Annotated in this window: 40 protein-coding genes; 17 read left to right on the plus strand and 23 right to left on the minus strand. The window is 59.5% G+C overall.

The window, feature by feature from the left end; genetic code table 11:
* On the minus strand, positions 1 to 557 hold a 557-nt coding region (gene dctP / locus EPN31_RS04670; protein WP_291770222.1), incomplete at its 3' end, for a TRAP transporter substrate-binding protein DctP.
* Positions 558 to 865: 308 nt separating this feature from the next.
* The gene (locus EPN31_RS04675; RefSeq protein WP_291770225.1) at positions 866 to 2,215 is read right to left on the minus strand and encodes a diguanylate cyclase; all 1,350 of its coding nucleotides are present in this window, start codon (positions 2,213 to 2,215) and stop codon (positions 866 to 868) included.
* 174 nt (positions 2,216 to 2,389) lie between these two features.
* Here EPN31_RS04675 and EPN31_RS04680 point away from each other — a divergent pair, with 174 nt between their 5' ends.
* Positions 2,390 to 3,073 (plus strand): thioredoxin fold domain-containing protein, encoded by a 684-nt coding sequence (locus tag EPN31_RS04680; RefSeq protein WP_291770228.1) that lies wholly within the window; start codon positions 2,390 to 2,392, stop codon positions 3,071 to 3,073.
* Positions 3,074 to 3,119: 46 nt separating this feature from the next.
* Here EPN31_RS04680 and EPN31_RS04685 read toward each other — a convergent pair whose 3' ends face one another.
* Both EPN31_RS04685 and EPN31_RS04690 read right to left on the minus strand, forming a co-directional pair.
* The gene (locus EPN31_RS04685; protein WP_291770231.1) at positions 3,120 to 3,797 is read right to left on the minus strand and encodes a uracil-DNA glycosylase family protein; all 678 of its coding nucleotides are present in this window, start codon (positions 3,795 to 3,797) and stop codon (positions 3,120 to 3,122) included.
* Positions 3,798 to 3,909: 112 nt separating this feature from the next.
* On the minus strand, positions 3,910 to 6,492 hold the full coding sequence (locus tag EPN31_RS04690) for a cation-translocating P-type ATPase (RefSeq protein WP_291770234.1): 2,583 nt from the start codon (positions 6,490 to 6,492) through the stop codon (positions 3,910 to 3,912).
* Positions 6,493 to 6,851: 359 nt separating this feature from the next.
* On the opposite strand from EPN31_RS04690, the gene EPN31_RS04695 reads away from it, so the two are divergent.
* Positions 6,852 to 8,216, plus strand: coding sequence for an MBL fold metallo-hydrolase RNA specificity domain-containing protein (locus EPN31_RS04695; RefSeq protein ID WP_291770238.1), 1,365 nt, complete (start codon positions 6,852 to 6,854; stop codon positions 8,214 to 8,216).
* A gap of 92 nt (positions 8,217 to 8,308) precedes the next feature.
* Here EPN31_RS04695 and EPN31_RS04700 read toward each other — a convergent pair whose 3' ends face one another.
* The 6 genes from EPN31_RS04700 to EPN31_RS04725 all read right to left on the minus strand — a co-directional run bounded on the left by EPN31_RS04700 (position 8,309) and on the right by EPN31_RS04725 (position 16,762).
* Entirely contained in the window at positions 8,309 to 8,707 is a 399-nt protein-coding gene (locus EPN31_RS04700; RefSeq protein WP_291770241.1) for a TraR/DksA family transcriptional regulator, read from the minus strand.
* Positions 8,708 to 8,759: 52 nt separating this feature from the next.
* Positions 8,760 to 9,212, minus strand: a complete 453-nt coding sequence (locus EPN31_RS04705) for an Hsp20/alpha crystallin family protein (RefSeq protein WP_291770243.1) — start codon at positions 9,210 to 9,212, stop codon at positions 8,760 to 8,762.
* A gap of 239 nt (positions 9,213 to 9,451) precedes the next feature.
* Entirely contained in the window at positions 9,452 to 10,489 is a 1,038-nt protein-coding gene (locus EPN31_RS04710) for a zinc-dependent alcohol dehydrogenase family protein (RefSeq protein ID WP_291770321.1), read from the minus strand.
* 138 nt (positions 10,490 to 10,627) lie between these two features.
* Entirely contained in the window at positions 10,628 to 13,198 is a 2,571-nt protein-coding gene (gene mgtA, locus EPN31_RS04715; protein ID WP_291770246.1) for a magnesium-translocating P-type ATPase, read from the minus strand.
* Positions 13,199 to 13,208: 10 nt separating this feature from the next.
* Positions 13,209 to 15,896, minus strand: coding sequence for a bifunctional acetate--CoA ligase family protein/GNAT family N-acetyltransferase (locus tag EPN31_RS04720; RefSeq protein WP_291770249.1), 2,688 nt, complete (start codon positions 15,894 to 15,896; stop codon positions 13,209 to 13,211).
* Between the two features lie 104 nt (positions 15,897 to 16,000).
* On the minus strand, positions 16,001 to 16,762 hold the full coding sequence (locus EPN31_RS04725) for a cyclic nucleotide-binding domain-containing protein (RefSeq protein WP_291770252.1): 762 nt from the start codon (positions 16,760 to 16,762) through the stop codon (positions 16,001 to 16,003).
* Positions 16,763 to 17,198: 436 nt separating this feature from the next.
* Between EPN31_RS04725 and EPN31_RS04730 the strand changes: the two genes are divergently transcribed.
* Positions 17,199 to 18,737, plus strand: coding sequence for a bifunctional aminoglycoside phosphotransferase/ATP-binding protein (locus tag EPN31_RS04730; RefSeq protein ID WP_291770254.1), 1,539 nt, complete (start codon positions 17,199 to 17,201; stop codon positions 18,735 to 18,737).
* 22 nt (positions 18,738 to 18,759) lie between these two features.
* Here the strand turns inward: EPN31_RS04730 and EPN31_RS04735 are convergent, their stop codons facing one another.
* Positions 18,760 to 19,368 carry a pseudouridine synthase gene (locus tag EPN31_RS04735; protein ID WP_291770257.1) on the minus strand — a complete coding sequence of 203 codons (609 nt, stop codon included), beginning with the start codon at positions 19,366 to 19,368 and terminating at the stop codon, positions 18,760 to 18,762.
* A 316-nt stretch (positions 19,369 to 19,684) separates the two neighbouring features.
* Here EPN31_RS04735 and EPN31_RS04740 point away from each other — a divergent pair, with 316 nt between their 5' ends.
* The 3 genes from EPN31_RS04740 to EPN31_RS04750 are packed head-to-tail and all read left to right on the plus strand — an operon-like array spanning position 19,685 to position 23,358.
* Positions 19,685 to 21,088: an MmgE/PrpD family protein gene (locus EPN31_RS04740; RefSeq protein WP_291770259.1), complete on the plus strand. Its 1,404-nt coding sequence runs from the start codon at positions 19,685 to 19,687 to the stop codon at positions 21,086 to 21,088.
* A gap of 13 nt (positions 21,089 to 21,101) precedes the next feature.
* Entirely contained in the window at positions 21,102 to 21,947 is an 846-nt protein-coding gene (locus EPN31_RS04745; RefSeq protein ID WP_291770260.1) for a phosphosulfolactate synthase, read from the plus strand.
* Between the two features lie 13 nt (positions 21,948 to 21,960).
* Positions 21,961 to 23,358 (plus strand): NAD(P)/FAD-dependent oxidoreductase, encoded by a 1,398-nt coding sequence (locus tag EPN31_RS04750; protein WP_291770324.1) that lies wholly within the window; start codon positions 21,961 to 21,963, stop codon positions 23,356 to 23,358.
* On the opposite strand, the gene EPN31_RS04755 is transcribed toward EPN31_RS04750, so the two are convergent.
* The 7 genes from EPN31_RS04755 to EPN31_RS04785 form a co-directional block, all read right to left on the minus strand.
* Positions 23,266 to 23,613 carry a hypothetical protein gene (locus EPN31_RS04755; RefSeq protein ID WP_291770263.1) on the minus strand — a complete coding sequence of 116 codons (348 nt, stop codon included), beginning with the start codon at positions 23,611 to 23,613 and terminating at the stop codon, positions 23,266 to 23,268. The two genes, EPN31_RS04750 and EPN31_RS04755, sit on opposite strands and share 93 nt — an antisense overlap.
* Before the next feature lie 2 nt (positions 23,614 to 23,615).
* Positions 23,616 to 24,182, minus strand: coding sequence for a hypothetical protein (locus tag EPN31_RS04760; protein WP_291770266.1), 567 nt, complete (start codon positions 24,180 to 24,182; stop codon positions 23,616 to 23,618).
* A 531-nt stretch (positions 24,183 to 24,713) separates the two neighbouring features.
* Entirely contained in the window at positions 24,714 to 25,115 is a 402-nt protein-coding gene (lepB, locus tag EPN31_RS04765) for a signal peptidase I (RefSeq protein WP_291770268.1), read from the minus strand.
* A gap of 1 nt (position 25,116) precedes the next feature.
* Positions 25,117 to 25,734: a DUF6448 family protein gene (locus EPN31_RS04770; RefSeq protein WP_291770271.1), complete on the minus strand. Its 618-nt coding sequence runs from the start codon at positions 25,732 to 25,734 to the stop codon at positions 25,117 to 25,119.
* A 143-nt stretch (positions 25,735 to 25,877) separates the two neighbouring features.
* Positions 25,878 to 26,717 (minus strand): DeoR/GlpR family DNA-binding transcription regulator, encoded by an 840-nt coding sequence (locus EPN31_RS04775; protein ID WP_291770274.1) that lies wholly within the window; start codon positions 26,715 to 26,717, stop codon positions 25,878 to 25,880.
* Positions 26,714 to 28,165: an FGGY-family carbohydrate kinase gene (locus EPN31_RS04780; protein ID WP_291770277.1), complete on the minus strand. Its 1,452-nt coding sequence runs from the start codon at positions 28,163 to 28,165 to the stop codon at positions 26,714 to 26,716. The genes EPN31_RS04775 and EPN31_RS04780 overlap by 4 nt, the downstream gene beginning before the upstream one ends.
* Before the next feature lie 32 nt (positions 28,166 to 28,197).
* Positions 28,198 to 28,971: an aldolase/citrate lyase family protein gene (locus tag EPN31_RS04785; protein WP_291770279.1), complete on the minus strand. Its 774-nt coding sequence runs from the start codon at positions 28,969 to 28,971 to the stop codon at positions 28,198 to 28,200.
* 253 nt (positions 28,972 to 29,224) lie between these two features.
* On the opposite strand from EPN31_RS04785, the gene EPN31_RS04790 reads away from it, so the two are divergent.
* Together EPN31_RS04790 and arfB are read left to right on the plus strand one after the other, a co-directional pair.
* Positions 29,225 to 30,175, plus strand: coding sequence for an aldo/keto reductase (locus tag EPN31_RS04790; RefSeq protein WP_291770282.1), 951 nt, complete (start codon positions 29,225 to 29,227; stop codon positions 30,173 to 30,175).
* Positions 30,172 to 30,579 (plus strand): alternative ribosome rescue aminoacyl-tRNA hydrolase ArfB, encoded by a 408-nt coding sequence (arfB, locus tag EPN31_RS04795; RefSeq protein ID WP_291770285.1) that lies wholly within the window; start codon positions 30,172 to 30,174, stop codon positions 30,577 to 30,579. The genes EPN31_RS04790 and arfB overlap by 4 nt, the downstream gene beginning before the upstream one ends.
* A gap of 23 nt (positions 30,580 to 30,602) precedes the next feature.
* Here the strand turns inward: arfB and EPN31_RS04800 are convergent, their stop codons facing one another.
* On the minus strand, positions 30,603 to 30,920 hold the full coding sequence (locus tag EPN31_RS04800) for a cupin domain-containing protein (protein WP_291770288.1): 318 nt from the start codon (positions 30,918 to 30,920) through the stop codon (positions 30,603 to 30,605).
* 121 nt (positions 30,921 to 31,041) lie between these two features.
* Between EPN31_RS04800 and EPN31_RS04805 the strand changes: the two genes are divergently transcribed.
* The 7 genes from EPN31_RS04805 (at position 31,042) to EPN31_RS04835 (ending at position 38,418) form a co-directional block, all read left to right on the plus strand.
* Complete coding sequence (locus tag EPN31_RS04805) at positions 31,042 to 32,457, plus strand: amidase (RefSeq protein WP_291770290.1); 1,416 nt, start codon at positions 31,042 to 31,044, stop codon at positions 32,455 to 32,457.
* Positions 32,458 to 32,576: 119 nt separating this feature from the next.
* Positions 32,577 to 33,626, plus strand: coding sequence for a TRAP transporter substrate-binding protein (locus tag EPN31_RS04810; protein ID WP_291770293.1), 1,050 nt, complete (start codon positions 32,577 to 32,579; stop codon positions 33,624 to 33,626).
* Between the two features lie 102 nt (positions 33,627 to 33,728).
* Complete coding sequence (locus tag EPN31_RS04815; RefSeq protein WP_291770327.1) at positions 33,729 to 34,349, plus strand: TRAP transporter small permease subunit; 621 nt, start codon at positions 33,729 to 33,731, stop codon at positions 34,347 to 34,349.
* Entirely contained in the window at positions 34,346 to 35,635 is a 1,290-nt protein-coding gene (locus EPN31_RS04820) for a TRAP transporter large permease (protein ID WP_291770295.1), read from the plus strand. Before EPN31_RS04815 ends, EPN31_RS04820 begins: the two co-directional genes overlap by 4 nt.
* Before the next feature lie 39 nt (positions 35,636 to 35,674).
* Positions 35,675 to 36,361: a DUF2848 domain-containing protein gene (locus EPN31_RS04825; protein WP_291770298.1), complete on the plus strand. Its 687-nt coding sequence runs from the start codon at positions 35,675 to 35,677 to the stop codon at positions 36,359 to 36,361.
* A gap of 44 nt (positions 36,362 to 36,405) precedes the next feature.
* A complete protein-coding gene (locus tag EPN31_RS04830) occupies positions 36,406 to 37,386 on the plus strand; it encodes an aldo/keto reductase (protein ID WP_291770301.1) in 981 nt (326 codons plus the stop codon).
* A gap of 417 nt (positions 37,387 to 37,803) precedes the next feature.
* A complete protein-coding gene (locus tag EPN31_RS04835) occupies positions 37,804 to 38,418 on the plus strand; it encodes a hemolysin III family protein (RefSeq protein ID WP_291770304.1) in 615 nt (204 codons plus the stop codon).
* Here EPN31_RS04835 and EPN31_RS04840 read toward each other — a convergent pair.
* The 4 genes from EPN31_RS04840 to EPN31_RS04850 form a co-directional block, all read right to left on the minus strand.
* A complete protein-coding gene (locus tag EPN31_RS04840) occupies positions 38,406 to 38,681 on the minus strand; it encodes a hypothetical protein (protein ID WP_291770307.1) in 276 nt (91 codons plus the stop codon). The genes EPN31_RS04835 and EPN31_RS04840 overlap by 13 nt on opposite strands.
* A gap of 375 nt (positions 38,682 to 39,056) precedes the next feature.
* A complete protein-coding gene (locus EPN31_RS04845) occupies positions 39,057 to 39,299 on the minus strand; it encodes a restriction endonuclease (protein ID WP_367188293.1) in 243 nt (80 codons plus the stop codon).
* On the minus strand, positions 39,215 to 39,394 hold the full coding sequence (locus EPN31_RS16680; RefSeq protein ID WP_367188294.1) for a hypothetical protein: 180 nt from the start codon (positions 39,392 to 39,394) through the stop codon (positions 39,215 to 39,217). The genes EPN31_RS04845 and EPN31_RS16680 overlap by 85 nt, the downstream gene beginning before the upstream one ends.
* Before the next feature lie 54 nt (positions 39,395 to 39,448).
* Positions 39,449 to 39,622 carry a hypothetical protein gene (locus EPN31_RS04850; RefSeq protein WP_291770313.1) on the minus strand — a complete coding sequence of 58 codons (174 nt, stop codon included), beginning with the start codon at positions 39,620 to 39,622 and terminating at the stop codon, positions 39,449 to 39,451.
* Between the two features lie 204 nt (positions 39,623 to 39,826).
* Here EPN31_RS04850 and EPN31_RS04855 point away from each other — a divergent pair, with 204 nt between their 5' ends.
* Complete coding sequence (locus EPN31_RS04855) at positions 39,827 to 40,141, plus strand: DUF1153 domain-containing protein (RefSeq protein WP_291770316.1); 315 nt, start codon at positions 39,827 to 39,829, stop codon at positions 40,139 to 40,141.
* Positions 40,138 to 40,847, plus strand: a 710-nt coding sequence (locus tag EPN31_RS04860) for an IS3 family transposase (protein WP_291770319.1), incomplete at its 3' end; no start/stop codon positions are given. The genes EPN31_RS04855 and EPN31_RS04860, both read left to right, overlap by 4 nt.

Here is a 40,847-nt window from a genome sequence, read left to right on the forward strand (position 1 = left end):
TGCAGCATGAGCTCGATCATTTTGCTCGCGCCGCGCACCTTGAGCCCCTTGACGTCGGCCGGAACCACGACGGCCTTGTCGCGCGATGCGACGCCGCCCGCCTGCCAGATCCAGCTGACGATCACGACGCCGTGGTCTTCGAGATACTTTTCCAGCCACTTCCCGATGGGGGCGGATTCCCAGTTGTAGCCCTGCTTGTAGTTCTTGATGAGCGCCGGCATGAGCGTCAGGTTCGTGGCTGGCAGCTTGCCGCCGGAATAGGCGAGCGGGTAGACCGCCATGTCCAGCGATCCGTTCGACATGGCTTCGAACTGCTGGTTGGCCTTGAAGAGCGAGGCGCCCGGGTAGATCTGGAACTTGACGGCGCCGTTCGTACGCTTTTCGACTTCGGCCGCAAACTTGCGGGCGACTTGATCGCGGAAGTCCGTATTGGCCGGAAACTGGTGCGAGATCTTGAGTGTCACGGGTGCCGCAACTGCCGGTACCGTGGGGAGCATCGACGCACAGACGCCGATTGCTGCGGACAGGATCAGCCCGCGAAATATCGCCTTTTTCATAACGTCTCCTTTGGTTCTTTAGTTATTTATTTCTTTGATCCTTCGGGCCGTTGGCCTTCCGGACTCTTTCTGCAGCGGCTGTGGTCTCCGCCATTTTGATGTTTGTGCGATCTTATGGACAGCACAAAGGTTACATTCTGCTGGCTATTAGATTACAAACACCTGACAACTTACCTTTATTCTTTTATTGCCTGTGGCGGAATTCGCCTGACTGCCCAGACGATCGGCGGCACATCTCGAATCCGGGCCGTTCAGCTCAACTACCTGGACCGTGCTTCTGTGGTCGGCGTGATTGAATCAGCAGTCGGTCACACTTCACTGCCCGTCTTCAGCTTCTTTTCGTGTTTCGCCTGGTACATGGCCTGGTCGGCATGTTTGAGCATCTGTTGTGCTGTTTCGCCATGCTCGGGGTAATGCGCAATCCCGATGCTGGGCACGATGCTCAGCGTGTGGCCGTCGAGAGTGAACGGTCGGCTCATTGCGTCGTGGATTTTCGCCGCCACCACTGCGGCTTGGCCGGGTTCCAGTACACGCTGCAGGAGCACCACGAATTCATCGCCGCCAATACGCGCCACTGTATCCGACTCACGCACACACCGCTTCAGGCGGCTGGCGACCTCTTGCAGCAACAGGTCGCCCACACTATGGCCCAGGGTGTCATTGACCGGCTTGAATCGGTCCAGATCGAGATAGAGCACCGACAGCCGCTCGTGTTCCCGCCGCGCCATTGACAGAGCCGTCTTGAGTCGGTCGTACAGCAGCCCACGGTTGGGCAGCCCAGTGAGTTGATCGTATTGCGCCATGTGCTGAAGCCGGGCCTGCATTCGCTGGCCCTCTATGGCGGTGGCGATCTGGGTAGAGATGAACTGCAGCAACTCCTGATCCTTCTGGTTGTAGCGCACACCGCCCGGGTAGCTCTTCAGCACCAGCACGCCAATGGTGCCGTGATGCGATTTGAGCGGGACACCCAGTTGGCAGAGCGGCTTCGGGCCGACATGGATGCCCGGCTCGTCCGTGGTTTCCGTTGCCGGTGACAGCAGGAGCGGCTGGCCGCTTTGCAGGATCCTCGCGTACAGTGTCCCGGCCATTGGTTCATAGGGATCGGGCTTGCGGTCGTACTTGTCTGCGTGGTATGGGAAGCTCAGTAATCCCGTGCTCTTATCGTATAGTGCGACGGAAAAATTGTCCGCCGGAAGCAGGGTACCGACGATCTGATGGATGCGCCGAATCAGTGTGAGCAGGTCCTCGACTCCTTGAGAAGCTTCAGAGATCGCATAGAGCGAGGTCTGAATCGACTCGGCATGCTTGCGTTCAGTAATGTCGCGCGCCACGCCGATCCGGACCTGGTCAGTCGGCGACCAGCGTGTTGCCCACATGAGATGGACGATCTGCCCGTCCTTGCGCAGATAGCGATTCTCGAAGTGGAGTTGAGGGTGGCCGGCCATGATCTCGCCCACCGATTGTCGAGTTCGTTCGCGATCCTCCGGCAGCATGATGTCGAACATATTCATTCCGACCATTTCTTCAGGGGTATACCCGAAGATGCGTTCGCATGCGGCGCTGGCGAACACGACACGTGCGTCGATGTCGACTGCAAACACCGCGTCTATGAGCAGATCGATGAAGTTGGCGTCGGGCGTGTAAGTTTTTTTCCGCATGGGAAATCTTGGACCGTACCGTCAAGCATACTGTGGCCGTAGATTAAAGCATACGCTGGGATGACCGATGATGCGGAACTGTGGCCGCCACGGCAAGGGGACTGAACCGGAGAGCCGCCTGCGGATTTACACTAGCTTGGCGGACGCTGTCCCTTTCGTCCTGAGGGTGCTTTCATGAAACGTGCTTCATTTGGTCGCTTGCTGCCCAGAGTCGTCCTCTGGGCTTTTTCTACTGCTGTGGTGGCTACCGCAGGTCCTGTGCAGGCAGCGTCGGCGCCTGCGGCAGAGACTACGGCGGGTTCGCAGGCCGACGGCACTTCGGCGACCCCGCAGGTGCAGGCGCTCTGGGAGCAGGTCACTCATTCGAAGTACATCATCCAGGGGGCTAGCGACAGCACAAAGAAGGCAACCCTCTATGCTTTTTTTGACCCCAACTGCATCTTTTGTCATCTGAGTTGGAAGCTCTCGCGCCACTACTACCAAGAAGGCTTGCAGGTGCGGTGGATTCCAGTTGCCTTCCTCATGACGGACAGCGCGCCCAAGGCGGCTTGGGTGTTGCTGAGCGCCGATCCTTCCCAGGCGCTAGCCGAGGGTGAGGAGGGATGGAAGGGGCTGGAAGATGGGGGCGGAGCCTTCAAGCAAGGCCCTGTGACTGCAGAGATCCAGAAGACTCTGGCTCGCAACAAGAAACTGTTCATCGATCTGGGGCTGACCGGAACGCCGGGCTTCGTCTACAAGGACCCGGTGGGGATCGTTCACACCGCGTCGGGTGTCTCGAGCAAGCATATGTTTGCGAATATGGCAGGTCTTCCTGCTGTGCCGGTGGATGATCCCGATCTGGAACGCATTCCCAATTAGCGGGATTCTGATTTTTGATGGCAGGACTTCGATCTCTGGCGCACCCTCACAGCCAGGGGGCCAGAGTCTTGTCGGCGACGTCGGCCCAGCCCTGATTGGCTGTCGGATTGGCCGGGCTGGGGTGCAGCAGATAGGCTGTGGGCACATTGCTGCGGCCCGTGTCTGTAATGATCTGCGCGCGGCTGTGGGCAAAGCGGCCGATGCCCACCACCGCGCGTGGCCTGATTGCGTGGATGACGGCGCCCAGCGCTGCATCACAGATGCCGAATAACGGCTCGCGTTCGGCTTTGTGCAATTGTTCCGGGACCAGGTTGCGGTTATTGCGCAGAAACAGCAAGGGGCAGTAATTCCAGACAAAGATGTCCTGAAAGAATCGGTCGGGGCTGTGAAAGCGTCGCTGCGCCCAGCCCCAGAAGCGATCCCCGCTGCCTTCGCTGCGGTGGCAGGCAAAGCCGGTGATCGGGTACTTGTCGTGTTGATCCGGTAGCGGGCCGCCCAGGGGTTCTTCGATCTTCAGCCAGTCGCGTGCCACGGAGACCTCGCCAAAGGGAACCCCGGTCTGGGCCATGCCCCAAGGACCAGGATTCATTCCGACCAGCAGGATCCGACCCTTCCGGCTGCCATATCGCTGCAAGTATTCGCGGTGTGCCGACCACATGTAGATCAGCGGGTTGTAGACGTGGCTGGCGCTGGGAAATGCCAGCACCTGCAGGCTGCCCGCCAATACGCGCGCGATGGCTGTGCTGGTGTTGTCCGAGTCGGAGTCGGATCTTGAGTGCTCTTCTGTATGTAGAGATGAACTTGTAGTTGAAATGCGAGGATCAGACCGATCCATGTCATTGACTCCCGATTTTGCGGTACGTAAAAGATGCGCCTGATGACGCGGCTCGTGCCATCAGGGGCTTGCAGCCTTCGAGTATCAGAAGCAGTCCGACACCCAGGCCCAAGGCCAGGAGCATGTCGTTTCGGGTAATCGAGCCGAACATCAGGAGTGCCTGGGCTTGTGGCAGTAACAAAACCAGTCCGGCCACGCAGGCCACCGCGATCACAACATACCCCAGGGCGGCATTCTTGCGAAGGAAAGCATCGCGTAGCGATGCCTGAAAAGAGCGATTCACCAGGATCAGCGCCACGAACTGGGCCACCAAGCCGAAAAAGACCAGGGCCCGGACTTCAACCTCTGGTGCGCCCGCCCAGGTTTTTGTAAGAAAAACGGCTCCCAGCATTGTGAAGGCAACAGTGCCCTGCATGATGCTCCAGACCAGCATGGGGGCTGAGAACATACGTTCAGCCGGGGCACGTGGTGCTCGCTCCATGACGTCGTCCTCCGCACGTTCGGCTTCGAACACGAGCGCACAGACCGGGTCGATCACCATTTCGAGCAGGGCAATATGAATCGGCCCCAACAGGATGGGCAGGCCGAAGAACAGCGGTAGAAGGGCCAGCCCGGCAATCGGTATATGGACGGCGAAAATAAATGCCATGGCCTTGCGGATATTGTCGTAGATTCTCCGCCCCAGCCGGGCGGACTGGACGATTGCCGCAAAATCATCGTTGAGCAGCACCAATGCGGAGGCCTCACGCGCGACATCCGTCCCCCGTCCGCCCATTGCAATGCCGATATGCGCTGCTTTGAGTGATGGCGCGTCGTTGACACCGTCACCGGTCATCGCAACGACCTCACCGCATGCCTTGAATACCTGGACGATTCGCAGTTTCTGCTGGGGCATGATCCGCGCGAATACCGTGACCCTCTTCAATCGTTCGGCGAGCTGCTCGTCGTCGAGAGCTTCCAGATCGCTTCCTGTCAGTACCTCTCCATCTTTGATGCCGGCTTGTGAGGCGATCGATCGAGCTGTGGCGGCATAGTCGCCTGTGATCATCACAACTCGGATCCCGGCCCGGCGGCATTCGGCGATGGCGCCCGGCACACTGGCGCGTAGCGGGTCGGCCAATCCGACCAAACCGGTGAGTGTATAGCGATAGCCCAGTTGTGAATCCGCCCACTGGCGGTCAGGCGCCGTTGACGTCGCTACTGCCAGCACGCGTATTCCGCGCGTGGCCATCTCCTCGACGGCTTTCAGTACTTTTTGTGTTGCGTCAGTCGACAGGTGGCATAGGCGGATGATCGATTCTGGTGCCCCTTTGGCGCAGATGGTCAGTTCCTGGCCGTTATCCCAAATGTTCGACATTGCCAGCAGATCAGGTCTCAATCCATAGCTGTGGATTGGCAGGGTGCCGGAGGATTCGGTGTGTGCGAAAGTATCGCGGGCGTTGTGAAGTGCGACCTCCATGGGGTCGGATGGATGAGGAGCGCTGGCCAGTGCTGCTGTTTCGATGAGCTTGCGGCAATCATCGGAGACGGGCTTTCCATGTTCGAGTATGACTGCCTCGCCCAGCGGGAGCCAGACTTGCGCAAGCGCCATACGGTTTTCCGTGAGTGTGCCTGTCTTGTCGGTGCAAAGCACCGTTGCCGAGCCTAGCGTCTCGATCGCTGCCGCACGTCGGGTCAATACGCCGACTTTTCCTATCCGCCAGGCGCCCATCGCCAAGAATACAGCCAGCACGACAGGAAATTCTTCAGGAAGCAGTGACATGCCGACGGCGATCCCAGCCAGCATTGCTTCCAGCCATTCACCGTGCAACAGCCCGTAAAGCGCCACGACCAGACATGCTACCAAGATGCCTCCGACCGCACACCAGGTAACGATCCGAGTGATTTCGCGCCGTAGGCGGGGAGCTTCGACGTCCAATCCCGTCAGCGACTGGCCGATTTTGCCGATTTCAGTGCGTGCGCCGGTGGCCACGACGCAGGCGACTCCGCTGCCGCGGATGACGAGTGAGCCTGAGTAGACATACGGCTGGCCTTCGCCGCCCGGGTGCAGTCCCACGGATTCGCCGGGTGGTTCGGTTGGCGAAGCACTGGCCACCTTGCCGACAGGCAATGACTCTCCAGTCAGTAGCGATTCGTCGACTTGCAGGTCGGCTGCGTCGATGAGGATTGCATCAGCGGCAATCCGGTCGCCCTCTTGCAGTACCAGCAGGTCGCCTCGCACGACCTCCCGGCCGGCAATGCGTACTCGCGCACCCTCGCGAATGACGAGGGCGCGGGGTGAAGATAGATCGCGTAATGCTTCGAGGGCCCGTTCGGAACGGGTTTCCTGAACGGCCGTGATGACGATCGAGAAAAGGGCAAAGATGAGAAGGATGAACGCTTCGGTGCGGTCGCCAAGGAGCAGATAGACGAATCCGCCCGCCAGCAGCAGCATAAGCATCGGTTCGCGCAGGACGTCCAGCACGATGCGAAATACCGAGCGCTTGCCGGCTTGGGGTAATTCATTGGGGCCTTCAAGGCGTAACCGCGTACTCGCCAAGTCAGTGGTCAGGCCATGATGCTGAGTGTCACCGGCTGTTCTCATGCTTCGTGAGTCCTTTTTGGCAACTCTATCAGAGCGACTGGTGGAGAATTCTGGAATGGCATCATCAACCGGGTCTGACGATATCGACGGAGATCTCCACTTTCAGTGGACAGGAAGCTGACCTTCAGTCTGGACAATAGCCCTTGGATGCATGCTACTACGGCAGTCGCCTTTTGGACGGTCCCTGGGACAGACCTTGGCGGCGGCGAAGACAATTTTCCTGATGGGGAGCACCAGGAAATGTAGAATGGGGCCGTCAAACCCAGAAGGGTCGGCATACAGTTGCGCACCACAGCCCATGATCACTGGGGAGGGCACGCACAAGAAACCTGGACTCATGTCGATCGTCGACCAAGACAATGACTACGTTATCGCTGACCTGCCTGGGTGCCGCGGGCACCGTCACCGGATCCAAGCATCTGTTGACTCACGACAAGACCCGCATCTTGGTCGATTGCGGCTTGTTTCAGGGGTTGGCGAACCTGCGTGAGCTCAACTGGGAGCGCTTGCCTGTTGAGCCGCGTCACATCGACGCAGTCGTGCTGACCCATGGGCATCTGGATCATTGCGGCTATCTGCCACGGCTGGCGCTCGATGGTTTCTCCGGTCCAATTTACGCTACCCCGGCCACTTGCGACGTGGCTGCCCTGATCCTGCGCGATAGCGCGTTCCTCCAGGAGAAGGACGCTGATTTCGCCAACCGCAAGGGTTTCAGCAAGCACCATCCGGCACTGCCGCTCTACGGACCCGCCGATGCCGAACATGCGATCCGGCTGTTCACTGCGACTGCACTCCATCGCGAGCAGACGCTGGCGGGGGAGGCGAGGCTCCTGTTGCGCCGTACGGGCCACATCCTTGGCGCTGCCAGCGCCCAGATCGACATCGGCGGGAAACGCATCGTATTCTCGGGTGATCTGGGCCGCTACGATGATTATGTGATGCACGATCCTGAGCCCGTGCCAGAAGCGGACTATATCGTGATCGAGTCCACCTACGGTGATCGCCTGCATGCGTCCACCGATCCAGTGGAGGCATTGGGCGCCGTCATCGACCGCACGGTCAAACGTGGTGGCACGGTGGTGGTGCCCGCTTTCGCTGTCGGTCGTGCCCAGCTGTTGATCTATAGCATGTGGCTGCTGCGCCGGTCTGGAAAGCTGCGGAACATCCCGGTCTACTTGGACAGCCCGATGGCAACCAGCGCCAGCGAACTGATGCACGCTTACCCCGATGACCACAAGCTGCCGACAGGGGAATACGAGGCCGCCTGCGCTGAGGTCATCTGCACGCGCGATGTCCAGGAGTCGAAGGCGTTGTCTGCCAGCCGCTATCCCAAAGTGATCATTTCCGCCAGCGGCATGGCGACAGGTGGGCGTGTATTGCATCACATCGCGGCATTTGCCCCGGACCACCACAACACGCTGTTGTTCAGCGGCTTTCAAGCCGCCGGGACGCGCGGCCGCAAACTGCTGCAGGGGGCGCGGGAGACCAAGATCCACGGGCAGTGGATTCCCGTGAACGCCGAAGTCACCGAATTGCCGTCGTTGTCCGCGCATGCCGATAGTGCAGATCTCATGCGTTGGCTGTCTGGCTTTCAGAAGCCACCCCGGCGTGTATTCATTGTTCATGGGGAACCTGACGCTTCCGAGGCGCTGCGCGAACGTATTCGGCGCGACCTCGGTTGGGAGGCTATCGCGCCGCGCCAGGATCAGGTGTGCTTGTTGTGATATGGAACCGAGCGGGAACGGGCGCGTCGGCCCGGTCGCCGAGAATTGAGTAGAGGCTGCCGGTCGCCGGTTCTCCCCACTCTTTTATCAGCCTATTCCATACGCTCGCTTCCATCCCCCGCCGATGGCGCCGTTCGCCTGCTCTCACAGTCTGCGCACCGGACAGAGGCCGGTAGTGCAAGGAGCCGCGCACGCATGATTGGCCTGCCGCAATCCATACAGATTCCGTACCGGCCCTCGCTCATCCTGGATTCGGCCTCCTCGATTGAACGCAATTGTTCTTCATCAATTGCGATCTCCGAGCGTCGTAGTTCCTCGATCCTGGTGATCTCTGATACATCGGAGCCGAACCCTCCTTCGGCCTCCCGGGCTTCGTGTGCCGCTTGGATGTCGGCCTCGGCAGTCCGGATTTCGTCCATCAGCCGGGCCCTTGTCTGGACAAGCAGGATGTGCAGTTCCTGAATATCGCTGCTGGAAAGATGCTTCGTCATTTCTCAACCATCTTTATGAGGAAGGCAGGGATGGCGCCGTCAGGCCATGCCGTCAGCCGATTGGAAGCAGTTTCCTGCCGCTATTTCCCGACCTCTTGGGTAAGGACAATTCCAGCACACCGTCAGAATATTTGGCGGTGGACTTTGAATCGTCAATCTCATGCGCCAAGGTGAAGCTGCGGGATTGGACGCCAAAATAACGCTCCCGACGTACGACTGATTCACCGTCTTTCTTCTCGGTCTCGTGCTTCGCCTCGGCGGAGATGGTTACCTGGTTGCCCTCGATGGCGACCTTGACGTCTTCCTTCTTTACGCCAGGTAGCTCTGCCTTTACGGTATAGCTCTGATCTGTCTCGGAGACATCCATCTTGATAAGTGGTTCGGCTTCAAAATTACCGAATACCGGTCGTACGCGGAGATCCCTCAAAAGATCTTCGAAGTTCCGCAATGGCAAGAAATTGGCAATTTCGTTGAAAGGATCAAGCTGCATCAGATTGTTGGCCATGATTGATCTCACAAAGAAAAATCTCGAATTTCGCCGTCTTCCATCGAATGAACATAAGCGCCAAATGTTGGCGCTTATGTCTGGAACGCGGCGCGTACAATCATGTTATTCCTGCGAAAGCAGCGGCAGTTGACAAATATCAAAAATCTGTCTTTCTTCAAGGCAAGGTCAGGAAATTTCGAGTCGGGCCCCGACTGAACAATCTGCTGTGTGGCCGGAATCACTGGAGCACAAGGGCATCAGGCATTGCTGATGATGACTTTCAGGGCATTCTCCGAGGCCGCATTGCCGAACACCTCGTAGGCCCTCAAGATCTGATCGAGTTTGAAGTGGTGGGTAATCAGGGCCTCGGGCATCAACTGCTTCGACTCGACCGTTTTAAGCAGCATTGGCGTCGTATTGGTGTTGACCAAACCGGTGGTCAGGGTGATGTTCTGAATCCACAGCTTCTGGAGCTCAAGTTCGACACCTTTTCCGTGAACGCCGATATTGGCTATATGCCCGCCGGGGCGGACTATCCGCTGACATATATTGAAAGTCTGTGGTATTCCAACCGCTTCGATCGCAACATCAACTCCGTCCTTTGTTTGTGCGAGAATCGCTTTGACGGCGTCGCCGTCGGCGCTATTCACGACATCCGTTGCACCGAACTTTCTGGCGGTATCCAGTCGGAAATGGTCTGTGTCCACCATGATGATCTTGCCGGGCGAATAAAGTTTGGCGGTCAATAATGCAGCCATCCCTATTGGGCCGGCCCCGATGATGGCAACCACATCCCCGGGTTTTACGGCACCGCTGAGAACGCCTATTTCAAAGCCTGTGGGAAAGATATCGCTGAGCATGACGAGCGCCTCCTCGTCCTTCCCGGCTGCGATGGGGTATAAGCTATTGTCGGCGTGTGGGATTCTTACATACTCCGCCTGCGTTCCATCGATCAGGTGTCCAAGTATCCAGCCCCCATCCTCGCAATGGGCGTACATTTGCCTTTTGCAATACCCGCATCGCCCGCAGGAAGTGATGCATGAAATGAGTACGTGGTCAGATTTTTTGAAGCCGCGGACGGCACTACCGACCTCTTCGATAATTCCGACCCCCTCGTGACCCAGTATCCTTCCACTGCCAACGGCAGGCACATCACCCTTGAGAATGTGCAGATCGGTGCCGCAAATGGTGGTCTTGGTGATCTTTACGAGTGCGTCGGTCGGATGCAGGATTTCTGGAGTGGGAACCGTTTCCCATGCTATTTTTCCTGGGCCGAGGTAGACAAGTGCCTTCATGGTGGGTTGGCGGGCCATATCGATCTCCCTGGTGTCGTTCGGTATTGTTCCGTGGCAGTGTCTAAAGATTAGATGAACGATAGGGGGCGATGTTGACGATGATCAAATAGGTGTGGAATAGGTCGTATGTTGCGCGACTCAGATCCGCTCGGGAGCAAGCCTGGAACGGTAGAAGCAAGCCTTTACGACTTGAGCCATCGCCAGATACAGGGATACCAGGATGACCAGAGCCAGAAAGTAGCGCCAAGGCAGTGCGGTAAAGCCGAAGAGCTCAGCTAGCGGCGAAAAAGGAATGGCTGCGGCGGCGAGAAGGATGCTGATCGCCGCGAGCCACAGCGCCGGGTGCGGGCGGCTGAGAAAAGGATTGCCTCTTGTTCGAATGACAAAAATCACGAGAATCTGTGTTGCCAAAGACTCGATGAACCAGCCAGTCTGGAAGAGACTCTCGTCGGCTTTCAGGACCGTCAATAGCAGATAGAACGTCGCAAAATCGAACAATGAGCTGACTGGGCCGAGCACCATCATGAAATTGCGCAGCAATTTGATATCCCAATGCTGCGGAGTGGCGATTTCGACTGCATCGACCTCATCGAGAGGAATTACTGTTTCCGATAGATCATACAGGATGTTATTAAGCAGTACTTGGGTTGGGAGCATGGGCAGGAAGGGCAGGAACAATGCAGCGCCAGCCATGCTGAACATATTGCCGAAGTTTGAACTGGTACCCATCATGATGTACTTGCGAATATTCGCAAAGGTTCTGCGTCCTTCGGTGACGCCAAACTCGAGCATGGATAAATCGTGCTTCAGCATGATAAGGTCTGCCGAAGCCTTGGCTACATCGACGGCCGTATCCACCGAGATGCTGACATCGGCGCTGTGCAGTGCTGGGGCGTCGTTGATCCCGTCTGCCATGAATCCGACCACATGGCCTCGTTTCTGTAAAGCGAGGATCAGCCGATTTTTCTGTATGGGGCTGACACGACAAAATAGATTGGCGGATTCTACCTGGAGAAGCAAGGCGTGATCGTCCAGTTTGGCGATCTGATTTCCCATCAGCATGCCGGTCACCGAGACACCCAGCTCCTTGCAGACGTGTTGTGCGACGAGTTCGCTGTCTCCAGTCAGGATCTTCACCGCAATCCCCCTGCTCGACAGGTTGCGAATTGCCTCGCCAGCGTCTTTTTTAGGGGGATCCAGGAATGCGGCGTAGCCGGCGAATATAAGGTCATTTTCGTCGGCGATTGTCGCGTCGACAGTATCGATCGGCACCTTCTTCCACGCAACTCCCAGTACACGATGGCCAGCCTCGCTGAGCCTGTTCAGCGTTTGCCGTGCGAGGGCAAGAGATTCGTCTGACCAGGGTATTTCCTGTGATCCGGTACCCTCGTAGCAACCGCAGTGTGCCAGCATGTCTTCGGGAGCACCTTTCACGATCAGGAAATTATCATCCGAATGCCGTAGCAGTACGGACAATCGCCGTCGCTGGAAATCGAATGGGACCTCGTCGAGCTTGTTCCATTCGGTGATGTCCATTGATTCATGAGCAAGGATGGCGTCTTCCAGAGGAGTATGTACCCCTGCTTCAAAGCGGCTGTTGAGGTAGGCCAGCTCCAATACATGGCCATTGTCCTGTCCGGTGATATCAACGTGGCAAGCCAGGCTGATATTCGCCTCGGTAAGCGTGCCTGTCTTGTCGGTGCACAGGGTGTCCATGGCACCAAGATTCTGCATGGCGGATAACCGCTTTACGATGACCCCGTGTTTGGCAAGCCGCAGTGCGCCGCGTGACAGTGTGACGGTCACCACCATGGGCAATAATTCTGGCGTCAGCCCGACGGCCAGAGCCAAGGAAAAGAGAAACGACTCGAGCCACTGACGGTTGGCGAGTCCATTGGCCAGAAGCACGAACAGCACCAGCGAGAGAGTGATGCGCAAAATCAGATAACCGAAGCGGCGTATCCCCTCATCAAACGCCGTCGGAGGGTGGTCCTCGGAAATGATGTCACCCACCATACCTAGCTGGGTGTGTTCTCCCGTCTTGACTATCAGTACCGACCCGATTCCAGAAAGAACACTTGATCCCATGAAAACGGCATTTGCGGCACAGTCCAGGGCGTCTTCATTGGGGATGGCATCCGCATGCTTTTCGGCCGGGAACGACTCGCCGGTCAATGCCGCCTGCTGAATAAACAGATCCGTCGCACTGAGCACCAACCCATCAGCGGGAACCAGGCTACCAGCCGACAGGCCGATCACGTCGCCGGGTACCAGGTTTTCGGCCGGCATTTCTTGGTCAATGCCGTCGCGCCGAACGGTCACTGTCAAGGCCACAGACTTTCGCAGTTTTTCGGCTGCCATCTCAGCCCTGTGCTCCTGCAGATAGTCGAACGTGACACTCAGTACAACCATGGTCGCAATAATGCTGGCGCTCGTGGCGTCGCCCACCACGGCGGATACTCCTCCCGCAACCAGAAGCAGCAAAACCAATGGATTACGCAAACGGCCCAGGATTTCGAAAAATGGGCTCCTGTGCACGGGTGCGCTTAATCGGTTCGGACCATATATACGCAAGCGTCGTTGCGCTTCTGCGTTGGTCAGGCCGTCTGAAGAGGAACTCAACTCGTCCTGTGTGGATGCAAGCCTCCACCATGCGCCAGAGAGTGGTCCGGATTCGGAGGCCGCTGCTTTTGCATTTTTATTGAACATCAGTATGCCGTCAGGTACAACGGTCGGTATTCAGTTTCAGATGAATGTCGATCAGACCATCGCGAGGCGCGGACAGCGCAAAACCGAATTTCCTGGCCAGGCCAAGCATGCGAAAATTGTCAACCAGAACAGTACCGACCATGCAGGCCGTGTCGCGCTCACGACAATAGCGAATGGCCTTGGATAGCAACTTTGAACCCAGGCCGCTGGATTTCAGCGCTGAACTCACTGCGAGTCCCACTTCCGCCTGCTGATTATCAGGGTCAAAAATCAGTCGCACTTCGCCCACGATCACTTCGCTCTCGGATCCGCCCTGACTGACTGCCACTAGTGTCATTTCCCTGCTGTAGTCAATTTGGGTGACTCTTGCCAGTTCGGATTGAGCCAGCTGGCGTACTGCGCAAAAGAAGCGATTATGGGCGTCCTCCGCATTCAGAGTCTGCAGAAAAAACTGGTACGATCGTGCGTCAGATGGGAGAATCGGGCGCAATAAGAGCGGACCTGTCCCGTGCTCCAGCATTTCCTCGAGCTCTTTAGGGTAAGGCCGAATGGCCAGGCGATCGGTCCCTTGCAATAGGGATGGTGCAACCCTTATTCGCGCGTCAAGCGCCATCACCCCGTTCTCATCCAGCAATAGCGGGTTGATGTCCAGCTCGACCATCTCCGGAATATCCACGATCAATTGAGAAAGTGCGACCATCGTCCGATATAGATTCGGCAAATCGGCTGCAGGGTGATTCCGGTAACCCTGCAGCAACTTGAATACGCGTGTACGGGCTGCCAGATCTTCGGCGAGAGCCATGTTCAAAGGAGGCAGACTTACCGAGCGGTCGTTGATCACTTGTGTGGCAACGCCTCCTTGGCCGAATAAAACGATCGGGCCGAATGTCTGGTCTTCAGCCATGCCCAGAATCAGTTCGTGCGCGTCGGGCCGATTGATCATGGCCTGGACGGTGAAGCCGGTAAGCCGAGCGTCGGGGCGACTCTGGCTCACCTGAGACACCATGTTCCTTGCGGCTATGCGAACGTGCTCTACGGATTCCAGGTTGAGAGCGACTCCGCCGACATCGGACTTATGAGTGATATCTGGAGAAAGGATCTTCAGGGCGACGGGAAATCCGATTTGCTGTGCGAGGACCGCTGCGACCTCGATTGTGGATGCGACTCGAGTTTCAACCACCGGAATGCCGTAGGCTGCCAGTACCGATTTGGCTTCCGCCTCGTCCAGCAAGCTGCGCTGATCCGCAAGGGCTTTTTCTACGATCCTTCTTACCTGCTCGGTATCGACCGTCAGACCTACGGGCCGTGAAGGAGGTGTCTCAAGCAATAACTCCTGATTCCTTCGGTAGGCCAGCAGGTACAAGAAGGCCTGCACGGCTTCCTCGGGGGTCTGATAGGTGGGTATGCCGGCTCGGCTGAAGACCTGCCTGGCAGCCGAGACCCCCAGTCCACCGAGCCAGCATCCAAAGGTATTGCGCGGTGAGGCGGCAATTAGCGGTGCGCATTCTCGGGCGATTTCTTCGCTTTGCACGATTGCCGTGGGAGCATGCATGAAAAGCAGGGAATCGGATCCTCCATCACCCAATAGGACAGACAGTGTCTCGTGGTAACGCTCGACGGGCGCGTCGCCTATGATGTCGATCGGGTTTGCCTTGGACCAGGTAGACGGTAGTATGGCGTCAAGTTTTCGTCTTGTGTCGTCTGTCAAGGCGACCAGTTCCTCTCCGGCGAGGCTCAAAGCGTCGGCCGCCATGACTCCGGGGCCTCCACCATTGGTCATAATGATCAGTTTATCCCCGCGCAGAGGTTTCGCGCGTGATAAGGTTTCTATTGCACTGAATAAATCCTGCGTTGTATTGACCCGCAGCATGCCTGCCCGCCTGATTGCCGCGTCGAATACGATATCCGATCCGGCCATGGCCCCTGTATGCGATGTCGCCGCTGCGGCTCCTGCTGCCGATCGCCCCGCCTTGACGACTATGACGGGCTTATTGCGGGCGGCCGCACGGGCGGCCGACATGAATTTGCGCGCATGCTTGATGGATTCAATGTACAGAAGGATGCTTCTGGTGTCCGGGTCGCTGGCGAGGTAATCCAGTATGTCCCCGAAATCGATGTCGGCGCTATTGCCGATCGAAATGAATTTTGAGAAGCCGATGGTATTTTCTGCCGCCCAATCCAACACCGCTGTCGTCAGGGCCCCAGACTGCGAGACGAAGGCGATCTTTCCGGGCGATGCGGTGGACTCGGCGAAACTGGCATTAAGTCCAAGACCGGGAATGATCAGTCCTATGCAATTGGGCCCCAGGATCCTCAGTAGATGAGGCTGCGCTGCTTCCAGCATGGCTCGCTGGGCATCCACCCCATTTCCGGTGCAATCCGCCTCCAGCCCCGCCGTCAGCACGATTGCAGCTTTGGTGCCCAGGTGTCCTAGCTGTTTGATCAAATCGGGTACAGTGGCAGGCGGAGTGCATACGATCGCCAGATCGGGAACGGTGGGCAGTGCTGAGAGGTCGTGAAAGGCGGGAAGGCCGGCAATGCGCTCGTGCTTTGGGTTTACCGGCAGGATAGGTCCTCCGAAGCCGCCTCGTATCAGATTGAGCATCACTATCGATCCCACGCTATGGGGGCGATCCGTGGCGCCTATGACGGCGATGGAACGGGGGCGGAACAGATAATCTAGATTGCGTATGGTCATTATGAATATCTGTTGCAATCTGGGTTATTCGTAGTCTTTCCAGCGTACTCCGGAGGCCAGCGGATGTATTGCGCAATATCAAGTTTCCAGAACAGAAGCTGGAATCACTCAGAAGTGCCTCGATGTAACAAGGGCTGGCCGTCGCCGCACAGGTCAACCAGACGATCGGCACGCAGAATGCGCACTTCCTTGCCTCGCACGGCAAGAATGTCTTTTGCCTGCATACGGCTGAACTCGCGGCTAACCGTCTCAAGTGTCAGGCCAAGATAGCTGGCCAGATCACGACGAGACATCGGCAGCGTCAGATTGAGCGGATCTCGGGACAACCGATCACAGCGGCTGGCAAAACTGCGAAGGAACATGGCAAGTCGCACTTGTGCCAGTGTCTTGCCCATGATGATCAGATGCTCCAGATTGGTGTCAGCCCACCTGCTGACCATTTGTTGCAGCTGCTGATGCAGGATAGGGAATTTTTCCAAAATTGGCTGCAGGCGTGCATGCGGAATTGCCCAGATGTTGGAAGACTCCAGGGCCTCCGCCGTACCGAGGTAGAAATCCTTACCCAAACCGCCGATGCCCACGATCTCGCCAGGCAGATGGAAACCAAGCACCTGCTCTCCGCCAGCGGGGTCCGCTACAGACGTCTTCAGTGATCCGGATCGCACGATATATAGAGCGCGGGAGGGATCGCCTTGATGGAATACTGCCTCGCGGTGCTCGTACAGGCGCTTGTCGCCTATGAGTGGATCCAGCTGGTCCAAGTCTGTGGCGCCAATGCTGGTGGGCAAGCGGACTTGGCTGAGCGCAAATGACGTGTAACTATGCCGCAGCGAATCGACATCCGCAATAATGATTCCGAAGTCCACGGGTACCCTCCAGCGCCGCAGCGAATGCCCAAGCAATACTAGAGATCGTACTTGGCTTCCATCTAGCCACGGCAAAACTTAGTGACGCCATCGGCCTGCCTGAACGTCACTCGAATTGTAGTCACTTTCCGAGGCTGATCAAGGTCGGTTAGAGCCAGTTGGCATCCTTCCGGAGCTACCGGTATCGCAGTCCACCATGAGCCCGATTTTCCTCCGGGTGCGGCCAGGGCAGCGGCACCTGTCGGTCTTGCCGCAGCGCATGCAGCCGCTATCTAGCGTCCTCGAATCTGATGCATCTCAATTTTCACCCGTTGATCCAGCACTATGCTTCATCAATGGAACGCCTGACTAGGCTGAAGACTACACGACTTCGCGCTGCGCAGGATGATAGGCATCCTGCCCGTAGGGTCTGTGACTTACGAGGCTGAGAACACGCATGGTGACCCAGGATCAGCACGCCGTCCTCGCATTTTTGACGAACCCGCTCAGCCATGGCGATGCGGCGCTGAATATTCACACGACAGAAACGCACCTGTCTGTAATTATTTTCGTTGGTTCGCGGGTTTTCAAACTGAAGCGTGCCGTGCGTCTGCCGTATGTGGATTTCTCGACACCGCAGCGCCGGTTGGAGGCATGTCACCGAGAATTGGCCTTGAATCGGCGCACTGCACCGCAGCTTTATGTCGCCGTTCGGCAAATCACCCGCGAGGCGGATGGTCGCCTGGTATTTGACGGCCCAGGCGAGCTTTTCGATGCAGTAGTTGAGATGGTTCGCTTCGACGAGGATGCTTTATTCGACAGGCTGGCGGTGCGGGGTCAGCTGACCCCGATCGTACTGACCGAGCTCGCCGGCATCATCGCCCGGTTTCATGCGGAGGCTGCCATTGATCGTCACGGTGGCGGTGCGGATCGGATAGCCGCGGTGCTGACTACGAACGAAGAATCGCTGACCGTCAGCGGCATCTTCCTCCCTGCAACAATCGCGACACTCACCACGAATCTATGGCGAGCTTTCGACGAGCATGTTGCACTCTTGAATGCGCGCGCACGAGAGGGCAAAGTACGGCGCTGTCATGGAGATCTCCATCTGCGCAACATCTGTCTGGTGCAAGGCGTTCCAACCTTGTTCGACTGCGTCGAATTTGATGAGGCGCTGGGCACAGTTGACGTGCTGTACGATCTGGCTTTCCTGCTCATGGATCTGTGGCATCTCGGCCTGGCGTCTGATGCCAATCTCGTTTTTAACCGTTACCTGGATGAGCGCAACGAGGTGGACGGCTTGTCGCTGCTCCCATTTTTCATGGCAGTGCGGGCGTCGATCCGTGCCCACGTCACTGCCCAGCTAGCGTCGCAGGCGACTGGACAACAGCGAGATGACCTTGCGGCCGAGGCAGAGTCCTACGCGGCCCTGGCGCTTCGCTTGCTGGCTCCGGTGTCGGTACGGTTGGTGGCTATCGGTGGCCTGAGCGGCACAGGCAAGTCAACCGTGGCAGCAGCCATTGCGCACACAATCGGACCTGCGCCCGGTGCGCGCGTCGTGGCCAGTGATCGTATCCGCAAGCGCTGCTATGGTGTGTCGGCACAGACCCGTCTTCCAGCGCAAGCCTATCACCTTGCGGTGTCGCAACGAGTCTACGCGGCCCTGGCTCGAAACGTACGAGTGGTTCTGTCGGCTGGTCATGGCGCGGTAGCGGATGCGGTGTATGACCGTGCCGACGAGCGAGATCGGATCGAACGCATCGCGCTGGAGACCGGTGTTCCCTTTACCGGCATCTGGCTGTACGCCCAGCCGGCACAGCTGTTTTCGCGGGTTGATCAGCGCTCTGGCGACCCGTCCGACGCGACAGCCGAGGTCGTCCGCGAACAGCTCGCGCGCGACTGCGGGCGGCTTGCCTGGCTGCAGATTGACGCGAGTAGCACCGTTGCGGCCGCTGCGGCACACATTGCCCAGGTGTTGGCGGTTCCTGATACCTGAGTTCAGGTCGGCCCGAGCGCTGCTAGGCCACGTCGCGCCACTGGCCGGGAGGCAGTTCATCCAGGCTCCAGGGCCCGATGCGAATTCTGACCAGGCGCAGCGTAGGCAACCCCACGGCGGCCGTCATGTGGCGCACCTGGCGGTTGCGGCCTTCGTGGATCGTCACTTCCAGCCAGGCGGTTGGGATATTTTTGCGGAAACGCACTGGTGGGTCGCGCGGCCATAGCGGAGGTTCTGCGATGGTCTTCACCTGTGCCGGCAGTGTAGGGCCGTCCTTCAGTATCACCCCCGCGCGCAGGCGTTGCAGCTGGGCTTCGTCCGGCTCTCCTTCCACCTGCACCCAGTACGTTTTCGCCATCTTGTGCTGGGGGTCGGCAATGCGCGCCTGCAGGCGTCCGTCGTTGGTCAGCAGAAGCAGGCCTTCGCTGTCGCGGTCCAGCCGCCCAGCCGGGTAGACGTCCGGTACATCCACGAAATCTTTCAGCGTGGCGCGCCCCTGGTCGTCTGTGAACTGCGTCAGCACGCCGAAAGGTTTGTTGAGGATCAGCAGCCGAGGCTGCGTGGGCGGCGCCTTGGTGGCACGGTGGGGACGGATGGGCCTGTGGCGGCCAGGTGGCGCGGAATAGGGCATGGGGTGTCCAGGGCTGGAAGTGTGCGTTCGGGGCAACCACCGCATCATCGCACCAGTTGACCAGACTTGGGACAGCTTTTTTTATCGGTGGTCCTGCCGTCAGCGACGATTTCATGTCTGAGCGACCCAGCCAGCATCAACCAGAACGGAAATCGCGCGGCTGCTGGTCGCGCCCCTGAGGATATGTACTTTGCATCTAGGGTTAACCCGTACATAATTCGGTATTCTGATTAGAATGAGAAGCGTTACGAATCATCAAGTCGATTTCAACGCTTGCCTTCGGGGCGCTGCGCTGCAAATCGGCAGGGAGAACCAGATGACAGAAGCCAGAACGGAGGTCCAACGTCTTGCCGGGTTTGCCGCGCAGGCAAAGCTCGAAGACCTGAGCCCTGAGGCGCTCGAGCAGCTCAAGATTCGAGTGCTGGATACGGTGGGCGTGGCCATCGGGGCGCTGGATGCGCCGCCGATCGTCGCCATTCGTTCGCTGATCGACGAGCTTGGCGGCAAGCCCGCCTGCACCCTGGTGGGCGGCGGCCGCACGAGCCCGGAGCTCGCGGCATTCTTCACGAGCGCGCTCAGCCGCTACCTCGACTTCATGGATGCTTACATCGCCCCGGGCGAGACGAATCATCCGTCAGACAACCTCGGGGCCGTGCTTGCCGCGGCAGAAAGCGCAGGGGCCTCGGGGGCGGAGCTGCTCGTAGCGCTTGCCGTGGCCTACCAGGTGCACACGCGGCTGTCCGATGTGGCGCCGGTGCGCGCGCGTGGCTTCGACCACACGACGCAGGGCAATTTCGCGGCAGCCGTGGCGGCGGCGCGCGCGATGGGGCTGCCGCAGGCGCAGATTGCGAATGCCGCGGCCATTGCCGGGACGGCCAATGTGGCGCTGCGCGTGACGCGCACCGGTGTGCTCAGCAACTGGAAGGGCCTCGCCTACGCACACGTCTCCAAGGAAGCCGTCTTCGCGGCGCATCTGGCGGCCCATGGAATCACCGGGCCGGAGGCGGTTTTCGAAGGCAACAAGGGTTTCAAGGAGACGGTTTCCGGCCCGTTCACGATTGACTGGCAGGCTGAGGACCTCGAGCGCGTACGTCAGACCATCGTCAAGAAGCACAACGCCGAAATCCACTCGCAGTCGGCGCTGGATGCAGCGCAAGAGATTCGCGCCTCGAACGCCTTCCATGTCGAGGCAATCGACCGCGTGCGGCTACGCACCTTCCAGGTGGCCTATTCAATCATCGGCGGCGGTGAAGAGGGCGACAAGCGTAGCGTCCAGACCAAGGAGGACGCCGATCATTCCCTGCCGTGGATGCTGGCGGTCGTCCTGCTGGATGGCAAGCTCACGCCTGCGCAATACACGGCGGCGCGCATCAGTGCGCACGACGTGCAGGCGCTCATGCAGCGCATCACCATCACCCCCGATGCGGCGCTCTCGGCGCAGTTCCCGCAGCACATGCCTGCGGAACTGGAGATCGTCCTGCGGGATGGCACGACGCTGCAGGCCTCGCGCAAGGCCTATCGCGGGTTCTACACCGATCCGCTCGACTGGGGCGAAGCGCGCACCAAGTTCGACGAGCTCGCGGCGCCTTTCGCCGATCAGGCGCTGCGCGACGAGCTCGCGGAAATCATCCACCACCTCGAGCGGCATCGCAGCGTGGATCTGACGGCAGCTCTTGCCCGTGTCAGTCGCACGCGCAAGGGCGCCGACCTTCATTCGTAGCAAGGAGAAAGCAATGGCTGACATGACTGCACACGATGTTTCGTTCAATTTCGTGCCGCGCGCCTGGCGCCCGGCCAAACCCCGCACCTTCGGCATTACCGAAGTGCGCGCACCGTACTATGCTACCTTTGGCACGCGTCACCTGATGGACGTCTTCGAGGCGGCCGGGCAGTGGATCGATGGCATCAAGTGGGCGGGGGGTTCGTTTTCGCTCATGCCGCGCCAACAGGTGAAGGCGATGAATGACGTCGCTCACGCCAATGGCGCGTATGTGTCTTCCGGCGGCTGGATCGAAACCGTCCTGCGCTATGGTGATGCGGCGGTCGATCAGTACTTGGCGGAGGCCAAGGACGTGGGCTTCGATGTCATCGAGGTTTCCACCGGCTTCATCATGGTGCCCACCAGCGGGCTCGAGCGCCTGGTGAAGCGCGTTGTCGCCGCAGGCCTGAAGGCGAAGCCAGAACTGGGCATTCAGATCGGCTCCGGCGGGGATTCGGGCGAAGCCGAGCTTGCCGCCGAGGCGAAGAAAGACATCGGCGACCTCATTGACCGGGGCAAGCGCGCCCTCGATGCCGGCGCCTCCATCATCATGATCGAGTCCGAGGGCATCACCGAGAATGTTGTGCAATGGAATACCGCGGCGGCCGCAGCCATCATCAACGGGCTGGGCATCGAAAACGTCATGTTCGAAGCGGCTGACGGGCCGGTTTTCGAGTGGTACATCAAGAACTACGGGAACGAGGTGAACCTTTTCGTCGACCATAGCCAGATCCTGCAACTCGAGGCGTTGCGCCAGAACATCTGGGGCAACAAGAGCACCTGGGGGCGCGTGATCAACCCGGCTCCCGCCAGGGGCTGACAGCCGTGGCGTGATGGACTTTAGAGACACCCTCCCGCACGTCGTCATTCTGGGCGGCGGCTTCGGCGGCCTCTGGGCGGCCCGCGCACTGGCCCGTGCGTCGGTGCGCATTACGCTCGTGGACCGCTCGAACCATCACGTCTTCCAGCCGCTGCTCTATCAGGTGGCCGGCGCGGGGCTGTCGGGCACCGACATCGCCGCGCCGCTGCGCCACATCCTGCGGCGGCAGCGTAATGTCACGGTCTGGATGGATGAGGTGAGCGGCATCGATGTGGCACATCGGCGTGTGTTCGCAGGGCAACGCGAGCTGACCTACGATTGGCTGGTGGTGGCGACCGGGTCGTTGCCCACGTGGTTTGGCCACGCCCAGTGGGCGCGACATGCTCCTGGCCTGAAGACGCTGGACGATGCACTGGTGATTCGGCGTCGCCTCCTGTCCGCTTTTGAGGCGGCTGAGCGCGAGCCCGATCCCGTGCAACGTGCACGCTGGCTTTCCTTCGTGATCGTGGGTGGCGGCCCCACGGGCGTGGAGCTCGCCGGTACACTCCTGGAAATCGCGCGTCACACGCTGCCGCGTGAGTTCCGCAAGGCGCATCCCGGAGAAGCGGCCGTGCATCTCATCGAGGCCGGCAAACGGCTGCTGCCCGCCATGCCCGAGCGCCTGTCCGCGCTGGCGCGCGCAAAGCTCGAACAGATGGGCGCCTGTGTCCACCTGGACACGGCCGTGAGCGACGTGAGCGCGGCCGGCGTGCAGACGGCGCACGGCGCCATTTCGGCACGCACCGTGCTTTGGGCAGCCGGCACGGTCGCCTCGCCGCTTGGCCGGGACCTTGCTGTGGGCCGGGATTTTTCTACCGTCCTCGATCGTGCGGGGAGGGTCCGTGTGCAACCGGACTTGTCACTGCCCGGCCACCCCGAGGTCTTCGTCGTGGGCGACCTGGCGCTTTGCGAGTCCGACGGGCGGCGCGTGCCGGGCGTGGCACCCGCGGCCAAGCAAATGGGGCGCCATGCCGGGCGGGCCATCCGTGCACGGCTGGCTGGCAGGGTACCGCCTGCGTTCCGCTACCATGATGACGGCACACTCGCGAGCATCAGCCGGGCTTCGGCCGTGGTCCGGCTGCGCGGCCTGCAGCTTCACGGACTACCGGGCTGGCTCTTCTGGTTGTTTGCCCATGTCTTCTTCCTGATCGGCTTTCGCAATCGCCTGGCGGTCCTGTGGAACTGGGCCTGGTCTTATTTCACCTGGCAGCGCAACGCGCGGATCATCGTGGGACCTGATCCGCCGGCGGAGAGTGCACCACCGCCGGCGTCAGGAAGTTTACTTGCCCTGGATGAAATCCATGATCGGCGGGAAAGTGAACGCGAATCCGATGATGAGCAGCACGAACGAGATAATGCTGACGTTTCGTAGGTTCACATCGGCCTCTGCCCAGCGTCTGGACAAGATCGCCCACGCCACCAGCCAGACGACGATGGCGCCGGTTGAAACGCCCGATAGGGTGCCAGTCGGGTTGTAGATGTTGAAGAAATTGCCGACACTCTTGAACGCGTCTCCCAGCAGGGAGAAGATACCCATCGCTGCGCAGCCGATACCCGCCGCCAACAAGGCGGCAGCACCGGGGCCGTTACGGAGTTGGCCGATTTCGTTGTTTGTGGTGTTCGTCATCATCATTCTCCGTTCATCAAATGGATGTTTTGGCCGCCGCGCACGGGGGCAAACTTATTGAGGAAGGCACCGAATGCTCCGGCGGCCCCTGTGGCGATGAATGCCGCGATGACGAAGACCAGAACGGCCTTACGCAAGCCGGCGAACTTGGCCAGGCTGGTGCCGTATTTGCCATAGATGTAAGCGACCATCGTCATCGCAATAGGAGCGATCCAGGCAACGTGCTCCTTCCACTCCATTCCAAAATCGTGCCAGCCCGAGGTGCTGGGACTCGACAGCAATAGTTGTCGAGGGAAACCCGAAAGGTCGGTCGTGCCGGTGGGGGCGATGGCGCGGTACCAGGGGTAGACGATATAGGCTCCAGAAAATACCGTCAGCCATGCCAGCACAACCATGCCGACAAGGTACACCCGCATCAACGTCTGCGAGTTGCGGTCGACAGAACCAACGGGGCCGCCGGCCGTCGAGCGATAGAACTCCGCGATGGCGCCACTGAAGGCCAGCATGAACAGAGCGCCAAAACCCATGCCGTGCAAGACGGTGAGGAGGTCTCGAAATGACATTTCCATGATGACTTCTCCTTCTTGGTTAATACGCCAATTGATAGACTAGTAGAACCAGATACGGTTCTTCGCGTCGGCGTCTTACTGTCGTGGTTCAGATGAGAACAAGACGTGATTGTGTTTGCCGATGTTGTATAAACCTCCCATGCATGCACTTCAGTGCGGCACTGCTGTCGAATTTGTTTTCCGAATTCGATAATGAAAAGAATAATGCTGCGCACCAACGCGATGTTGCGTTAGATCAACTTATCGAGTTGTCGGCGCCGTCGGTTTTGATGATGCGCCAGTAACGGAAACATTCCGACGGGTTAAAGTATTCGAGGACCAGCGAATCATTACGGCACATCATTTTTCGTATGGCACTTATTTCGATAACGGCGAAAAGGCCTTCGTGGCGGAGAGGCTTCGAGCCTGGTCGGCCTGGCGGTCCCCGTCATGCGCTGGCGAGCTGGTCAGAGACGTATTCAAGATGGCCTGCGGGCCGAAAAAGAAGCTGCACACGCTGCAGAGGTGAGCGTGCCTCTGCACAAGACAGCGCTACAGCCAGCGCTTGACTGCGACCCCGCTGATGCGCGACGCCGGCACGAAGGGCTGCGTCCAGACGCGCGAGTCGGTTGATTCCCGCAGGTTGTCGCCAACGACGAAGTAGTGGCCGTCCGGGACGCGCCATCTGCACACATGCGCCCCGGCAACCCGCGGACAGTCGTCCCACGGACAATCGTTGACATATAGGCGCCCGGCTTCGAGTTCGACGACATCGCCTGGCCCGGCGGCGATCCGCTTGACGTACAGAGCGCCAGGCACGGTCGCGGTGAGCACGACGACGTCGCCGACAGCGACGCGCCGACCCGCTGGGCGCGTCAGCAGTATCTGACCGGCGTGCAGCGTCGGCTGCATCGAGCGGCCGTGGATACGGACCAGGGGGATCCAGCGCGCCATGTCAACGGTGGGCGTCGTGCGAGTGATGGGCGTGGGCTTCGGCGTTAGCCTGATGGGAGTGCTGGCCGTGTGCAGCGTGGCCGTGCGCGTGGTCCTCACCCTCGGCATACTTGAAGAAGCTCACGTAAGCGGCCACATAGTCCCGCGCGGCGGCGACGTCATTGATGTCGAAGCCCTTCTTGCCCAAGGCCACTGCGAAGCGACGGTGCAATTCGTCGCGGCGCTCGGCTGGCGCCAGCGCGAGCACATCGCGGTCGTCGCCGACCTCGAGCGCCCGGTCGGCCGCCACGACGATGGGATCGATACTGGTGCCGGCTGGCTGGATACCGGTGAACCCGACGCCCTCGCCCATGCGGTGCAGCCGGACCAGGGTCTCGAGAAACAGCCGGTCGGCGACCTCGGCAGCATCCGCGCCGAGCTTGCGCACCACCAGCGACTTGGCGAAGACCTCGGCCAACTCGATCTCGCCATCGGGCTGGATCCACTTGAGGGCGTAGTTGATGTTGCCGGTCTCGAGTGCGCGGCGCCCGTCAACGACAGCAGGGCCGTCGGCGGTGTCGCAATGGGCCTCGGCGGTGGGAACGACCGCCTCGACGAGCGATCGCAACAAGGTAGTCATGGACATCGTCTGCACCCTTTCGAGAAGATGATGCGATCAGGCTAGCACGGCGCAGCCACGCCACCTTTGACGTTGCTCAATTCGTCGCGGCCGCATCCGTCTTGGCGCGACTCCACCACTATCGCACCCATTCCTTCGTATCCTCAGGATGCGCTGGTGAGGCGTATCGACTTTGCGATGACGACCCTGACCTTTCTTGCGTCGAGGTCGTGGGCCCAGTCGCCACGCTCAGGTAACGCGTCTGTCACGACGCCATGAGCCTGTGATGCATGACCGACCTTGAACATGGCAGTCCGGCCGAACTTGCTGTGATCGGCAACGATGAACGCCTTCTCGGATGATCCGAGGATAGCCTGCGTTGTCGGTTCTTCATCCATCGAGAAATCCAGTATGTCGCCAGTCTTCGATATGGCGACCACACCCAGTATGGAAAAATCCAGTGAGAAGTGTCGGATGAATGTGGCTGTGCTGGTGCCAAGGATGGCGCCGTCTGCCTTCCTGACCGTGCCACTGGCTACGATTGTCTCGATGGAATCGCAGTGTCGGAAAATTTCTACGACATTCAGGTTGTTGGTCACAACCTTCATGTTTCGATTCTTGGTCAGACGTCTTGCCACAGCTTCGACTGTGGTGCCTATATCCAGGAATACGGACGTGCCGTCGGGTACTTCCTTGGCGACGGTGGCGGCAATAGCCTCTTTCTCGGCCGATAGCGCACCGACCCTGGCCTCGTAGGGCGGGTTTTCGATACTGGACCCGAATACAGCGCCGCCGTGGAACCTGGAAAGGATGCCGCAGCGGCAGAGGTGATTTATATCGCGACGGATAGTCTGTGTGGTGACGCCCAAGTCTCGTGCCAAGGCGTCAATCATCACGAAGCCGTGCTTTCTGGCGAGCTGTACGATGACTCGCTGTCTGGGGAGCGACGATGTTCGGGTGTCCGCCCCTTGCCAGACCTCATTCGATTGGAGTGTGTGGTTCATGCGGCGGTCTCGTCCGTACCTTTGAATGTAGGGAGCAGTGCGGTAATCGCCTGTGTGTAGCGCCGGAAATTTTGCTCGTATATATGATGATTTTGAGGGTCAGGTGTGAATATCCTGTCTGGCTTCAGAAAGAATGCGTTGGCGTCTTCATCGGGTCGCCAGACTTTGAGGGCGTGCCCCGCGATGATGCAAAGCCCGATGGTCGTGAGCTCGGTTTCACTGTATCGAATCAACTCCCGCCCCAGGACGTCAGACTTTATTTGTGCAAGTGTGTTGCTTCTGGCCAGGCCGCCGGCCAAGCGAATGCTGCCAATCTTTGCGCCACACTCGGATAAGGTCTCAGTGATATGACATAGTGAAAACGCGATGCCCTCGTATATCGCACGGGCCAGATGATTGCGGTTGCTTTGGTCCAGGCTCAACCCCAAGATCGCACCGGTCGCGAACGGGTTCCATAAGGGCGTGCGTTCACCGGCCATGTAGGGCAGGAAGATTGGGCTTCTGGTTGTGGGCTGTGTGCTGGCCACGAGGGCATCCATGGCTTCGAAGCTGTCTGCCAAAAGCTCTTTTCGCGCCCACTCGAGGATGCCACCGGACGAAGCATTTGAACCTCGGGCCAGGAATTTGTCGCGGCCAAATGGTACAGAATAGACTCGCCTCTTCTCGTCTATCAGCACAGACGCTGACACCACGCCGAAGGACGTCACGGTGCCGGAAATATCCAGGCCGGCACCAGTTTCATGAATACCGCCGCCAATGTATGCACATTTGCTGTCGAACGTTGCGCTGATGACGGGCACGGCTGGTAGTTGGAACCGGTCGCACAGGGCGGGCCTGAGCGCACCGATGACAGCCCCGATGGCAGTAGTGCGACCAAAAAGGGCTTCTGGGACTTGCAATTGCTGGCGCACTTCGGAGTTGTAGAGTCGTAACGCGGTGTAGGTATTGATCGTTGAAATACCGGTCAGATACTCATTGAGCCAGCCGGTAGCGTCCAGCAGGCGGTGCGTTCGTGCGCAGAGGGCAGGCTGGTCACGCAAGCGAAGCCAATGCGGAAGGGGATCGGCGATCGTCGTTCGCAGGCCGTAGGGATTTGAACCAGAGCAGGTCCGTACCGCCTGCTCGACGGGTTCGATATGACGGGCTGTTCGATGATCGGGGTACATGAGGGCGGGCGTCAGCGCACGGCCAGCCGAATCTACCGCAATGTAGCCTGCGAGAGGTGCCGCGACTGCCAAGGCATCAGGCGCGAGCCCGGTACGACCCAGTTCGCCAAGCGCCTCACCCAGAAGTGTTGCCCATTCTTCGGGCGATTGCTCATAGATGGGGCCGTTTATCCGTGATTGAACCGCATGGGACCAACGCCATAGTGCTTCTCCGTGGCTGTTGACCACGGAAATTCGCAGGCTCTGCGTGCCAAGGTCAATGGCGGCGAAAGAGACAGACACCAGCCTGTTCCTTTGATGATTTCCTGTGAAAGTCAGGCGTGGAAAGGTTCAAAAGGCACCTCCGCAAGCAATGCCGCATTGGAACGCATGGACGATATGACGGCCCCTCGGTCGGAGCCCATGGCGATGAATGCGTATCCCATTGAGGCATAGTGCTTGGCCTGTTCAGAGTTGCGAACCAGAATGCCTGCCGCTTTTCCATGTTTGGCTGCGGCCTTTGCAACTTTCCTGATGGCTGCGTCAAACCGAGCGTCGTCCGGGTTGACGGATAAATCGATACTGAGATCGAAAGGCCCGACGAAAAGCACACTGATGCCATCGATCGCTGCGATCTCATCGACGTTTTCCACTGCTTTTCGCGACTCGATCTGCGCAACGATGGCCAGCTCTTTGCTTTCGGTATCCAGGTAGGCTCTGTAGTCGGACCCGTAGCCGCTGGCTCGCGTCGTCTGCGCGATGCCCCTGGGTGATCCGGGTCCGACGCGCACCATGTCGACAATTTGTCTGGCGAGATCTGGAGTGGACACGTTGGGAATCATCAGGCCAGCCGGGCCCATATCCAAGATGCGCTTGAAGACCGCCAGTTCGACCGCGGGAACGCGGACGATGACTTTGCTTTTGGACGAACCAAGAGCCTGAATCTGGTGCATCAAGTCGTTGTCACTTCCGCAGCCGTGTTCCATATCGATGAGCAACCAATCGTAGCCAGACCGGCCTGCTATTTCTGCTGTAATAGCCGAACCCAGGCTGAGCCAGGCGCCGCTGACCAACCTGTTTTGCAAAGCGCCCTGTTGGATCCAAGTCATCTAAAGGTCTCGCTTTAGTAGCGGTGCAGATCGTTGAAAATGCACCTTATCGGCACCGACGGATTGATTATTTGTGAACATTATTGATCGTAAATGAACGGTAAGGTTACGACAATTCAGGAAGATCCCTAGGAAACCCCAAGCTAGATCCTGGTAACTTCAGTCTTTCCGACTGACGTGGCGCTGCAGGTATTGGCGGTGCGCCAGTCCCTTGCGGATCAGCGAGTTGTGGATTTTTTGTCGGGATTTCAGAATGAACACACGAGCCCTTGGAAAAACCGGCCTGAACATCACGCCCTTGGTGTTCGGTGGAAACGTATTCGGCTGGACGGCCGATGAGTCCACTTCCTTTCAACTGCTTGATGCGCTGACAGACTCCGGGTTGAACGCCGTCGATACGGCCGACAGCTATTCGCGCTGGGTCAGTGGCCATCAGGGCGGAGAGTCTGAAACCCTCATCGGCCGTTGGCTGCAACGCCATCCGGGCAAGCGCGACCAGCTGGTGCTGATCACCAAAGTCGGATCGGACCTGGGGCCGATGAAGAAGGGCTTGTCGAGGCGTTGGATCACCGCAGCCGTCGAAGACTCGTTGCGTCGACTCCGTACCGACTACATCGATCTGTACCTGTCACACTGGCCGGATCCGGACACCCCCTACGAAGAGACCCTGAGCGCCTACCAGATGCTGCTCAAGGCGGGCAAGATCCGCGCGATTGGCGCTTCCAACCTGGACGCGGGCCAGCTGACACAAGCGCTGGACGTGGCCAAGGCACACGGCCTGCCGCGCTATGACGTGTTGCAGCCCGAGTACAACCTGTACGACCGATCCAAATTCGACGGCGCCTTGCGCGATCTGACCACGCGCGAGAACATTGGCGTCATCACCTATTACAGCCTGGCGTCGGGCTTTCTGTCGGGCAAATACCGCTCTCGGGCCGATCTGAACAAAAGCCCGCGTGGTCAGGGCATCGCCAAGTACCTGAACGAGCGCGGCGAGCGCATTCTGGCGGCGTTGGATCAGGTCTCCGATGCGCAACACGCCAAACCCGCTGAAGTGGCGCTGGCCTGGATCATGGCGCAAGACGGGATCACGGCGCCCATTGCCAGTGCCACGAGTCTGGACCAATTGCAGAGTCTGGTGCGCGCCACCCAATTGACGTTGACCGCCGAGCAGCGGGACGTGCTCGAAGAGGCCAGCCGTTGAGTCCATACCGCTATCGGGTTCGTGAATCCGAAGTCGAATTCACGGCCATCCGGTCCCAAGGCGCGGGCGGCCAGAACGTCAACAAAGTTTCCAGCGCCGTCCACCTGCGCTTCGATATCCGGGCTTCCTCACTGCCCGAGCCCGTCCGTGAACGCCTGCTTGCCCTTGGTGATCGTCGGATCGGGGCCACGGGGATGGTCGTCATCAAGGCGCAATCCAGTCGCAGTCAGGCGCAGAACCGGATGGAAGCGCTGGCACGCCTGCAGGATCTGATCGATCGTGTCAGCGACACCCCAGCTGTCCGGCGCCCCACGCGACCGACGCAGGGTGCACGCCGGCGCCGCCTGCAAGCCAAAGCCGAGCGCAGCGCCATCAAACAATTGCGTGCCAAGGTCGCGGAGTGAGTCGAAGCGCGATACTCGAACCATCAGCGGTGGACGGCCAGCCAGATCGTAGGACCATCCGGAGCCGTCGAATCGACACGATGTCTGAGGCCCGATGGGATCCAGTAGTGGTCACCCGGTTCCAGCGTGATGAGGGTCTCGCGGCCCTCAACCTCGAGCGTGGCCGAGCCTTGCAAGACGATGACCCATTCGTCTTCGTCCTGTTCGTACCAGAAGCCAGGTGGGCTTTCCTGCCCGTGAGACACGATGCGCTCGATGCGCAGGCCTGGGACGTCCAGAAGATCGTCGAACGCTTCACAGCTTGTGTCAGCGGGCATGGCAGCAAAGAGGTTCTTGAGCATGTTGGCTCCCTTTTCTGAGTGAGCTGCCCGATGCGCGTGCCTATTCCTGCGACGTTAGTGACAGCCAGACGGATAGGCCACACAATAGCGCCTAAAAACATAAAACATAAAAGGAGACACCATGACGCTGTCCGGAGATTCACCTGACTGGTCCATCACGCAGCAATCGGAAGCGCTGGCTTCCGGCCATCTTTCCGCCGTCGAACTGATCGGGGCGTACCTCGAGCGCATCGACGCGCTGGATGGAAAGCTGCATGCTTACGTAGAGGTCTACGCGACAGAAGCTCGTCTCGCAGCCGAGGCAGCGGACAAGGCAAGACGCTCCGGCCATGCGCTAGGCCCGCTGCACGGCATCCCGATTGCCCTCAAGGACCTTGCCGACATTGAAGGCCGCATCACCACCGGCGGTTGTGCCCTATGGAAGAATCGCCGCTCGAAAGTCACTGCAACACTGGTCAGACGCCTGATCGCACAAGGCATGATCGTGCTGGGCAAGACCCACATGGTGGAATTCGCCTTTGGCGGCTGGGGCACCAACACTGGCATGGGCACGCCCTGGAATCCCTGGGACCTGCAGCAGGCGCGCACTCCAGGAGGGTCCAGCAGCGGCTCGGGTGTGGCGGTGGCGGCCAGGTTGGCGCCCTGGGCTCTGGGTACGGACACCGGTGGCTCGGTTCGCCTGCCTGCATCCTTGTGCGGCATCACCGGCCTGAAGACCTCGGCGGGACGCATCAGCAACTACGGCGTGCTGCCGCTGAGCCAGACGCTGGACACGCCGGGCCCCATGGGAGCTACTGCCAAGGACGTGGCGCAGTTGTATCTGGTGATGCAAGGTCCGGATCCGTTGGATCGCCGTACCCTGGGATTGCCGCCGGAACTGACGCTGCGCACCCTGCACAAGGGCGTCGCCGGCCTGCGGCTGGCCCGCATGCCCGACAGCGAACGCGAAGGCGTCTCATCGCCTGTTCTCGCCGCCTATGATCGATCGCTGGACGAGCTCTCCCGCCTCGGGGCGGAAATCGTGTCCTTGAGGCTCCCGGTCAGCTTCTCTGACGTGGCAGCCCTTAACGGCCGCATCATGGCGGCGGAAAGCTATGCGCTGCTGGCCGATACCGTCGACGACGTCGATCTTGCGCTGGATGAAGACGTGCGACCGCGCATACTGGCGGGGCGCGGCATCACCGCGTACGACTATCTGAGGGCGCTCGCACGGCGCAACCAGATGATCGACGAGTTCGACCATGCATTGGCTGAAGTCGATGCGCTACTGACCCCCACCACGGCGACCACGGCGATCCCGCTGACGCAGGTCGACCAGGGAAATGCGCCTTCCCGTTTCACGCGGTTCGCCAATTTCCTGGATCTATGCGCCATCGCCATGCCCAACGGCGCTGATGAAAACGGGTTGCCGACATCGCTGCACGTCATGTGCCGGCGCTACGACGAGGCCATGGCGCTGCGTATCGGTTGCGCCTATCAGAAGGCAACGGACTGGCATATGCGCCGCCCGGTGCTCGACACCCACTTCGCACACTGAATCAACATATACGGCGGCGTCACAATGCATCTTGCCGCCTCTGGCCCCCCCTGCTCCAAGGGGAATCATCGACGGGATCCGTGCACCTGCATCGGCCCACTTCGGAAGGAGACTCGCATATGAAGAAACATATCGCCCTTGCTGCACTGGCCGCCACATTGCTGATGAGCGGTAATGCCATGTCCAAGGAAGAATTGCCGAAGACCCATGTTCAGGTCGTCGGCTACCTGAGCAACGTTCCCGCCTACCTGCAATTCGAAAAACCGTTCTGGACCGAGACCATTCCTCGACTGTCCGACGGTCGGGTGACGGCGGACATCAAGAGTTTCGATGAAATGGGGCTGAAGGGGCCCGAGATCCTGCGCCTGATGTCCAATGGCGTCATCGAATTCGGTACCGCCACGCTCTCCTATTTCGCGAGCGACAACCCCGTCAACGAGGCCGTCGACCTGGCCGGTATGGCGCCCTCCGTCCAGGAGGAGCGCACGATCGTCGACACCTTCAAGCCGGTCTACGAGCGCCGCCTGCTCAAGCAAGGTATCAGGCTGATGGGCATCGGCACCAACGCGGCACAGGTCATCTTCTGCAACTCGCCCATCAAGGGCCTGGCCGGGCTGAAAGGCAAGAAGGTGCGCACCAGCAGCCGTACGCAAGCAGACTTCGTCGAAGCCCTGGGGGGATCGAGCGTCAACATGGCGTTTGCTGAAGTCGTGCCGGCACTGCAGACCAAGGTCCTGGATTGTGCGATCACAGGCTCGCTGTCGGGATTCACCGCCAAATGGTACGAAGTTTCGAACTACCTGCTCGAGCTCCCCATCAACTGGAATCCCATCATCTACGCTGTCAATCTGAAGGCCTGGGACAAGATCGATCCCAAGGTGCAGGCCTTCATCCAGACGAACATGAGCAAGATGATCGACAGCATCTGGGATGACGCGGCACGTCAGACACAAGAGGGCTACGACTGCAACACCGGGGCGGCTGCCTGCAAGGCCAAGGTCAAAGGCAAGATGACGCTTGTGGTGCCCACCGACGCCGACAAGAAACTGCTGGCCAAGCTCACCAAGGACGACGTGGTACCCAAGTGGGCCAAACGCTGCTCGAAGGACTGCGTCGCCGATTTCAACGAGACCATCGGCAAGAAACTCGGCATCACCGCCAGCAAGTAATCCTGGCAGCAGACGGTGGTCTGCACTCACCGCCCAGGCTGACCTGCACCGGCTTTGCCGGTCGCGGGCCAGCGGCACATGAAGGATCCTCATATGCTGTCCATGGCACCTGTCCCATCAACGAAAGTGCTCGAGCGGATCTGGCACTGGGTCGAAAAACTGTCTCGAATCGCCGTGTGGGTGGGGGGCGCGCTGATGATCGCGAGCGTCTTCCTGATCTGCATCGACGTGGTGACGCGCAAGTTCTTTGAATTGAGCACCAACGGCTCGAACGAACTGTCAGGCTACGCGTTCGCCATCAGCACGTCCTGGGCACTGGGTTTCACCATGCTGCAACGGGTCAACGTCCGGGTGGACGTCCTGTACCGTCTGTTGCCGGTCAGGGTGACGGCGCTGCTTGACTGGCTTGCCGTCGTGGTCATGGGTATTTTCGTCGGCTACCTGAGCTACTACGGGGTGCAGGTGGCGCAAACCTCCTGGGTGCGCGATGCGGCCGCCAACACCACATTGGGCACTCCGCTGTGGATTCCGCAAAGCCTGTGGGCCGTCGGGCTGCTCTGGATGAGCGTGGTGCTGGTGCTCATGCTCATCAGAGCCTCGGTCGCTCTGGTGACGGGCAACATCCCGCTGGTGAAGACGCTGGCCGGACAACGCTCCTCGGAAGAAGAGGCCAAGGAAGAAGCAGAGGCCGGTGAGCGCCTCGTCAAGGGAGACGCAGCATGATCGCGACTATGCTGATTGCCCTGCTGGTTCTCATCGGCCTGAGCATCCCGGTCGGAGCCGCCCTCGGGGTGCTGGGCCTGATCGGCGACAAACTTTTTTCCATGTTGCCACTCTCCCGTGCCATCGGCGAGATCTCCTGGAACACCAGCAATGAATTTCTGCTGGTGGCCATTCCGCTGTTCATCCTGCTGGGCGAGATCCTGCTGCGCACTGGTTTCGCCGAGCGCATGTACGATGCCATGACCCTGTGGCTGTCGTGGTTGCCGGGGGGCCTGATGCACGCAAACATCGGGGCCTGTGCACTATTCGCAGCCACTTCCGGCTCCAGTGTCGCCACCGCGGCGACCGTGGGCACTGTGGCCCTGCCGCAAATCAAGCGACATGGCTACAACGAGTCGCTGTTTCTTGGCAGTATCGCGGCGGGCGGCACCTTGGGCATCCTCATCCCGCCCTCCATCAATCTGATCCTCTATGGCGTCCTGACCAACACCTCGGTTCCCCAGCTCTACCTGGCCGGTTTCATCCCAGGGATACTGCTTGCCGCCCTGTTCATGCTCACCATCGGGATCGCCTGCTCGCTTCGTCCCGCCTGGGGCGGCCATCGCGTCAAAGCCAGCTGGCGGAGGCGTTTCCGCAGCCTGGTCGACCTGTTGCCGCCGCTGGGCTTGTTTCTTCTGGTGGTCGGGTCCATCTATGCCGGACTGGCCACCGCCACCGAAGCAGCTGCGCTAGGGGTGTTGGGGGCGCTGGTCCTAGCTGCGTTTTCGCGGCGTCTGACGCTGTCGATGCTGCGCGATTCCGTCGAAGGGACCATGCGCACCACAGCCATGATCATGCTGATCGTGATCGGCGCCGCGTTCCTCAGCTTCGTCATGTCGTCCACGGGGTTGACCGACTCGTTGACCAACGCGGTCATCGCGCTACACCTGTCCCAGGGCTGGATGCTGCTGATCGTCGTGATTTTTTATCTGATTCTGGGCTGCCTGATGGAAACCCTGTCGATGATGATCACGACCATTCCGATCATCGCCCCCATCATGATCGCCATGGGGTTCGATCCTGTGTGGCTGGGCATCGTCATCATCGTGCTGGTCGAAACGGCGCTCATCACACCCCCCGTGGGGATGAACCTGTTCGTGGTGCATAGCTTGCGCGAAACGGGCTCGATGAACGATGTGATCGTGGGCAGTCTGCCGTTTGTCATCGCATTGCTTGTGATCATCGGCCTGCTGGCCCTCTTTCCGTCGATCGCGATGTGGCTGCCCCACATGGTCAACGTGAGCTGACGTCGCTTTTCCCCTTAACCTTCATCCCGGAACATTGCCATGATTCTTTCCTTCACTCTTGATGCAAACGGATCATCGACGCCGATCACCACCGATATCCACACCCTGATCATCGCTGGCTGGTCGGGCAGAGATACCGCAGCCATCGAACACCACATCAAAGAACTGGCGGAACTCGGCATCAAACCGCCGAGCGCACTCCCGCTTTACTATCGGGTTTCGCCCCATCAATTGACGCAGGACTCGCAGATCCAGGTGGTGGGGGATTCGACCTCGGGCGAAGTCGAGGCGTTCATTTTCCCGATCGACGGGGAGCTCTACGTTACCGTGGCATCTGACCATACCGACCGCAAGCTCGAGGCCTATAGCATCGCGCTGTCCAAGCAAATCTGCTCCAAACCCATAGGCGGCGCGGCATGGCGCATGGCAGACGTCCAGGACCACTGGGACGATCTCGTGCTTCGCTCCTACATCGAAGAGGGTGGCCATCAGGTACTGTACCAAGAGGGGTCGCTCGCATCGCTGCGCTCACCGGGCAACTTGATTGCCGGCCTGACGGCGGGCGCAACCACACTGCCTGATCACACGGCCATGTCCTGCGGCACGGTCGGAGCGATCGGCGGCATCCGGCCGTCGGCCTCTTTTTCCATGGAGCTCTTTGATCCCAGGTTGAATCGCTGCCTCAGCCACCATTACCGGATCCAGTGCCTGCCTGAAATCGCCTGAGCCCCAGGGCCTGTTCACACCACATGACACGGAATGTCGGCAACATGAAATACCAACATCTGGGGCGCTCAGGGCTGGAAGTCTCGCGCCTGTGTCTCGGCTGCCTGAGTTTCGGCATGCCCTCGAAATCCCACCCCTGGACACTCAACGAAGAACAGAGCCGTCCCATCATCCGGCAGGCCATCGAATCGGGCATCAATTTTTTCGATACTGCCAACGTCTACTCGGCGGGAGGCAGCGAACAGATCCTGGGCAAGGCGCTGCGCGATTTCGCACGTCGCGACGAAGTCGTCATCGCTACCAAGGTCTACAACCGAATGCGCGAGGGTCCCAACGGCGCTGGGCTGTCACGCAAAGCCATTATGTCGGAGATCGATGCCAGTCTGAGCCGCCTGGGAACCGATTATGTGGATCTCTACCAGATCCACCGCTGGGATCCGGACACCCCGATCGAAGAAACGCTGGAGGCACTGCACGACGTCGTAAAGTCGGGGAAGGCACGTTACCTGGGCGCTTCATCCATGTTCGCCTGGCAGCTCTGCAAGGCGCTCTACCTGGCTCGCGAGCACAACTGGACGCGGTTCATCTCGATGCAGAACCATCTCAACCTGCTCTACCGCGAAGAAGAACGCGAAATGCTGGGCCTGTGCCTCTCTGAAGAGGTGGGCGTCGTGCCGTGGAGTCCCCTTGCGCGCGGCAGGCTGGCCCGTCCCTGGGGCGACAAGGCCACGCCACGGGCGACACAGGATGCTTACGGTGAGGTGTTGTACGCGGCCACCGAGGCGTCGGATCGCAAGGTGGTCGACACGCTCGAACAGGTGGCCACCGAGCGCGGCATCCCACAGGCCCAGGTGGCCCTGGCGTGGCTGCTACATAAGTCGGGGGTCGTGGCTCCCATCGTGGGGGCATCCAAAATCGGACATCTGACCGACGCGATCGCCGCGCTCGAAGTGACGCTCGACGAACAGGAGATCGCTCGGCTGGAAGCGCCCTATGTTCCTCATCCTCTGAGCGGACTGGCCTGACTTTGAAAACGGGGGGATTACCCTTGATGTGATGATCGTCATGTTGGGTGGCGGTACGAAAGCTACACAGAATCGTGATGTCAAGCGGGCTAAGGAATTGGCACGCGCCCTCCGAAACAATCGGGAGAACCCGTCATGAGCACTATCCAAATTTCTGATTGGGGGTTTGGCTTGTTGTTCAGCCTGAACATACCGTTGACGCTCATGCATAACCCCCCTCACCTTGAATCGCCCCAGGATTGGCGGGGGCTCCAAGCCTTGAGAGAATAGTTGACGCCGACCAGGCAGGCGGCGAGCATCGGCCACATGATGGCGCTAACCTGGCACTTCTGATGGCCGCCGTGCTACGGTGAGAGTCCGTGCGGGTGGACGCCGGTCAGCAGATCGGGAAGCAAACCTCTCCGGGGGGCAGGCCAGATGGTATACGGTGAGCGTTTCAACAGCATTTCTCACCTGGTCGGTGCGGTGTTGGCCGTCATTGGCATGGTGTTGCTTATCGTATTGGGGGCGCGGGCCGGTGACCCCTGGAAGGTCGTCAGTTTCAGCGTCTATGGCACCATGCTGCTGTGCCTGTATCTGGCTTCCACGCTTTATCACAGCCTCCAGGGTCGAGCCCGCCGGGTCTGGTGCAAGTTCGACCACTGCTCCATTTACTTGTTGATCGCCGGCAGCTATACCCCATTCACGCTGGTCAGTTTGCGCGGTCCGTGGGGCTGGTCGTTGTTCGGTACGGTCTGGGGACTCGCGCTGGTTGGCATCATCCAGGAAATCTGGATCGCTCACGGCAAACGGCTCTTGTCGCTGGCGCTGTATGTCCTCATGGGCTGGTTGGCGGCCATCGCAGCACCGCCCTTGCTGCAGGCGCTGGGCCGGGGCTTTCTGTGGCTCGCCGGCGGCGGCGTGGTGTATACCGCCGGGATTCTCTTTTATATGAATGACCATCGCTGGCGGCACGCGCATGGCATCTGGCATCTATTCGTACTGGTTGCAAGCGCCCTGCAGTACGTAGCCGTGCTCGGCTACGTAGCCTGAGCGCGCTCTCGACTCGCGCGGGCGAAGAACGCGGCGAGCCTCTTGCGTGCATTGGCGCGCAGATCGGCCCAGAATAGGGCGATGTTGAATACGTGATAGTTGCCTGTATCGCACATGCCGCCGTCATCAAAGAGGCCAGTTGGCAGTGGTGTCGGGGTCACGAGCGTGTAGCCATCTTCGGTGCGGGCGCTAACGAGATGCGGCATCACGCGCGAAAAATACGTGCCTGCCAGGGTACACGAACTCATGGGGTTCGGATTCATGATGTCGTCCCCCGCCAAAAGAATGATGAGCCGCTTGCCAGACGGGGTTTCAGGCCGTCGGCGATGAGGTCAGCGAGTTTTTCAGCTTCCTTCCACCTGGTCGTGCGGCGCGTGGCGTCGAAGTCGTGGGTATGAACTAAAGCGCGCAGCACTGGCATTGGCTGTCCGGGCCCCTAGTGGGCGGTTGGAAACGGCTTTGCCGTGTTAAAGCATACAGTGGCCGAACGTCACGAATTAAAGCATAAGCTGTCCGAAGGTTCAGGCATGAAATTTTCCTGTTAGATGAAGGGCGTTTTTGGGTTCGACCTATGAAGCGCCTGGTTGGATCGTCTTGCCAGGCGGATGTCTCCCGCCAAGTGGCCCTAAAAACTCAGCCTACTTCATGAATTCGCCGAAGGAGTTCTCTTCGACCTCGTTGGTGGTCACCGGCGCCAGTCCCTGTTCCAGATTGGAGAGGATGTCGATGAGTTTTTCGCTATCGATCAGCTTGATGGGCGGCGCTCCGCCCCGATTTGCTTCACGACGTGCCTCGGCTATAAACGTGCCTGTGGTGATGATGATGCCTTTGCCTGCCCGCCCGACCATCGCTCCCTGGAAACTGGGAAGATTGCAACCCAGCATCTGAAAATCTCGTGGGCTTGTCTGTAGGTCAAGGTAGTGGTGCGCCCGCGCTCCGTCAGGCTCCAGACGCCGCGCTGGGATGAGTCCAGCAGGCCCTCTCGGGGGAGATAGAACCTTGCCCATGCTGCCTGGTTTTTGAAGTTGGGCTATCCGGAGGATGTCAGTCCGTTCAGCACGTCGTTGGAGATATGCTTGTCGGCTGCAATTTGCTCGGTGACTTCCTCTGGCGATCCTGATCCGCCAGGCTTGCTCAGCGCATCAAACAGCGGCCCGAACCAACTGACGAATTGAGTCTCCCCGGCCCGAGTGTGATCGCCCATCGCGTGTCCCCATATCCTGATCTGATCATGATCGCATTTGATTACTTTTAAGTCTTTGGTCAAGTTCGGCCCTTGATCGGAGCCTACGGCTTCCGGTGTCGGATTGGGGCAGATATGATAGGTAGGTGAATTCGGCCGGAGCCACTATGAACGATTGTAATGACCCAGTGAAAATCTGCTCAGGTGATAATCGAGGAAATCACCATGAGTACAACGATGGAAGACGAGATCAAACGCTGGATGGCCAAGCGCAAAAGCGCTTTGGTGCTAGACATCATCCAGGGCAAGACCACGGTATCGGAGGCAAGTCGCTCCTACGACCTGGGTCCCTCGGAGGTTGAGAACTGGATCGACGACGCCAAGCGGGGCATGGAGAATGCCCTTCGGGCCAAGCCAGAAGATATCCGAGAGCAGTACGAACGTCAGCTCAAGGATCTTCAAGAGGCTTACGGTGAAGCGATGTTGGAGCTGCGTGCCAGAAAAAAATTGCAGTCCCTGTTGGGCGAGGAAGAGAAATGATCGAGGCGATCCGCCAGGGACTGAAAGCAGACGGGTACTCCGTCTCGATCGCCAAGCTGTGCCAGTGGTTCAACATCCCCCGGCGCACGGTGTACTACAAGCCAAGCAAGTCTGCGCCGAAGGTCGATGCGAAGTTTGCCGAGCCCATCAAGGCCATGATCGAAGAGTCGCCGTCCTTTGGCTACCGGACAGTGGCGCACCTACTGGGCCTGAACAAGAACACGGTGCAGCGTATTTTCCAGCTCAAGGGCTGGCAGGCGAAGAAGCGTGCCGTCGGGTTCAGGCCTCGCATCGAGGCGCTTCCGTCGGTAGCAACCGCGCCTAATGAGCGCTGGTCCACGGATCTGTGCCGAATCTGGGCAGGCCGCGACGGTTGGGCCACGCTGGCGCTGGTGATTGATTGCCACACGCGCGAACTGCTGGGTTGGCATCTGTCGCGCAGTGGCAAGGCCACCACTGCCAGCAGTGCGCTAGAGCAAGCCCTGATCACCCGGTTTGGAACCCTGGGTCGTGTGCCTGAGCCGTTCTTGCTTCGATCGGACAACGGGTTGGTTTTTACCTCTCGCAGCTACACAGCATTGGTGCGCAGCTACGGCCTGCGTCAGGAGTTCATCACGCCGCATTGCCCGCAGCAGAACGGCATGGTCGAACGGGTCATCAGAACGCTTAAAGAACAATGTGCTCATCGGCACCGCTTCGAATCCAT

The organism is Castellaniella sp. (genome assembly GCF_004321985.1).
In the GTDB taxonomy this organism is placed as follows: Bacteria; Pseudomonadota; Gammaproteobacteria; order Burkholderiales; family Burkholderiaceae_B; genus Castellaniella.

Coding starts and splice junctions, on each gene's coding strand:
- EPN31_RS04730 (WP_291770254.1), top strand. CDS start 17,199: ATGGTGACCCAGGATCAGCACGCCGTCCTCGCATTTTTGACGAACCCG.
- lepB (WP_291770268.1), bottom strand. CDS start 25,115: ATGGCGCGCTGGATCCCCCTGGTCCGTATCCACGGCCGCTCGATGCAG.
- EPN31_RS04825 (WP_291770298.1), top strand. CDS start 35,675: ATGATTCTTTCCTTCACTCTTGATGCAAACGGATCATCGACGCCGATC.
- EPN31_RS04755 (WP_291770263.1), bottom strand. CDS start 23,613: ATGACGAACACCACAAACAACGAAATCGGCCAACTCCGTAACGGCCCC.
- EPN31_RS04800 (WP_291770288.1), bottom strand. CDS start 30,920: ATGCTCAAGAACCTCTTTGCTGCCATGCCCGCTGACACAAGCTGTGAA.
- EPN31_RS04790 (WP_291770282.1), top strand. CDS start 29,225: ATGAACACACGAGCCCTTGGAAAAACCGGCCTGAACATCACGCCCTTG.
- EPN31_RS04675 (WP_291770225.1), bottom strand. CDS start 2,215: ATGCGGAAAAAAACTTACACGCCCGACGCCAACTTCATCGATCTGCTC.
- EPN31_RS04705 (WP_291770243.1), bottom strand. CDS start 9,212: ATGGCCAACAATCTGATGCAGCTTGATCCTTTCAACGAAATTGCCAAT.
- EPN31_RS04820 (WP_291770295.1), top strand. CDS start 34,346: ATGATCGCGACTATGCTGATTGCCCTGCTGGTTCTCATCGGCCTGAGC.
- EPN31_RS04775 (WP_291770274.1), bottom strand. CDS start 26,717: ATGAACCACACACTCCAATCGAATGAGGTCTGGCAAGGGGCGGACACC.
- EPN31_RS04700 (WP_291770241.1), bottom strand. CDS start 8,707: ATGACGAAGCATCTTTCCAGCAGCGATATTCAGGAACTGCACATCCTG.
- EPN31_RS04785 (WP_291770279.1), bottom strand. CDS start 28,971: ATGACTTGGATCCAACAGGGCGCTTTGCAAAACAGGTTGGTCAGCGGC.
- EPN31_RS04760 (WP_291770266.1), bottom strand. CDS start 24,182: ATGGAAATGTCATTTCGAGACCTCCTCACCGTCTTGCACGGCATGGGT.
- EPN31_RS04810 (WP_291770293.1), top strand. CDS start 32,577: ATGAAGAAACATATCGCCCTTGCTGCACTGGCCGCCACATTGCTGATG.
- EPN31_RS04840 (WP_291770307.1), bottom strand. CDS start 38,681: ATGAATCCGAACCCCATGAGTTCGTGTACCCTGGCAGGCACGTATTTT.
- EPN31_RS04770 (WP_291770271.1), bottom strand. CDS start 25,734: ATGACTACCTTGTTGCGATCGCTCGTCGAGGCGGTCGTTCCCACCGCC.
- EPN31_RS04735 (WP_291770257.1), bottom strand. CDS start 19,368: ATGCCCTATTCCGCGCCACCTGGCCGCCACAGGCCCATCCGTCCCCAC.
- EPN31_RS04740 (WP_291770259.1), top strand. CDS start 19,685: ATGACAGAAGCCAGAACGGAGGTCCAACGTCTTGCCGGGTTTGCCGCG.
- EPN31_RS04680 (WP_291770228.1), top strand. CDS start 2,390: ATGAAACGTGCTTCATTTGGTCGCTTGCTGCCCAGAGTCGTCCTCTGG.
- EPN31_RS04850 (WP_291770313.1), bottom strand. CDS start 39,622: ATGGGCGATCACACTCGGGCCGGGGAGACTCAATTCGTCAGTTGGTTC.
- EPN31_RS04695 (WP_291770238.1), top strand. CDS start 6,852: ATGACTACGTTATCGCTGACCTGCCTGGGTGCCGCGGGCACCGTCACC.
- EPN31_RS04805 (WP_291770290.1), top strand. CDS start 31,042: ATGACGCTGTCCGGAGATTCACCTGACTGGTCCATCACGCAGCAATCG.
- EPN31_RS04750 (WP_291770324.1), top strand. CDS start 21,961: ATGGACTTTAGAGACACCCTCCCGCACGTCGTCATTCTGGGCGGCGGC.
- EPN31_RS04835 (WP_291770304.1), top strand. CDS start 37,804: ATGGTATACGGTGAGCGTTTCAACAGCATTTCTCACCTGGTCGGTGCG.
- EPN31_RS04830 (WP_291770301.1), top strand. CDS start 36,406: ATGAAATACCAACATCTGGGGCGCTCAGGGCTGGAAGTCTCGCGCCTG.
- EPN31_RS04720 (WP_291770249.1), bottom strand. CDS start 15,896: ATGACCATACGCAATCTAGATTATCTGTTCCGCCCCCGTTCCATCGCC.
- EPN31_RS04690 (WP_291770234.1), bottom strand. CDS start 6,492: ATGAGAACAGCCGGTGACACTCAGCATCATGGCCTGACCACTGACTTG.
- mgtA (WP_291770246.1), bottom strand. CDS start 13,198: ATGTTCAATAAAAATGCAAAAGCAGCGGCCTCCGAATCCGGACCACTC.
- EPN31_RS04815 (WP_291770327.1), top strand. CDS start 33,729: ATGGCACCTGTCCCATCAACGAAAGTGCTCGAGCGGATCTGGCACTGG.
- EPN31_RS04855 (WP_291770316.1), top strand. CDS start 39,827: ATGAGTACAACGATGGAAGACGAGATCAAACGCTGGATGGCCAAGCGC.
- EPN31_RS04710 (WP_291770321.1), bottom strand. CDS start 10,489: ATGAAGGCACTTGTCTACCTCGGCCCAGGAAAAATAGCATGGGAAACG.
- EPN31_RS04745 (WP_291770260.1), top strand. CDS start 21,102: ATGGCTGACATGACTGCACACGATGTTTCGTTCAATTTCGTGCCGCGC.